57 protein-coding genes and 1 tRNA gene (2 of these 58 only partly in view) are annotated in these 55,428 nt (G+C 72.3%); 28 read left to right on the top strand and 30 right to left on the bottom strand.

All coding sequences use genetic code 11. The annotated features are described in order from the left end of the window. The 5 genes in view from ACLQ21_RS08515 to ACLQ21_RS08495 are tightly spaced (at most 11 nt apart) and all read left to right on the top strand, a layout consistent with a single transcriptional unit that may run on beyond the window. Window positions 1-213, top strand: the 3' end of a protein-coding gene (locus tag ACLQ21_RS08515) for a nuclear transport factor 2 family protein (RefSeq protein ID WP_425662865.1). The gene continues 567 nt to the left of window position 1, outside the view; 213 of the gene's 780 nt are visible here — the last part of the coding sequence; its start codon lies beyond the left edge, outside the window; it ends in the stop codon at window positions 211-213. 11 nt (window positions 214-224) lie between these two features. Further along, the gene (locus ACLQ21_RS08510; protein WP_425662863.1) at window positions 225-641 is read left to right on the top strand and encodes a C-glycoside deglycosidase beta subunit domain-containing protein; all 417 of its coding nucleotides are present in this window, start codon (window positions 225-227) and stop codon (window positions 639-641) included. Continuing rightward, window positions 638-1,819, top strand: a complete 1,182-nt coding sequence (locus tag ACLQ21_RS08505; RefSeq protein WP_425662861.1) for a Gfo/Idh/MocA family protein — start codon at window positions 638-640, stop codon at window positions 1,817-1,819. Before ACLQ21_RS08510 ends, ACLQ21_RS08505 begins: the two co-directional genes overlap by 4 nt. Before the next feature lie 2 nt (window positions 1,820-1,821). Continuing rightward, window positions 1,822-2,829: a sugar phosphate isomerase/epimerase family protein gene (locus tag ACLQ21_RS08500; RefSeq protein WP_425662859.1), complete on the top strand. Its 1,008-nt coding sequence runs from the start codon at window positions 1,822-1,824 to the stop codon at window positions 2,827-2,829. Then, complete coding sequence (locus tag ACLQ21_RS08495; protein ID WP_425662857.1) at window positions 2,826-3,707, top strand: ThuA domain-containing protein; 882 nt, start codon at window positions 2,826-2,828, stop codon at window positions 3,705-3,707. Before ACLQ21_RS08500 ends, ACLQ21_RS08495 begins: the two co-directional genes overlap by 4 nt. 8 nt (window positions 3,708-3,715) lie before the next feature. On the opposite strand, the gene ACLQ21_RS08490 is transcribed toward ACLQ21_RS08495, so the two are convergent. Continuing rightward, window positions 3,716-5,143 (bottom strand): hypothetical protein, encoded by a 1,428-nt coding sequence (locus ACLQ21_RS08490; RefSeq protein ID WP_425662855.1) that lies wholly within the window; start codon window positions 5,141-5,143, stop codon window positions 3,716-3,718. Between the two features lie 96 nt (window positions 5,144-5,239). Further along, entirely contained in the window at window positions 5,240-6,517 is a 1,278-nt protein-coding gene (locus ACLQ21_RS08485; protein WP_425662854.1) for an ROK family protein, read from the bottom strand. A gap of 106 nt (window positions 6,518-6,623) precedes the next feature. On the opposite strand from ACLQ21_RS08485, the gene ACLQ21_RS08480 reads away from it, so the two are divergent. The 14 genes from ACLQ21_RS08480 to ACLQ21_RS08415 all read left to right on the top strand — a co-directional run bounded on the left by ACLQ21_RS08480 (window position 6,624) and on the right by ACLQ21_RS08415 (window position 22,450). Next, window positions 6,624-7,655 carry a Gfo/Idh/MocA family protein gene (locus ACLQ21_RS08480; RefSeq protein WP_425662852.1) on the top strand — a complete coding sequence of 344 codons (1,032 nt, stop codon included), beginning with the start codon at window positions 6,624-6,626 and terminating at the stop codon, window positions 7,653-7,655. Beyond that, window positions 7,652-8,428, top strand: a complete 777-nt coding sequence (locus ACLQ21_RS08475) for a hypothetical protein (protein WP_425662851.1) — start codon at window positions 7,652-7,654, stop codon at window positions 8,426-8,428. Before ACLQ21_RS08480 ends, ACLQ21_RS08475 begins: the two co-directional genes overlap by 4 nt. Before the next feature lie 105 nt (window positions 8,429-8,533). Next, window positions 8,534-9,553: a VOC family protein gene (locus ACLQ21_RS08470; RefSeq protein ID WP_425662849.1), complete on the top strand. Its 1,020-nt coding sequence runs from the start codon at window positions 8,534-8,536 to the stop codon at window positions 9,551-9,553. Between the two features lie 7 nt (window positions 9,554-9,560). Continuing rightward, a complete protein-coding gene (locus ACLQ21_RS08465; RefSeq protein ID WP_425662847.1) occupies window positions 9,561-10,517 on the top strand; it encodes a fumarylacetoacetate hydrolase family protein in 957 nt (318 codons plus the stop codon). Then, window positions 10,514-11,515: a cyclase family protein gene (locus tag ACLQ21_RS08460; RefSeq protein ID WP_425662845.1), complete on the top strand. Its 1,002-nt coding sequence runs from the start codon at window positions 10,514-10,516 to the stop codon at window positions 11,513-11,515. The genes ACLQ21_RS08465 and ACLQ21_RS08460 overlap by 4 nt, the downstream gene beginning before the upstream one ends. A 28-nt stretch (window positions 11,516-11,543) precedes the next feature. Then, window positions 11,544-12,677 (top strand): FAD-dependent oxidoreductase, encoded by a 1,134-nt coding sequence (locus ACLQ21_RS08455; protein ID WP_425662844.1) that lies wholly within the window; start codon window positions 11,544-11,546, stop codon window positions 12,675-12,677. Next, window positions 12,674-13,678, top strand: coding sequence for an amidohydrolase family protein (locus tag ACLQ21_RS08450; protein WP_425662843.1), 1,005 nt, complete (start codon window positions 12,674-12,676; stop codon window positions 13,676-13,678). The genes ACLQ21_RS08455 and ACLQ21_RS08450 overlap by 4 nt, the downstream gene beginning before the upstream one ends. After that, window positions 13,675-14,634 (top strand): fumarylacetoacetate hydrolase family protein, encoded by a 960-nt coding sequence (locus ACLQ21_RS08445; RefSeq protein WP_425662841.1) that lies wholly within the window; start codon window positions 13,675-13,677, stop codon window positions 14,632-14,634. Before ACLQ21_RS08450 ends, ACLQ21_RS08445 begins: the two co-directional genes overlap by 4 nt. A 136-nt stretch (window positions 14,635-14,770) precedes the next feature. Next, the gene (locus ACLQ21_RS08440) at window positions 14,771-16,264 is read left to right on the top strand and encodes an MFS transporter (RefSeq protein WP_425662839.1); all 1,494 of its coding nucleotides are present in this window, start codon (window positions 14,771-14,773) and stop codon (window positions 16,262-16,264) included. 13 nt (window positions 16,265-16,277) lie between these two features. Further along, a complete protein-coding gene (locus ACLQ21_RS08435; RefSeq protein ID WP_425662838.1) occupies window positions 16,278-17,846 on the top strand; it encodes a GMC oxidoreductase in 1,569 nt (522 codons plus the stop codon). Window positions 17,847-17,866: 20 nt separating this feature from the next. After that, the gene (gene xylA / locus ACLQ21_RS08430) at window positions 17,867-19,063 is read left to right on the top strand and encodes a xylose isomerase (RefSeq protein WP_425662837.1); all 1,197 of its coding nucleotides are present in this window, start codon (window positions 17,867-17,869) and stop codon (window positions 19,061-19,063) included. Between the two features lie 3 nt (window positions 19,064-19,066). Then, window positions 19,067-20,479, top strand: a complete 1,413-nt coding sequence (xylB, locus tag ACLQ21_RS08425) for a xylulokinase (protein ID WP_425662836.1) — start codon at window positions 19,067-19,069, stop codon at window positions 20,477-20,479. 129 nt (window positions 20,480-20,608) lie between these two features. Further along, window positions 20,609-22,060, top strand: a complete 1,452-nt coding sequence (locus ACLQ21_RS08420) for an MFS transporter (protein ID WP_425662834.1) — start codon at window positions 20,609-20,611, stop codon at window positions 22,058-22,060. Window positions 22,061-22,087: 27 nt separating this feature from the next. Beyond that, on the top strand, window positions 22,088-22,450 hold the full coding sequence (locus ACLQ21_RS08415; RefSeq protein WP_425662832.1) for a hypothetical protein: 363 nt from the start codon (window positions 22,088-22,090) through the stop codon (window positions 22,448-22,450). Between the two features lie 64 nt (window positions 22,451-22,514). On the opposite strand, the gene ACLQ21_RS08410 is transcribed toward ACLQ21_RS08415, so the two are convergent. Beyond that, window positions 22,515-22,587 (bottom strand) — tRNA-Lys (locus ACLQ21_RS08410). Window positions 22,588-22,670: 83 nt separating this feature from the next. Here ACLQ21_RS08410 and bcp point away from each other — a divergent pair. Further along, a complete protein-coding gene (bcp, locus tag ACLQ21_RS08405; protein WP_425662831.1) occupies window positions 22,671-23,141 on the top strand; it encodes a thioredoxin-dependent thiol peroxidase in 471 nt (156 codons plus the stop codon). Window positions 23,142-23,167: 26 nt separating this feature from the next. Here the strand turns inward: bcp and ACLQ21_RS08400 are convergent, their stop codons facing one another. After that, window positions 23,168-23,563 (bottom strand): hypothetical protein, encoded by a 396-nt coding sequence (locus ACLQ21_RS08400; RefSeq protein ID WP_425662829.1) that lies wholly within the window; start codon window positions 23,561-23,563, stop codon window positions 23,168-23,170. 138 nt (window positions 23,564-23,701) lie between these two features. Here ACLQ21_RS08400 and ACLQ21_RS08395 point away from each other — a divergent pair, with 138 nt between their 5' ends. After that, window positions 23,702-23,950: a WhiB family transcriptional regulator gene (locus ACLQ21_RS08395; RefSeq protein WP_021010012.1), complete on the top strand. Its 249-nt coding sequence runs from the start codon at window positions 23,702-23,704 to the stop codon at window positions 23,948-23,950. 69 nt (window positions 23,951-24,019) lie between these two features. Here ACLQ21_RS08395 and ACLQ21_RS08390 read toward each other — a convergent pair whose 3' ends face one another. From ACLQ21_RS08390 to ACLQ21_RS08380, 3 genes are read right to left on the bottom strand one after another with little or no spacing between them, the layout of a single operon-like run. Next, complete coding sequence (locus ACLQ21_RS08390; protein WP_425662827.1) at window positions 24,020-25,528, bottom strand: sensor histidine kinase; 1,509 nt, start codon at window positions 25,526-25,528, stop codon at window positions 24,020-24,022. Window positions 25,529-25,551: 23 nt separating this feature from the next. Continuing rightward, window positions 25,552-26,802 (bottom strand): AAA family ATPase, encoded by a 1,251-nt coding sequence (locus ACLQ21_RS08385; protein ID WP_425662826.1) that lies wholly within the window; start codon window positions 26,800-26,802, stop codon window positions 25,552-25,554. Then, window positions 26,799-27,410: a hypothetical protein gene (locus tag ACLQ21_RS08380; RefSeq protein ID WP_425662824.1), complete on the bottom strand. Its 612-nt coding sequence runs from the start codon at window positions 27,408-27,410 to the stop codon at window positions 26,799-26,801. Before ACLQ21_RS08380 ends, ACLQ21_RS08385 begins: the two co-directional genes overlap by 4 nt. A 106-nt stretch (window positions 27,411-27,516) precedes the next feature. Here ACLQ21_RS08380 and ACLQ21_RS08375 point away from each other — a divergent pair, with 106 nt between their 5' ends. Next, window positions 27,517-27,765 (top strand): helix-turn-helix domain-containing protein, encoded by a 249-nt coding sequence (locus ACLQ21_RS08375; RefSeq protein ID WP_425662823.1) that lies wholly within the window; start codon window positions 27,517-27,519, stop codon window positions 27,763-27,765. Here ACLQ21_RS08375 and ACLQ21_RS08370 read toward each other — a convergent pair whose 3' ends face one another. Continuing rightward, a complete protein-coding gene (locus ACLQ21_RS08370; RefSeq protein ID WP_425662821.1) occupies window positions 27,766-28,332 on the bottom strand; it encodes a hypothetical protein in 567 nt (188 codons plus the stop codon). Window positions 28,333-28,496: 164 nt separating this feature from the next. Here ACLQ21_RS08370 and ACLQ21_RS08365 point away from each other — a divergent pair, with 164 nt between their 5' ends. Further along, the gene (locus ACLQ21_RS08365) at window positions 28,497-28,904 is read left to right on the top strand and encodes an Rv3235 family protein (RefSeq protein ID WP_425662819.1); all 408 of its coding nucleotides are present in this window, start codon (window positions 28,497-28,499) and stop codon (window positions 28,902-28,904) included. A 6-nt stretch (window positions 28,905-28,910) separates the two neighbouring features. Here ACLQ21_RS08365 and ACLQ21_RS08360 read toward each other — a convergent pair whose 3' ends face one another. After that, window positions 28,911-29,159, bottom strand: coding sequence for a hypothetical protein (locus ACLQ21_RS08360; protein WP_425662818.1), 249 nt, complete (start codon window positions 29,157-29,159; stop codon window positions 28,911-28,913). After that, the gene (gene mca, locus ACLQ21_RS08355; protein ID WP_425662816.1) at window positions 29,159-30,013 is read right to left on the bottom strand and encodes a mycothiol conjugate amidase Mca; all 855 of its coding nucleotides are present in this window, start codon (window positions 30,011-30,013) and stop codon (window positions 29,159-29,161) included. The genes ACLQ21_RS08360 and mca overlap by 1 nt, the downstream gene beginning before the upstream one ends. Before the next feature lie 86 nt (window positions 30,014-30,099). Between mca and ACLQ21_RS08350 the strand changes: the two genes are divergently transcribed. Both ACLQ21_RS08350 and greA read left to right on the top strand, forming a co-directional pair. Beyond that, window positions 30,100-30,492: a DUF4307 domain-containing protein gene (locus ACLQ21_RS08350; protein WP_425662815.1), complete on the top strand. Its 393-nt coding sequence runs from the start codon at window positions 30,100-30,102 to the stop codon at window positions 30,490-30,492. Window positions 30,493-30,547: 55 nt separating this feature from the next. Then, a complete protein-coding gene (gene greA / locus ACLQ21_RS08345; protein ID WP_425662813.1) occupies window positions 30,548-31,036 on the top strand; it encodes a transcription elongation factor GreA in 489 nt (162 codons plus the stop codon). Window positions 31,037-31,089: 53 nt separating this feature from the next. Here the strand turns inward: greA and ilvA are convergent, their stop codons facing one another. Together ilvA and ACLQ21_RS08335 are read right to left on the bottom strand one after the other, a co-directional pair. Further along, window positions 31,090-32,358, bottom strand: coding sequence for a threonine ammonia-lyase (gene ilvA, locus ACLQ21_RS08340; RefSeq protein ID WP_425662811.1), 1,269 nt, complete (start codon window positions 32,356-32,358; stop codon window positions 31,090-31,092). Beyond that, window positions 32,355-33,506, bottom strand: a complete 1,152-nt coding sequence (locus ACLQ21_RS08335) for an AI-2E family transporter (protein WP_425662810.1) — start codon at window positions 33,504-33,506, stop codon at window positions 32,355-32,357. Before ACLQ21_RS08335 ends, ilvA begins: the two co-directional genes overlap by 4 nt. A gap of 70 nt (window positions 33,507-33,576) precedes the next feature. Here ACLQ21_RS08335 and ACLQ21_RS08330 point away from each other — a divergent pair, with 70 nt between their 5' ends. Next, window positions 33,577-34,821, top strand: a complete 1,245-nt coding sequence (locus ACLQ21_RS08330; protein ID WP_425662808.1) for a winged helix-turn-helix domain-containing protein — start codon at window positions 33,577-33,579, stop codon at window positions 34,819-34,821. 280 nt (window positions 34,822-35,101) lie between these two features. Here ACLQ21_RS08330 and ACLQ21_RS08325 read toward each other — a convergent pair whose 3' ends face one another. The 9 genes from ACLQ21_RS08325 to hisS all read right to left on the bottom strand — a co-directional run bounded on the left by ACLQ21_RS08325 (window position 35,102) and on the right by hisS (window position 43,962). Beyond that, window positions 35,102-35,653: a LemA family protein gene (locus ACLQ21_RS08325; RefSeq protein ID WP_425662806.1), complete on the bottom strand. Its 552-nt coding sequence runs from the start codon at window positions 35,651-35,653 to the stop codon at window positions 35,102-35,104. Between the two features lie 51 nt (window positions 35,654-35,704). After that, window positions 35,705-36,997 carry a D-arabinono-1,4-lactone oxidase gene (locus ACLQ21_RS08320; protein WP_425662805.1) on the bottom strand — a complete coding sequence of 431 codons (1,293 nt, stop codon included), beginning with the start codon at window positions 36,995-36,997 and terminating at the stop codon, window positions 35,705-35,707. A gap of 15 nt (window positions 36,998-37,012) precedes the next feature. Continuing rightward, window positions 37,013-38,224: an alanine racemase gene (locus ACLQ21_RS08315; protein ID WP_425662803.1), complete on the bottom strand. Its 1,212-nt coding sequence runs from the start codon at window positions 38,222-38,224 to the stop codon at window positions 37,013-37,015. Beyond that, window positions 38,224-38,814 carry a TetR/AcrR family transcriptional regulator gene (locus tag ACLQ21_RS08310; protein WP_425662911.1) on the bottom strand — a complete coding sequence of 197 codons (591 nt, stop codon included), beginning with the start codon at window positions 38,812-38,814 and terminating at the stop codon, window positions 38,224-38,226. Before ACLQ21_RS08310 ends, ACLQ21_RS08315 begins: the two co-directional genes overlap by 1 nt. 118 nt (window positions 38,815-38,932) lie before the next feature. Then, entirely contained in the window at window positions 38,933-40,270 is a 1,338-nt protein-coding gene (locus ACLQ21_RS08305) for an NAD(P)/FAD-dependent oxidoreductase (protein WP_425662801.1), read from the bottom strand. Window positions 40,271-40,313: 43 nt separating this feature from the next. Then, window positions 40,314-40,871, bottom strand: a complete 558-nt coding sequence (locus tag ACLQ21_RS08300) for a DUF501 domain-containing protein (RefSeq protein ID WP_425662799.1) — start codon at window positions 40,869-40,871, stop codon at window positions 40,314-40,316. A 14-nt stretch (window positions 40,872-40,885) separates the two neighbouring features. Further along, window positions 40,886-41,338 carry an FtsB family cell division protein gene (locus ACLQ21_RS08295; RefSeq protein ID WP_425662798.1) on the bottom strand — a complete coding sequence of 151 codons (453 nt, stop codon included), beginning with the start codon at window positions 41,336-41,338 and terminating at the stop codon, window positions 40,886-40,888. A gap of 47 nt (window positions 41,339-41,385) precedes the next feature. Next, window positions 41,386-42,666 carry a phosphopyruvate hydratase gene (eno, locus tag ACLQ21_RS08290; RefSeq protein WP_425662796.1) on the bottom strand — a complete coding sequence of 427 codons (1,281 nt, stop codon included), beginning with the start codon at window positions 42,664-42,666 and terminating at the stop codon, window positions 41,386-41,388. A 75-nt stretch (window positions 42,667-42,741) separates the two neighbouring features. Next, entirely contained in the window at window positions 42,742-43,962 is a 1,221-nt protein-coding gene (gene hisS / locus ACLQ21_RS08285; protein ID WP_425662794.1) for a histidine--tRNA ligase, read from the bottom strand. Window positions 43,963-44,042: 80 nt separating this feature from the next. On the opposite strand from hisS, the gene ACLQ21_RS08280 reads away from it, so the two are divergent. Beyond that, a complete protein-coding gene (locus ACLQ21_RS08280; protein ID WP_425662792.1) occupies window positions 44,043-44,753 on the top strand; it encodes a Pr6Pr family membrane protein in 711 nt (236 codons plus the stop codon). Here ACLQ21_RS08280 and ACLQ21_RS08275 read toward each other — a convergent pair. Next, complete coding sequence (locus ACLQ21_RS08275) at window positions 44,669-45,322, bottom strand: TetR/AcrR family transcriptional regulator (RefSeq protein WP_425662790.1); 654 nt, start codon at window positions 45,320-45,322, stop codon at window positions 44,669-44,671. The genes ACLQ21_RS08280 and ACLQ21_RS08275 overlap by 85 nt on opposite strands. Before the next feature lie 109 nt (window positions 45,323-45,431). Between ACLQ21_RS08275 and ACLQ21_RS08270 the strand changes: the two genes are divergently transcribed. Further along, window positions 45,432-46,379, top strand: a complete 948-nt coding sequence (locus ACLQ21_RS08270; RefSeq protein ID WP_425662788.1) for an NAD(P)-dependent alcohol dehydrogenase — start codon at window positions 45,432-45,434, stop codon at window positions 46,377-46,379. Here the strand turns inward: ACLQ21_RS08270 and ACLQ21_RS08265 are convergent. From ACLQ21_RS08265 to ACLQ21_RS08230, 8 genes are all read right to left on the bottom strand, one after another. Further along, entirely contained in the window at window positions 46,366-47,022 is a 657-nt protein-coding gene (locus tag ACLQ21_RS08265) for a MazG family protein (RefSeq protein ID WP_425662786.1), read from the bottom strand. The genes ACLQ21_RS08270 and ACLQ21_RS08265 overlap by 14 nt on opposite strands. Continuing rightward, window positions 47,019-50,576 carry a transcription-repair coupling factor gene (gene mfd / locus ACLQ21_RS08260; protein WP_425662785.1) on the bottom strand — a complete coding sequence of 1,186 codons (3,558 nt, stop codon included), beginning with the start codon at window positions 50,574-50,576 and terminating at the stop codon, window positions 47,019-47,021. The genes ACLQ21_RS08265 and mfd overlap by 4 nt, the downstream gene beginning before the upstream one ends. Then, window positions 50,573-51,034: a hypothetical protein gene (locus tag ACLQ21_RS08255; protein WP_425662783.1), complete on the bottom strand. Its 462-nt coding sequence runs from the start codon at window positions 51,032-51,034 to the stop codon at window positions 50,573-50,575. Before ACLQ21_RS08255 ends, mfd begins: the two co-directional genes overlap by 4 nt. 69 nt (window positions 51,035-51,103) lie before the next feature. Next, a complete protein-coding gene (gene pth, locus ACLQ21_RS08250; RefSeq protein WP_425662782.1) occupies window positions 51,104-51,682 on the bottom strand; it encodes an aminoacyl-tRNA hydrolase in 579 nt (192 codons plus the stop codon). Window positions 51,683-51,706: 24 nt separating this feature from the next. Next, the gene (locus ACLQ21_RS08245) at window positions 51,707-52,330 is read right to left on the bottom strand and encodes a 50S ribosomal protein L25/general stress protein Ctc (protein WP_425662780.1); all 624 of its coding nucleotides are present in this window, start codon (window positions 52,328-52,330) and stop codon (window positions 51,707-51,709) included. A gap of 387 nt (window positions 52,331-52,717) precedes the next feature. Next, on the bottom strand, window positions 52,718-54,127 hold the full coding sequence (locus ACLQ21_RS08240; RefSeq protein ID WP_425662778.1) for a GntP family permease: 1,410 nt from the start codon (window positions 54,125-54,127) through the stop codon (window positions 52,718-52,720). Window positions 54,128-54,191: 64 nt separating this feature from the next. After that, the gene (locus ACLQ21_RS08235; protein WP_425662776.1) at window positions 54,192-54,776 is read right to left on the bottom strand and encodes a gluconokinase; all 585 of its coding nucleotides are present in this window, start codon (window positions 54,774-54,776) and stop codon (window positions 54,192-54,194) included. Further along, window positions 54,773-55,428, bottom strand: partial view of a zinc-binding dehydrogenase gene (locus tag ACLQ21_RS08230; RefSeq protein WP_425662774.1) — the 3' portion only. Its footprint extends 406 nt past the window's final position; the window shows 656 of its 1,062 coding nt (coding positions 407-1,062); the start codon falls outside the window, past its right edge — the gene reads right to left on this strand; it ends in the stop codon at window positions 54,773-54,775. The genes ACLQ21_RS08235 and ACLQ21_RS08230 overlap by 4 nt, the downstream gene beginning before the upstream one ends.

The following is a 55,428-nucleotide window of genomic DNA, read 5'->3' as shown; positions in this document are numbered from 1 at the left end:
TTCGAGGAGAACTGGGTCAGCTTCGGCCTGAAGAACCAGGGCGCGTTCGACCTCGACCTCATGTACTTCGGCGACGACGGCAAGCCGGTCTTCATGCCTCCGGCCGACGAGCCGGTGCCGGCGACCAACCACCCCTACAGCCCCGAGACCGTGCAGAGGCTCGAGCCCACGCCGCCCGAGGCGCACGAGCACTTCACCGACACTTTCGCCTAGGAGGCGCAACCATGGCCACGCACAACTCCCTCTTCTCCGAGCAGGACGTCCGCCGCACCGACGACGGGTTGGCCGTCTCAGTGCAGCTGCCCTGGTACCGCAGCCTCTGGCTGTCCGCTGTCGACGGCGTCGCGGCTTCCGTGAACGGCGTCCCGGTCCCGGCCGAGGACCTCCGGTTCGCGCTCGGCGGCCGCGAGTACCGGGTGGAGGAGCTGCCCGAGCAGTCCGACACGCTCTGGTTCGTCGCCGACCGGCCCGACGTGCTCATCCGACTCGACGACGCGCCGAAGGCCGGCGAGCGCGTCACCGTCGAGGTCGTGCTGACCATGCGGCTGCTCTACATGCAGATCATGCCGGGCGCGGACGGCGGCCCGGGCCGCTACGTCACCAACCGCGTGCCGGTCGAGCGGGAGCTGGTGCTGGCATGACGCTGCGGGTGGCCATGATCGGCTACGGCTTCATGGGCGCCGCGCACTCGGTCGGGTGGCGGCAGGCGCCGCACGTGTTCTCGCTGCCCGACGAGGTCGAGATGGCCGTCGTCGTAGGGCGCAACGCCGAGGCGGTCGCGGACGCCGCGTCTCGCTGGGGCTGGCAGGAGTCGGCGACCGATTGGCGCGAGGTCATCGCGCGCGACGACATCGACATCGTCGACATCGTGACGCCCGGCGACTCGCACGCCGAGATCGCGATCGCCGCGCTCGAGGCCGGCAAGCACGTGCTGTGCGAGAAGCCGCTCGCCAACACGGTGGAAGAGGCCGAGGCGATGGCGGATGCAGCGTCCCGCGCGGCTGCCCGCGGTGTGCGGTCGATGGTGGGCTTCACCTATCGCCGGGTCCCAGCGGTCACCTTCCTGCGCGACCTCATCGCGCAGGGCGCGGTCGGCAGGATCGCGCAGGTGCGCGCCGCGTACCGACAGGACTGGCTCGTCGACCCAGAGATGCCGTTGGCATGGCGGCTCCAGAAGGAGCACGCGGGATCGGGCGCGCTCGGAGACATCGGCGCGCACATCATCGACATGACCCAGTTCGTCACGGGCCTGGAGGTGACCGCCGTCTCGGGCGTCATCGACACGATCGTCAAGCAGCGTCCCCTGCAGGGGTCGGGCTCGGGCCTGTCGGGCACGGCCACGGAGGGCCTCGGCGATGTGACCGTCGATGACATCGCGCTGTTCTCGGGGCGGCTGTCGACCGGCGCGCTCGTGTCCTTCGAGGCGTCGCGCTTCGCCACCGGACGCAAGAACGACCTCTCGATCGAGGTCTCCGGCGACAAGGGCGCGCTGCGCTTCGACCTGGAGGACCTCAACACGCTGTGGTTCTACGACCGCACGGCACCGGAGACGACGCAGGGCTTCACGCGGATCCTGGTGACCGAGCCGCAGCATCCGTACGTGTCGGCCTGGTGGCCCGCCGGCCACATGCTGGGCTACGAGCACGGGTTCAGCCACCAGGTCGTCGACCTCGTGACCGCCATCGCCGAGGGCGCCGCCACCCATCCCTCGTTCGCCGAGGGGCTGTCGGTGCAGCGCGTGCTCGCGGCCGTCGAGGAGAGCTCGGCCAACGCTTCCGCGTGGGTCACCGTCAATGCCGACGTCACGGCGAAGGGATAGAGATGCCGCGTCCGACCACCCTGTTCACCGGCCAGTGGGCCGACCTGCCGTTCGAGGACGTCGCTCGCCTTGCCGGCGAGTGGGGCTACGACGGCCTCGAGATCGCGTGCTGGGGAGACCACATCGACGTCTCGCGATGGGACGACGAGGAGTACGTCCGGTCGCGCCGCGAGATCCTCGAGCGCAACGGGCTCGAGGTGTGGACGATCGCGAACCATCTCGCCGGTCAGGCGGTGTGCGACGACCCGATCGACGTGCGCCACCGCGACATCCTGAGCGACCGCGTATGGGGCGACGGAGACGCGGAGGGCGTCCGGCAGCGTGCCGCGGAGGAGATGAAGATGACCGCCCGCTTCGCCGCGAAGCTCGGCGTGCAGACGGTCACCGGCTTCACGGGCTCGTCGATCTGGAAGGCGGTCGCCATGTTCCCGCCGGCCTCGGACGAGTTCATCGCGGCGGGCTACCAGGACTTCGCCGACCGGTGGAACCCGATCCTCGACGTCTTCGAGGAGGTCGGGGTCCGCTTCGCGCTCGAGGTGCATCCGTCCGAGATCGCCTACGACTACTGGACCACCAAGGCGACGCTCGACGCGATCGGCCACCGGAAGAGCTTCGGGATCAACTTCGATCCCTCGCACTTCATGTGGCAGCAGCTCGACCCGGTCGCGTTCGTGCTCGACTTCGCCGATGCCATCTTCCATGTGCACGTGAAGGAGTCGATCACCAACCTCGACGGTCGCAACGGGGTGCTCGGCTCGCACCTGCCGTGGGCGAATCCGCGCCGCGGCTGGACCTTCGTGTCGACCGCCCATGGCGAGGTGCCGTGGGAGCCGCTGTTCCGCGCGCTCAACGCGATCGGCTACGACGGACCGACCTCGGTCGAGTGGGAGGACGCCGGCATGGACCGCCTGCAGGGCGCGCCCGAGGCGCTCGAGTTCGTGCGCAGGCTCAACGCGATCACCCCGCCGGCAGCGGCCTTCGACGCCGCCTTCTCGACGAAGACCGAGTGACAGCGCGCATGGGCAATCCGCTCAACGTGCTCATCCTGTCGGGCCACATGACCCGTGAGCACGACAACGAGTTCCGCAGCTTCCGCCAGCACAACCAGTGGTTGACGACGCTGCTCGAGGACACCGGCCGATTCCGGGTGCGGATCGTGGAAGACCCTCGCGGGCTGGGCGCCGACATCATCGACAGGTACGACGTCGTCATCGTCGTCTTCGAGGGTCGTGACGGCTACCACGAGCGGGCAGTCGGCTTCGGAGCCGAGACGGATGCCGCGCTGCTGAGGTTCGTCCACGATGACGGCAAGGGCATCGTGTGGTTCCACGGATCGGCCGCGCAGGAGGACGACTGGGGCTACCCCGACGAGTACAACATCATGCGTGGGTCACGCCTCACCGTCGCGGGCGGCCTGCGCCCCCGGCCCTGGGGTGAGGCGCAGCTCGACACCGCCGAACCGCGGCATGCGATCACCGACGGCATCAGCGCCCGGTGGACCGTCACCGGCGACGACATCCTCACGGGCGTCGAGATCCTCGACGGCGCGCGCGTGCTGCTCACCACCTTCGACGACCTCGAGTCGTACGAGACGGCGCCCATCTGGCCGATGCACCACTACCCGGTGGCGATCCCGCCGGACGGCGTCGCCGCATTGCCGGGCATGAACACCCACCAGCCGATCGCGTGGATCAACGAGTACGGCGAGGGCCGCTCCTTCACGATCACCATCGGGCACGACATCGACACGTTCCGTCGGGTCGAGTTCATCCGAATGTTCCCGCGGGGCGTCGAGTGGGCGGCGACCGGTGAGGTCACGCTGCAGGGCCCCGACCGCCGGGGCGAGCGTCGGTTCCTCCCCTGGCCGTACTACAACGGCGAAGGCTGAGACCGCGTTCAAGCCAGCGCGGTCCGCGCCAGGGCGAGGTGCGCGCGCGTCGCGTCGGTCGGGTCGGCGTCGAGCCACTCGTGGCCGCCCCACTCGCTCGTCAGCGTGCCCGTGAAGCCGCTGCGCCACAGGGCCGCTCCGATGTGGCTGATCGGGCGCGAGATGCGACCATCGGTGTCGTCGAGGTCCCAGAACTTGAGGTGCACGCCGGCGGTGAGCGGCAGGAGCTGCTCGATGTCCGCGACGTCGGACCGACCGAACCGCACGAGGAGGTTCATGAACAGCGTGCGCACCGCGGGCGGAACACGTCCCTCTCGGAGCGTCGCGATCACCGCTCCATGCGTGGCGGGGGCCCGCCACTCCCCCTCGAGGCGCTGCAGCAGCTCCTCCGCCACGCCACCGCGACGCAGCGCTTCGAGGTAGGAGGGAGGGAGCGAGGGCATCAGCATGCTGATGTCGATGAGGATGCGGATGCGGGGGTCATCGAGGCCCCGCAGCAGGTCGAGATTCTCCGCGTTCGCCGGTACGTCGAGCGTCTGCTGACCTTGGATCTCCTCGAAGAGGACGACGTCGAGGTCCTCGAGGACGGGCTGGACGAGACGCAGCAGCCCTGGTCCCGCCTGTCCGAACGGAACGCGCACGCCGCGCGCGCCGAGGCGCGCGGCCGCGCGGAGCTGCGGCACGAGGAAGGCGAGCCGCTCCTCGTCCATGCGGCGACGCGCGGGCAGCGCCCAGTCGTCGAGGCTCGCGCCGACGATGGTGACGGTGCCCCCGACCGCCGCGAGGCGGTCGCTCAGGCGGTCGACCTCTGCGTCCGAGGGTTCAGGGAACGTGCGCCACACCTGGCCGGCCTCGATCTCGATCGTCCGCGCGACTCCCGCCTCGACGATCCCGACCGCGATCTCGTCGGCCGGCCGCTCGGCGCGGACGACCTCGGGCGTCCAGTTGAACGCGCTCGCGGAGAGCGTCCATGCGTCGCCGACCTCGTGCATCGGGTTGTCGCCCGGACGGGACCGGAGGGCCGTGACGGCGCTCGGGCGCTCTGGAGCCGCGCTGCTTGCGCCGTCACGGACGATCAGCGCCCGCTCGGCGCGGAAGGGCAGCGCCAAGGGCCCCGCTGGTCCGGCTTCCAGATAGGGCACGAGCAGTGTGAAGGACACCGAGACGTCATGGGCGCCGGGACGCAGCACGCGGCTGCCGCGCAGCTCGAGCCGGTCCTGGATGTTCCACCACCCCGTCGAATCCGCGAGCTGGGAGGCCTGCACTGCACGACCCTCGATCACCGGCGACACGCTCGTGGGATCGCCGTCGATGGTGACCGTCAGGTCCGCCACGCTCGCGAGCGGCATCGATCGGATCCACGGCAGGCTGACGAGCAGCGCGAAGCCGTGGCCCGCGGAGACGAGCGCGTCGTCGAGCAGCAGAGGCAGCGTCATTGGGTTCACTCCGTCGTGTCCGAGCTCCTCGTCGAAGCTTCGAACAGAAACCTACACGCTTCTGTCAGTTCTGGTCAGAAGTGACGACGCCCCGCCTTACGCGACAGCGCCGCCCGCACCGTGGATCGCGCCGATCGTGGGGCGGCCGTCACCGAACCAGCGGGGGAACGCGACGTCGAAGAGCTGTTCTCGGACCATCTCGAGGCCGCCGCGCAGCGGCTCCCGCACATCGTCGACGGACTGGGCGATGGTCAGGTCGCGAGTCGCGAGCGGGAGCGACAGCTCGTAGACCCGGTGCCGCACCTCCGCGAGCAGCAGCTCCCCCGCGCCGGCGACCGCGCCGCCGATCACGATCACCGCGGGATTGAACATGTTGACGAGGGCCGCGATCGACTCCCCGACGACACGCGCCGAGCGCTGCACGAGTCGGATGGCGAGCGGATCGCCGTCCTCGGCGGCGACCGAGATGCGCTGGGGCGTCAGCGGCTCCCCGGCGGCGACCGTGCTCGCAAGCGCACCCGCACCGCCGGCGTCGACCTCGGCGAGCGCATCGCGGACGAGCGCCCAGCCACCGGCGACCGCCTCCAGGCAGCCCACCTTGCCGCAGCGGCACAGCGCATCCGAGTCGCGCACCCGCACGTGACCGATGTCCCCCGCGGCGCCGTTCGCGCCGCGATGGATGCGCCCCTGTGAGAGGAGGCCGGCGCCGATGCCGGAGCCGATCTTGCAGTAGATGAGGTCGAGGCGATCGTCATGGCGGCGCGCCCGCTCGCCCAGGGCGAGCAGGTTCACGTCGTTGTCGACCCACACAGGGGCGTCGTATCGCTGCTCGAAGCGGCTTCGCACGTCGAACCCGTTCCAGCCCGGCATGATGGGCGGGGCGACAGGGCGGCCGCTCTCGAAGTCGACCGGGCCGGGGACGCCGACGCCGACGCCCCAGACCGGCGCATCCGGGGTGCGCGCCAGCAGGTCGTCGATCATGCCGAGCGCCGCGTCGAGCGTCTCGGCGGGTCCGCGCGTGATGTCCCACCGGGCATGCACATGGTCGATCAGGTCGCCGTCGAGGAGCGCGACGCCGACGTGGATGTGCAGCGCGCCCAGCGCGCACACGACGATCCGGCCCGCGTCCCCTCGGAAGCGCAGCGTGCGCGGGGCGCGACCACCCGATGACGGCCCGAGATCGGCGTCAGCGAGATATCCCATCTCGATCGCGCGGTCGACTCGCTGCGTCACGACACCGCGTCCGAGCCCCGTCACGCGGCTGATCTCGGGACGCGTCGCCGCTTCGCCGGTGCGCACCATGTTGACGATGCGAAGCATGCTCGTCATCTCGTCGCTCTGCGCGGCGAAGCGCAGCATTGACTGTGTGGCCATGGTCGATTCTCGCATGAACGACGGCCGGATCGGCGCGGATGACGGCTCCTATAGCGCGAGCGCTCCACACTTCGGTACTGTTCCTGCGAAAGTGACGGGAGCGCGCATGACATACGGTGTCGGCATCCTCGGCGCGGGGCCCGGCGTCGCGGCCCTGCATGTGCCCACGCTGGCGCGCCTGGCGGATTCGTTCCGCGTCGTGCACATCGCAGACGCTGGCAGCGGCCGCGCCGGCGCGATCGCGGCACGCATCTCGGCCCGCTCCTCGACGGGCGCGGATGCCCTCCTGGGCGACCCGGAGGTGACCGTCGTCGCGATCTGCAGCCCGCCGAGCGAGCATGCCGCGCAGATCCTCGCGGCGGTCGCGGCCGGGAAGCGCGCGATCTTCTGCGAGAAGCCGCTCGCCACGACGGTCGCCGATGCCGAGGCCGCGGTCGAGGCGTGTCGCCAAGCCGGCGTCCCGCTCGTCGTGGGCACGAACCACTACTTCGATCCGGCTTGGGGAAGGGCCAAGCACCACCTCACCGCCTCCGGCAATCCCGTGCTCTCGATCTCGGTGACGCTGTCGCTGCCGCCCAACACGCGGTACCACGACGTGGTCGCGGAGCTGCCGACGGAGAGCGCGGCGCGCAGGCTCCCCGACCTCGAGCAGCCCGGCGTCGCGGCAGCCGTGGTGCGTCAGCTCCTCACGGGTCTCGCCATCCACGACCTGCCCCTCGTGCGAGACCTCGCGCCCCGACTCGACCGTGTCGTGTTCGTGCGAGCGGTGCCGCCGATCGGCTTCGCGGTGGGCTTCGTCGCGAGCGGCATCCCCGTCCAGCTGACCACCGCGATGCACGCGAGCGGTGCCGACGCGCTGTGGCGCGTGACTATCGCGACGGCTCGAGACCGTCTCGACGTCACCTTCCCGCCCGCCTTCGTGCACGCCGGGAGCGCGCGCGTGCACGTCCGCTCCGCCGATGGACGGGCGATCGACTATGCGCACGACGCCCGGGACGGCTACGTCGCGGAGTGGAGTGCGCTCGCAGAGCTGCTCGACGAAGGACTGCCCGTCGAGTACGACGAGCTGCTCGACGACGCGCGCTACGGTCTTCGGCTCGCCGACGACGCCGCCGCCCTCATCGGAGCGCGAGCATGACGCGCGTCCCCGTCCGCACGCGCCCCGAGGCGTACCGTGTCGCGATCGCCGAGCTCCCGGCGCGAGCGGCGGCCACCGACTCCTCCGCCGCTGTGGCGGCGATCTCGGGTGAGGGAGAGTGGTGGCGCGAGGCCAGTGAGGCCTTGACGAGAGGCGCGTCGGCGGTCGTGGTGGCGCGCCCCGGCCGAGCTCCGACCGAGGCGCTCGCGGCACTCGCCGCGCAGGCGCGCGACACGCCCGTGGTCCTCGAGCGCCCCCTGCTGCGCGCCGACGCGGCGGAGGCCCTGACCCGGGTGCTCGCGGCTGAGCATCCGGCGACCGCCCTGACGATCGAGTGCCACGCGCGCTCCGGCAGCCTCACCGACGCGCTCCGCGACGCGATCGGCTGGGCCCGAGTGCTGGCAGGAGGGCCGCTCGAGCCCGGTCCCCGCGCCACCACGACTGCGGGCGCTCTGGCCCTCCTCGGTTCCGCGAGCGGGACGCCGGTGTCGGTCGTCGCGGCAGCGCAACCGGGAGCGCCAGCGCTCGGACGCATCCGCGTCACCGCCCTGGCAGAGACCCGGATCGCCATCGACCAGGACGGCGGAGAGCTCGTGCTCACGACGACGGATGCCGCGGCACGCCGGGTGCTGCCCGCGCGGTTCGAGCGGCCCGAGCGGCTCGCCCTGCGCCGCGCGATCGACGCGTCGAGCGCGGGTGAGAGCCCCGCCGACCTCGCGGACCTTCGTCACGATGCCGCGCTCGCGGACCTTGTGCTCTCGTCACCCGCATAAACGCGAGTGATCCAGAAGATAGGGAAGATGGCGTTCCCTGATACACGACGTTCCGGCGAGAGTGGTCGAGGGGATCACCCCGAGGCTCACCGAAAGGGATCAACGATGATCAAGCTGCTGTCGCATCTGTCGTATGTGGCCATCACATCACCGGATGTCGAGGCATCCGTCGACTTCTACGTCACGCAGGTCGGCCTCACGGTCGTCGACCGCGTCGATGGCGCCGTCTACCTCCGCTGCTGGGGCGACTACTACGCGTACTCGGTCGTGGTCGTGCCGGGCGATGAGCCGGGCCTCGTCACCGCCGCATGGCGGACTTCGAGCCCGGAGGCGCTCGAGGAGGCGGCAAAGCGCGTCGAGGCGGCGGGCGTCCAGGGCGAATGGATCGACGTCCACAAGATCGGCCGCGCATACCGGTTCACCGGTCCGTGGGGCCACACGCTGACCCTGCACTGGGACGTGACGCGGCACCACGACACCGAGGGCGAGGCAGCGTCGATCTATCCGGACCGCCCGTCGCGCCGCAGCAAGGTCGCCGGCGCCCCCCGTCAGCTCGACCACGTCACCATCGCGACGAGCGACGTCGATGCATTCGTCAAGTGGTACGTCGATGTCCTCGGCTTCCGCTTCATGGCCCGGACGCAGCTCGACGAGGCTCCGATCTCGGTGTTCTCGGTGCTCACCACGAACGAGAAGTCCCACGACCTCGGCGTCGTGCTCGACGGCTCGACTCGCGCTGGCCGCGTGAACCACTACGCCTTCTGGGTCGACACTCGCGAAGAGCTGCTCATCGCAGCCGACATCCTTGGCGAGAACGGCTACCCGATCGAGTACGGCCCGTCGATCCACGGCATCGGCGAGCAGAACTTCCTCTACTACCGCGAGCCGTCGAGCCTGCGCATCGAGCTCAACACGGGCGGCTACCGCAACTACGTGCCCGACTGGGAGGCGAACACCTGGACGCCGTCGCAGGGCTCGAACAACTTCTACCGCAACAGCGTCATGCCGATGTCGATGACGGAGTCGTTCCCGCCCGCCGACGGTCCGAGCGCGACCGAGGAGGGCGTGCCGGACGAGATCAAGGACGCGCTCCTCAACCCCTACCGCGAGCACGGCCGAGGCTGAGCACGGAATGACGATCAGCGACCGCCTCGACGCCCCCTTCGCCCTCGCGCGCATGCGCGAGGGAGAAGGGGTCGTGCTCGCGCTCGTCGCGGGCGACCGGATCCGGTCCCTCGCCGGCGAGGTCGACGAGCTCAACGCCTTCCTCGCCGAGCCGGACTGGCGCCGGCTGGCGGCCCTGGCCGACGCGCCCGGCGACTGGTCCCCGCTGGCCGACGCCGTCCTGACCGCACCGGTCGTCCCCCGACAGGTGCTGCAGACCGGCGCGAACTACCGCGAGCACGTCATCGAGCTCGTGGTGGCGGGGCTGACGCAGGATCCGACGCGGGACCCCGACGAGGCGCGCGCGTTCGCCGCACGCATGATGGACGACCGAGCGGCCAACGGCGAGCCCTACTTCTTCATCGGGCTCCCGGCGTGCGTCGTCGGCGACGACGTGCCGCTCCGCCTGCCGGCGAGCAGCGACGTCCACGACTGGGAGCTCGAGCTCGCCGTCGTGATCGGTCGCGAGGCGTTCCGGGTCGATCGCGAGCACGCGCTCGAGCACGTCGCGGGCTACACGATCGTCAACGACATCACCACGCGCGACCTCGTGTTCCGCAAGGACATGAAGGAGATCGGCACGGACTGGTACCGCGCCAAGAACTCGCCGGGCTTCCTCCCCACCGGGCCGTTCCTCGTGCCCGCCCAGTTCGTCGACCCGGCCGACGCCAGGGTGCGGCTGGAGCTGAACGGCGAGACGATGCAGGACGCGTCCACCAGCGACCTGCTGTTCGACGTGGCGGCGCTCATCTCGGCCGCGTCGCAGACGCATCCGCTGCTCCCCGGTGACCTCCTCCTGACCGGCAGCCCCGCCGGCAACGGCCAGCACTGGGGACGGTTCCTGCAGGACGGCGACGTCATGCACGGCACGATCGAGGGACTCGGCACGCAGGTCGTCCGCTGCATCGGAGAGGACCGGCGATGAACGAGCACCCCTCGGAGCACCCGCAGGACCTCGACCGCAGCGACCCGGAGGCAGAGATCGCCGCCCGGGCTCTCGCGTACCGCAACTGGGGCCGCTGGGGCGACGACGACGTGCTCGGGACGCTCAACCACATCGACCCTGCGGCTCGCGTGCGGGCGGCTGCCCTGGTCAGGGAGGGCAGGGTCGTGTCGCTCGCGCAGTCGTTCGACACGAACGGCCCGCAGCGCGGCTGGCGGCGGCGGACCAACCCCGTCCACACGATGACCGACACGGGCACGGACGCGGAGCGTGGCTCCCAGGGCTTCCCCCACGGGATGGGCGGTGCCGACGACGTGATCGCCATGCCCCTGCAGTGCTCGACGCAGTGGGACGGGCTCGGCCACATCTTCGACCACGGCATGGCCTGGAACGGTCGTCGGGCAGGCGACGTGGTGACGAGCGACGGCGATCTCGTGACCGGCATCGAGCATGCACGCGACGCGATCGTCTCGCGGGGGGTGCTGCTCGACGTGGGCCGCCTCCTCGAGCCGGCCACCGGAGAGCTCCCTGACGGGTTCGCGATCACTGCTGCCCACCTCGACGCGTGCATCGAGGCACAAGGGTCGTCCAGCGCCGTCGGCCGTGGCGACATCGTGCTCGTGCGCACCGGCCAGCTCGCGCGGACGCGTCGCGAGGGCTGGGGCGAGTACGCGGGGGGCGCGGCGCCCGGCCTCTCCCTCACGACGGCCGGCTGGCTGCACCGCACCGAGATCGCAGCGATCGCGACCGACACCTGGGGCTTCGAGGTGCGTCCGAACGAGTTCGACGTCCCGGCCTTCCAGCCGCTGCATCAGGTGGTCATCCCGAACATCGGCCTGACCATCGGTGAGATGTGGGACCTCGACGAGCTCGGCGACGCGTGCGCCGCGTCGGGGCGCTTCGACTTCCTGCTCTCCGCTCCCCCGCTCCCCATCACGAACGCGGTGGGATCGCCCATCAACCCCGTCGCCGTCCTCTGACGGCGACGCAGAACAAGGAGGTTCTGACATGACAGCAGTGCAGCGCGTCGCGATCGCCGGCGCCGGCGTCACCGGCCTCGCCGCCGCCATCCGCCTCGCCCGAGCGGGCGTCCGAGTGGACGTGCTCGAGGCGAAGCCCGAGCTCGGCACCCAGGGCTCCGGCATCTCGCTGCAGGGCAACGCCCTGCGGGTGTTCGGCGACCTGGGCGCGTGGGAGGAGATCCGCGACGCCGGCTACCCGTTCGAGGGCCTGACGATCCGCGCGCCGGGACCCGACGCACCGGTCGTCGCGGCGCTGCCCGACGTGAAGATGGGCGGGCCCGACTACCCGGCGGCGATGGGCATGCCTCGCCCCGCCCTCGCGCGCATCCTGCTCGAGCACGCGCAGCGTGCCGGCGCGACCGTGCGGTTCGGCGTGAAGGTCGTCGGCGTCGAGCAGGACGAGCACGAGGTCCGCGTCCTGCTGGACGACGGGTCGGTCGAGGCCTTCGACCTGCTGATCGGCGCCGACGGGCTGCACTCGAAGGTCCGCGATGCGATCGGCATCGACACCCGCCCTGAGCCGATCGGCATGGGCATCTGGCGGGCGTTCGTGTCGCGCCCGGCCGAGGTCGAGCGCAGCGAGCTCTACTACGGCGGACCCGTCTACATCGCCGGCTACACGCCCACGAGCGAGGACACGATGTACGCGTTCCTCGTCGAGCGCGCGCAGGACCGGTTCGACGTCCCCGAGGACGAGGCCCGCTCGATCATGGTCGAGGAGTCGCGCGCCTACGGCGGGCCGTGGGAGCACATCCGCCGCGACCTGGAGGCTGGCGCCCCCGTCAACTACACGTGGTTCACGCACCACCTGATCCCGGGCTCCTGGAACCGCGGCCGGGCGGTCGTGATCGGCGACGCCGCGCACTCCTGCCCGCCGACGATCGCGCAGGGCGCGGCGCAGGGTCTCGAGGATGCGCTCGTGCTCACCGACCTCCTGCTGACGAGGGATGCCGTGGACGGCGAGCTCTGGGAGGCGTTCCACGCGCGCCGCGTCCCGCGCGCGAAAGCGGTCGTCGACGCGTCCGTGCAGCTGGCGCGCTGGCAGATCGATGGCGTGCGAGACGCCGACGCCGGAGGCCTCATCTTCGGTGTCGCGCAGCAGATGGCGCTCCCGGCATGATCGCCGACGTGCACGCGCACCTGCTGCTGCCGGTGCTGCAGGTCGAGGTCGAGCGCCGCGCGCCGGAGGCCGCCAAGGCGGCCGCCGAGCTCGAGCTGCGGCGCAACGGGCCGGCGAGCATCGCGGCGTCGGGCCGCATGATCGGCGAGCGCATCGTCCGCCTGACCGACGTGCGCGCCCGGCTCGCCGCGATGGACGAGCAGGGGGTCGACATGCAGTGGGTCAGCCCGTCGCCCAATCACTTCGCGCCGTGGGCGCCGGAGGGCCTCGCCGTCTGGCTCGCCTGCGAGGCGAACCGGATGGTCGCGGAGCACGTGGGCCACGCGCCCGACCGGCTCGTCGGGCTGGGCATCGTGCCGCTCCAGCACCCCGAGCGGATCGTCGAGTGCCTCGACGACGCCGTCCTGGGACGGGGGCTGGCCGGTGTGGAGATCTCGTCCTCGGCCGGCGACGTCGAGCTGTCGGATCCGCGGCTCGAACCGTTCTGGGCCCGCGCGGCGGAGCTGCGCGCCGTCGTCCTCCTGCATCCGTTCGGCTGCAGCCTCGACGAGCGGCTCGATCGCTTCTACCTGTCGAACACCGTCGGGCAGCCCGTCGAGAACGCCGTGGCGCTGTCGCACCTCATCTTCGCCGGGGTCCTCGACCGGCACCCCGACCTCCGGATCGTCGCGGTGCACGGCGGCGGCTACCTGCCGACCGCCATCGGCCGCTCGGACCGGGCGTGGTCGGTGCGGCCGGAGGCTCGCGGGTGCGAGCATCCGCCCTCGACCTACCTGCGTCGGCTGTGGTTCGACACCGTCGTCCATGACGCCGCGGCGCTGCGGGCGCTCGTGGCGGTCGCGGGCCCGGACCGCGTCGTCCTGGGCAGCGACTATCCGTTCGACATGGGCGAGGACGACCCGGTGGGCTTCGTCCGCGGCGCAGGCCTCGACGACGACGTCACCGCGGCCGTGCTCGGCGGCAACGCGGCGTCGTTGCTGAGCACGAGGGTGCGCGCGTGAGGATCGCGCGGTGGGAGCGCTCCGGCTCCGTCGAGGAGGGGTTCGTCACGGGCGACGCGGTCGTCGCGTTCCCCGACGCGCTGGGCGTGCGCGATGTGCTCTCCGGCGGCCTCCCGCTCGCTCGATCGCTGCACGACCGCATCGGCGCGCTTCCCTCCACACCCCTCGCAGCGGTCCGCCTGCTCGCGCCCCTGGAGCCCGCATCCATCCGCGACTTCGTCGCCTTCGAGGAGCATGTCGAGGGCGTCAGCGCGAGCGTCGACGGCAAGAGCGAGGTCGTGCCCGAGTGGTACGACGCACCGACCTTCTACTTCACGAACCCCCATACGGTCCTCGGTCCTGGCGCGGTGCTGGCCCCTCCGGTCACCGAGCGTCTCGACTTCGAGCTGGAGATCGCAGCGGTCGTGGGCGGCGAGGGCGGCGCGAACCTCGACGCCGCGGCAGCTCGAGACGTCATCTTCGGCTACACCGTCATGAACGACTGGTCGGCGCGAGACCTCCAGTCCCGGGAGATGCGCGTGCGCCTCGGGCCCGCGAAGGGCAAGGACTTCGGCACCGCGCTCGGACCGTGGATCGTGACCGCGGATGAGCTCGAGCGGCATCTCGACGCGGACGGCTTCCTCGCGGTCCGTGCCGAGGTGCGCGTGAACGGCGAGCTGGTCGGCGAGGACCTCGTGTCGAACATGGGCTGGCCCTTCCCCGAGCTCGTCGCCTACGCCTCGAGCAACTCGCGCGTGGTCGCGGGCGACGTGCTCGGGTCCGGGACCGTCGGCAATGGCGGGTGCCTCGCGGAGCTCTGGGGCCGTCGCGGCCGCCAGGATCCCCGGCCGCTCCGCGAGGGCGATGAGGTGCGCATGCTCGTCGAAGGCATCGGGGAGCTCGTCGGCACCGTCGGCGCAGCGGTCGAGGTGCAGGCGCCGCCCCGCGCGCGACCGCGCCCCCGCAACCGTCGCTGAATCTTCTGTCGGTTTCGAGCAGAAGATGCTACAGTCGGAGCTGACGTCGGGGCTGATCGCAGCCCGTCCCGCAGCGCATGGCCGCGCCTCGGGCACATCCCGTCGCGTCGACGGCCCGATCGATCGGGCACCGCGCATGCACCTCTCCCCCCTCCGGCTCCGCCTCCTCGTCGCGTCCCTGCTCATCGTCTCGGTGCTCGGCGCCCTCGACCACACGATCGTGTCCACCTCCCTCGCGACGATCGCCGGCTCGCTCGGCGCGCTCGAGCACATGAGCTGGATCGTCGTCGCCTACACCCTCGCGAGCACCGTCCTGCAGCCGGTCGTCGGCCGACTGGCGGATCACGTCGGCCCCCGAGCCGTCTTCCTCTCGGCGGTCGCGGCGTTCCTGCTCGCCTCGCTCGTGTGCGGGCTGGCTCCGACGATGCCGGCGCTCATCGCCGCGCGCGTCGTGCAGGGCATCAGCGCCGGCGCCGTCCAGCTGATGTCGCAGACCATCATCGCGCTCGTCACCACCCCGCGAGAGCGCCCCAAGCTCACCGCAATCATCGGAGCGGCCTTCCCGGTCGCGATCCTGGTCGGGCCGGTGCTCGGCGGGCTGATCGTCGACCTGCTCAGCTGGCAGTGGGTCTTCTGGGTGAACCTGCCCTTCGGACTCGTCGCGCTCGGCATCGCGGCGATCGCGATCCCGAAGCTCGAGCGGATGCCCTCCCGAGGATTCGACCCGCTCGGCTCCCTGACGCTCACCGCGGGGCTCGTCGCGCTCGTGCTCGGCGTCACCTGGATCGGCGAGCAGGCGCTCCTGGCGCAGGCCGTCGCGGCGCTCATCCTCGGCGCGGTCGGCCTCGTCGCGTTCGGACTCATCGAGCTGCGCGTCCCGTCGCCCATCGTCCCGCTGCGGCTCCTCGCCGACCGCACCATCGCCGCGGGACTGGCGCTCACCGCCATCATCGGCATCGGCCTCTTCTCCGTCACCGCGTACCTCCCCACCTACTTCCAGATGGCCTACCGCGTGAGCGCCACCGCGTCCGGGCTCGTCCCCATCGCGACGGTGTTCGGCATGCTCGCGAGCAACCTCGTCACCGGCTGGCTCGTCAGCAGGAGCGGCCACTACCGCGCCTACTGCATCGTCGGCACCGCGCTCGGCGCGCTCGGGCTCGGGGTCATGGCCGCGCTCCCCCACGACCTGCCGCTGTGGGCTCCCATGGTCGTCATGGCGGTCGTCGGGATCGGCACCGGCGCCTTCATGAACCTCATCATCGCGGTCGTGCAGTCCGCCGTCCCGCGCGCCGAGACGAGCGGCATCACCGCGACGATCAACCTCGTGCGGCAGATCGGCGCGACCGTCGCGACCGCCGTGATCGGCGGCGCACTGGCGAGCGGCGTCGCGGCGCGGCTGCCATCGACCATCGACTCCTCCGCGCTGACGCCGCAGCATGTGCAGGGCGCCGGCGAGGCGACGCAAGCGCTGGTCGCGGCGTCGTACAGCGGCGCCATGGTGCCGATCTTCACCGCGCTCGCCATCGTGTACGGCGTCGGCATCGTCGCCGCCCTCCTGCTGCCGGCGCGCCGGCTGCGCGACGACACCGGCCCGCTCACCGTCGCGACCCCGTCCCCGAGCAACGCCTGATCGAAGGAGATCCATGCGCACGCACACCATCGCCATCGTCGGCAGCGGCCCCATCGGCGCCGCCTACGCGCGCACCCTCGTCGAGGGCTCGCCCGACGTCCGCATCGTGATGCTCGAGGCAGGGCCGCAGCTCACCGACGTGCCGGGCGCGAGCGTTCGGAACATCGAGGATCCTGAGCAGAAGGCGGAGGCGCGCCTTCGATCGCAGGGCCCCCAGGCCGGTGCCCTGCGATCGTCGCTCGGCATCCCCGAGGGCGCGGTCGTGGAGGGCATGTTCACCGCCCGCCAGGGGACGCACCTGCTCGACTTCGGCGGTCAGGGCTCGGCCCACGCGCCGACCTTCCCCGCGGCCGCCGCCGCCACGAACGTCGGAGGGCAGGGAGCGCACTGGACGTGCGCCATCCCCCGCCCGCACGGGAGCGAGCGGCTCTCGTTCGTCGAGGACGCGGAGTGGGAGGACCTGGTCGGCAGCGCCGAAGGGCTCCTGCACGCGCAGAGCGCAGCCTTCGCGGACTCCGCGGTCGGCGACGCGATCCGCTCGCTGCTGGCCGAGGAGTTCGAGAGCGAGCTGCCCGCCGGTCGGGGTCCCGGCACGCTGCCGGTCGCAGGAGATCCGCAACCGGACGGCTCCATGCGGTGGGCGGGCGCGGATGTCGTGCTCGGCCCGCTCATCGAGGCCGGCTCGCCCGCGTCGCAGCGCTTCGAGCTGCGCGACCTCACCCTCGTGCGCGGCCTCCGCCACGATGCGGGGGTCGTCACCGGCGTGGAGATCGAGGACCTGCGCACGCGCGAACGCCACGTGCTCGACGCCGACGCCGTGATCGTGGCAGCCGACGCCTTCCGCACGCCGCAGCTGCTGTGGGCGTCCGGCATCCGTCCTGCCGCCCTCGGGCGCTACCTCACGGAGCATCCCGTCGTCATCTCGACCGTCGCGCTCGACGGCGAGCGGATGTCCCGCCACGCCACCGAGTCCGATCTCGATGCGGAGCTCTCGCGCCGGGCGGCACATGCGGCCGACCCTGTGGCCGCCGTGCACCGCATCCCGTTCTCGGAGCCGGAGCACCCCTTCTCGCTGCAGGTGATGTACGCGGAGTCGACGCCGTTCCCGATGCCGGCGGGCGCCCCGCACGCGGACAACCGCTGGGGTTACGTCAACATGGGCTACGGGATGCGCAAGCACCCCCGCGTCGAGGACGGCGTCACGTTCGACGACGAGGAGCTCGACTACCGCGGGCTGCCGAACTTCACGATCGAGTACGCCCTCACGGACATCGAGGAGGCGGAGATCGCGGCGGGCACCGAGCACCTGCGCCGCGCGGCAGGAGCGCTGGGGTGGTTCGTCGCCGAGCCGCGACTGCTGCCGCCGGGATCGAGCCTGCACTACCAGGGCACCACGCGCATCGGCGATACCGACGACGGCACCTGCGTCGCCGATCCGTGGTCGCGCGTCTGGGGCTTCGAGAACCTGCTCGTCGGCGGCAACGGCACCATCCCGACCGCCACCACCATGAACCCGACGCTCATGAGCGTCGCGATCGCCGTCCGCGGCGCTCGCGCGCTGCTCGAGCGACTGAGCCGCTGAACCAGCACGAGGAGACACCCATGACCGATGCACTGCGACCGAGCCCCGAGGACCGCTTCTCCTTCGGCTTGTGGACGATGGGCTATGACGGCACCGATCCGTTCGGAGGTCCTACCCGCTCGAAGCTGGACGTCGTCGAGGTCGTCGAGCAGCTCGCCGCGCGAGGCGCGTACGGCCTGACGTTCCACGACGACGACCTGTTCGCGTTCGGCAGCTCGGACGGTGAGCGACAGGGCCAGATCGACCGGCTCCGCGGAGCGCTGGCGAGCACCGGGGTGGTGGTGCCGATGGTGACGACCAACCTGTTCTCGGCACCGGTCTTCAAGGACGGCGGCTTCACCTCGAACGACCGCGCCGTGCGGCGCTTCGCGCTCCGCAAGGTGCTGCGCAACATCGACCTCGCGGCGGAGCTCGGCGCCGAGACGTTCGTCATGTGGGGCGGCAGGGAGGGCGCGGAGTACGACAGCGCCAAGGATGTGCGGGTCGCGATCGCGCGCTACCGGGAAGCGGTCGACCTCCTCACCGAGCACGTGCGGGCGCAGGGCTACGGGCTCCGGTTCGCCCTCGAGCCCAAGCCGAACGAGCCGCGCGGCGACATCCTCCTGCCCACGGTCGGCCACGCGCTGGCGTTCATCGAGACGCTCGCGCATCCCGAGCTCGTGGGCGTGAACCCGGAGGTCGGGCACGAGCAGATGGCCGGGCTCAACTTCACCGCCGGCGTCGCGCAGGCGCTGGAGGCCGGCAAGCTGTTCCACATCGACCTCAACGGTCAGCGAGGCATCAAGTACGACCAGGACCTCGTCTTCGGTCATGGCGATCTGCACTCGGCGTTCGCGCTCGTCGACCTCCTCGAGTTCGGCGGCGCCGACGGGGGCGCGGCGTACACCGGCCCCCGGCACTTCGACTACAAGCCCAGCCGCACGGAGGACAGCGAGGGCGTCTGGGCCTCGGTGGACGCGAACATGCGGATGTACCTGCTGCTCAAGGAGCGCGCCGCTGCCTTCAGGGCCGACCCGGAGGTGCAGGAGGCGATGGCGGCAGCGCGCCAGCCAGAGCTCGCTCAGCCGACGGTCGGCGCGGACGAGTCGATCGACGATCTGCTCGCGGATCGCAGCGCCTTCGAGGACTTCGACGCCGCCGCCTACTTCGACGGCCGCGGCTTCGGCTTCGTACGGCTCCAGCAGCTGGCGGCGGAGCACCTCCTCGGCGCTCGCTGACCGATGACGCTGGTCGCCGGCGTCGACTCGTCGACGCAGAGCTGCAAGGTCGTCGTGCGCGACCTCGAGACCGGGCGCGTCGTGCGATCGGGCCGAGCGCCCCATCCCCCCGACACCGAGGTGGATCCGGAGCGGTGGTGGGAGGCGCTCTGCCTCGCGCTGGCGGACGCCGGCGGCCTCGCCGACGTCGCCGCGATCTCCGTCGCGGCACAGCAGCACGGCATGGTGGCGCTCGACGCCGATGGCCGGGTGGTGCGGCCCGCGCTGCTCTGGAACGACACGCGCTCGGCGCAGTCGGCCCAGTCGCTGATCGCGGAGCTCGGTGCGGAAGAGCTCGCCGCCCGCACCGGCAGCGTGCCGGTCGCCTCGTTCACCTCGACGAAGCTGCGCTGGTTGCGCGACGCGGAGCCGCACAGCGCCGCTCGCGTCGCCGCGGTCGCGCTGCCGCACGACTGGCTGACCTGGCGGCTCCTCGGCCACGGCCCCCGCGGCGAGAGCCCGCTGGGTCCCGACCTGCATGCGCTCACCACCGATCGCTCCGACGCCAGCGGCACGGGCTACTGGTCACCGGGAGCCGAGGACTGGGACCGTGAGCTGCTCGGCATCGCACTCGGCCACGGTGCCGCGCTCCCACGCGTCGTGGCGCCATCCGGTTCACCGGGCCGAGTCGTGACGCAGCCGTCGGTCGCCGGGGGTGCGCTGCTCGGCGCCGGAGCGGGCGACAACGCCGGTGCCGCGCTGGGGCTCGCGACGCAGCCAGGAGACATCGTCATGTCACTCGGCACGAGCGGCACGGCGTTCGCCGTCGCGGAGGCGCTCGAGCCCGACCCCAACGGCACCGTCGCCGGCTTCGCGGACGCGACCGGCCGGTTCCTCCCGCTCGTCGCCACCCTGAACGCCGCACGCGTCCTCGATGCGGTGGCTGCCCTGCTCGGCGTCGACCACGCGCAGCTCGGCGTGCTCGCGATGACGGCCGCACCCGGTGCCGGTGGGCTCGTGCTGCAGCCGTACTTCGAGGGTGAGCGGACGCCGAACCTGCCGGACGCGACGGCAACCCTGTTCGGCATGACGCTGGCGTCGACGACCCGGGCGAACGTCGCTCGCGCGGCCGTCGAGGGGATGCTCTGCGGCCTCGCCGAAGGCGTCGACGCGATCGTGGCGCGCGGATCCGGGCGCGACCGCCTGCTGCTGATCGGCGGCGCCGCGCAGGGCTCGCCCGTGGCGCGGATCGCCAGTCAGGTGCTGGGCCTGCCGGTCGACGTGCCTGCGACGGCCGAGTACGTCGCGCTCGGCGCAGCCGTGCAGGCCGCCTGGGCGCTCACCGGGGAGCGGCCCGCCTGGCCGGTCGCGCTGAGCACGCAGGTCGACGAGGTCCCTCAGCCCTCGATCCGAGCGCAGTACCGCGCGCGGCGCTGAACGCCGCGTCTCGCGGTTGCGAGATATACCCCTGGGGGGTATGTTCTTCACGCGCGCTCCGCAGTCTGCCGCAGGGCTCGGCGCGTAGACCCCGGACCCGCGCAGCGCGCCGCGCTGAGGAGGAGACCCATGACCTCGACGAGGCAGACCGCACGCCCCCTGGTGCCGCTGCTCGTGATCGCGACAGCGCAGCTGATGCTCGTGCTCGACGACTCGATCGTGAACATCGCGCTGCCGACCATCCAGGAGGAGCTCGCGGTCCGACCGGTGCACCTCCCCTGGATCGTCAACGCCTACATCCTGTCGTTCGGGGCGCTCCTGCTCCTCGGCGGAAGGATCGGCGACCTCTGGGGCCGCAAGCGCACGCTGCAGCTCGGCGTCCTGGTCTTCATCGCCGCGTCGTTCGCGGGCGGCCTCGGGCAGAGCACGGAGATGCTCATCGGCGCGCGTGCCGTCCAAGGCATCGGCGCGGCGATGGCCGCGCCGAACGCGCTCGCGCTCATCGCGACCACCTTCGACGAGCGGCAGCTGCGGGACCGAGCGCTCTCGCTCTACGGCGCGATGTCCGGGCTCGGGATCGTCGTGGGCCTCCTGCTCGGCGGAGTGCTCACGGACACCCTCGGCTGGAGGTGGGTGTTCTTCATCAACATCCCGATCGGGCTGCTCGTGCTGCTCGGCAGCCGCACGCTCGTGGCCGGCGACCGCCACACCGGCCGGCTGGGAGCGCTCGGCGCAACGCTCGGCACGGCCGGCATGGTGTCGCTCGTCTACGCCGTCACCCGCTTCGGCGAGCAGGGGTTCGCCGACCCCGCGGCCTACGCACTCGCCGCAGCGGCCGTCGCGCTGCTCTTCGTGTTCGTGCTCACACAGCGGGGCAGCCGCGACCCGCTCGTGCCCCTGAGCCTCTTCCGTGACCGAAGTCGTTCGGGCGCGTACGTCACCATGCTGGGGCTCGCGATCGGCCCCATGGGCTCGTTCTACGTCATCACGCTCTACATGCAGCAGGTACGCGGGTACAGCCCGCTGCTGACCGGCTTGTCGTGGCTGCCCTTCGCGGTCGGCATCGTCATCGGCGCCGCGATCGCCCCGCAGCTGCTGCTGAAGGTCGCACCCCGGCTTGTCGCCGCGCTCGGTGCGCTGCTCAGTGCCGCGGGCGCGTTCTGGTTCTCCTTCATCACCGCCGACACCGGCTACTGGCTGCACCTCGCGCCCGCGATGCTCATCGTCGCGCTCGGCTTCGGTCTGGGAGTCATCGCCCTGACGCAAGCCGCGGTCTACCGCGTCGATCCCGACAAGGCGGGCATCGCCTCGGCGCTGCTGAACTCCGCCCAGCAGATCGGCGTCGCCCTGGGGCTCGCGATCCTCGCCGGCGTCGCCGCAGCCGTCACGGCTGGCCCCGCGACAACTGACCTGCCGGCGCCCGAGGCGCTCACCGCCGGGTACAGCAGCGCATTGCTGGTCGGAGCGGGCATCCTGCTCGCCACCGCGCTGCTGGCCTCCCTGACGCTTGCGGAGCGGTCATCCGCGAGCCGGGACGGATCGTCGACGACGACCACGTCGGCCGTGTCACCGAGCAACTAGGCGAGCCGAGGCAAGAGGCGGCACCTGGTGCTTCATTCGAGCAGCGGGGCCGCCGGCTCGGACGCCGCGGCATGCGAAGGCTACGGGGACGTCCTGACGATCACCGCGAACGCCGACATCGCGCTCCGCGAGGGCCGCATCGCGCAGCAGGAGCACGACGGCTGGTACCGGCTCGCGACGAGAGTGCTCTACCGAGTGCCGCACGGCGAGAGCGATGCCGTGCGGGACGCCATCGCGGCACTGCGGGACTCCGCACGGCCGGTCGCGTCCGGCGCCGGCTACTCCACCGGCATCGGCTCCGACGCCTGGAACGAAGCAGACAGCCTGCTCGGGGCGGCTTGCGAGGATTCGGGCACCGGGCTCGCGATCGAGGCATTCACGGGCGGTTGAGACCACGTCGGTCCGCCGCACGACGAAGGCCCGGTCGGGATCGCTCCTGACCGGGCCTTGCTCGTACACCCCCCGGGACTCGAACCCGGAACCAATTGATTAAGAGTCAACTGCTCTGCCAATTGAGCTAGAGGTGCGCGGTGTCTCCACCGAGGATCAAGCGTAGCACGACCACCGGGCCGGTGCCCACCCCGCCCTCGGCGCTGGTTGGATGGAGGGGATGACGCACCTCGAACCCGGCATGCCCGCCCCCGACTTCACCCTGCACGACCAGCACGGCGACCGCGTGTCCCTCGCGTCGCTGCGTGGACAGCGGGTGATCGTCTACTTCTACCCCGAGGCGCTCACCTCCGCCTGCAAGCAGCAGGCATGCGACTTCCGCGACGCCCTCCCCGATCTCGGCCGCCACGGCTACGCGGTGCTCGGGATCTCTCGCGACAGCGTCGAGAAGCTCGCCCGCGCGAGCGAGCTCGACGCGCTCCCCTTCCCGCTGCTGAGCGACGCCGACCTGAGCGTGCACCGCGCATGGGGCACCTTCGGCGAGAAGAACAGCTACGGCCGCATCGTCGAGGGCGTGCGTCGCTCGACGTTCGTGCTCGACGAGGACGGCGTGATCACGCACGCGTTCTACAACACGCGGGCGAAGGGCCACCTCGAGATGCTCGACAAGCGGCTCGCCTTCAGCGCCTGACGGGGCTCGCGAGGCAGCTCAGCAGCTCAGTCGCGGCGCAGCCACTCGGTGACGCTGCGGCGCAGCACCAGGACGAACCCCGTGATCGACAGCGCTGCGAGCAGGAGCGCGAGCGGCACCGGTCCCTCGCCGCCGTCGAACGTGCCGAAGGCCACGCCGAGCTGCAGCACCTGCCAGACGACCGCGGCGCTTCGCGACCAGGCTCGCCCATCGAGCATGGCCCGTCCGGCGGCGAGCAGGAAGGCGGCAGCGCCCGCCGTGAGCACCGCGAGGAACAGGCCGCCGCCGATGTGCTCGACCGGATCGCCGAGGGCTGCGACGGCCAGCCAGATGGCGAGCGCGAGCATGCCGAGCGCCTCCAGGAGCAGGATCGCAGCCGCCCACGTCGCCGTCCTCGGACGCCCCTTCGAGACTTCGCTCACGGAATCAACCCTTGCCTCTCTGGGGGCGCTGTGAAACCATAGGACGTCGGGCGGCGATGCTGCAGCGCCCGAAGACTTCCGCGCCGCGACTGCTTCGCGATGCGCGACCTCCCCCTCCAATGTACAAGGAGCACATGTATGGATTGGCGTGATGACGCTGCCTGCCTCACGGTGGACCCCGAGCTGTTCTTCCCGGTGGGCAACACCGGGCCGGCGCTCGAGCAGATCGAGAAGGCGAAGGCTGTCTGTGCGACGTGCCCGGTGACCGAGATGTGCCTGCAGTACGCACTCGAGACCAGCCAGGACTCGGGCGTGTGGGGCGGCCTCTCCGAGGACGAGCGCCGCGCGCTCAAGCGTCGGGCCGCTCGCGCTCGCCGCGCGGGCTGACACAGCACGAACAACAGCAGCGGGGTCGCCGGAAGGCGGCCCCGCTGCTTTGTGCGTGGCGCGAAGCGCTCAGACCTCGTCGTCCTCGCGGATGTACGAGATCGGCACCTTCACGGTGACCTCGGTGCCCTCGACCGCGCGAGCGCCCCAGTCGATCGAGCCCGAGAGCTCGCCGGTGACGAGCGTCTTCACGATCTGCGTGCCGAGGCCCGAGCCGACCCTCCCGGGCGGCAGTCCCGCGCCGTTGTCGCACACCTGCACCGTGAGCCATCCGTCGTCGCGGTTGGCGGTGATCCGCACGAGGCCGTCCTGCCGGCCGACGAGACCGTGCTCGACCGCGTTCGTGACGAGCTCCGTGAGCGCGAGCGCGAGCGGCGTCGCGTAGCCGCTCGGCAGCACGCCGAACGAGCCGACCCGCTCCGTGCGCACCTTCGCACCGTGGATCGACGCGAGCTCGCTCGTGAGCTTCATCGAGCGGTCGAACACCGCGTCGAAGTCGACCGACTGGCTGAGGCCCTCGGAGAGGGTGTCGTGGACGACCGCGATCGACGACACTCGGCGCTCCGCATCCTGCAGCGCCGTGCGCGCCTCGACGCTCTTCGTGCGGCGCGACTGGATGCGCAGCAGCGCCGCCACGGTCTGCAGGTTGTTCTTGACGCGATGGTGGATCTCGCGGATCGTCGCGTCCTTCGTGATGAGCGTCTGCTCCTGCATGCGCATGTCGGTGACGTCGCGTACGAGCACGATGGCGCCGAGCCGCGTCGCTCCCCTGCGCAGCGGCACGGCCCGCAGCGAGAGCGTGACCAGCCGCGTCTCGATGTCGGTGCGCCATGGCGCGCGGCCCGTGACCACGAGCGGCAGCGCCTCGTCGACCTCGTGCGAGTCATCGATGAGCTCGGTGGTGATCTCGGCGAGCGACTCGCCCTCGAGCTCGCCGCGGAAGCCCAGCCGGGTGAAGGCAGACAGCGCGTTGGGGCTCGCGAACGTGACGGTGCCCGCCTGGTCGAGCCGGATCAGTCCGTCGGATGCGCGGGCGGCGCCGCGACGCGGACCGCTCGGGGCTGCCTGGTCCGGGAAGTCGCCGTCGGCGATCATGCGGAAGAGCTCGGACGCGCACTCGCGGAAGGTGCGCTCCTGACGGCCCGCGCTGCGGGTGTCGGCGTGGTTCGCGTGGCGGGTGATGACGGCGACGGGGCGCTGCACGAGCGCCGTCGACGGCTCCGCCTCGCGACGGCGCACCGGGAACGCCTTCACCTTCGCATCGGTCTCGACGCCCCACTCGGGCGAGTCGGCATCGAGCGAGACGCCCTCCTCGTAGGCCCGGCCCACCTGCTCGCGCCACGAGTTGCGCACCGGCTGTCCGACGATGTCGCGGTAGAACAGCGTCGCAGCTCCGGCGGGACGGGCGTGCTGGACCGCGATGTAGCCGTCATCGTCGCCGGTCGGCAGCCACAGCACGATGTCGCCGATCGCGAGGTCGGCGAGCAGCTGGAAGTCGGCTACGAGGCGATGCAGCCATTGGACGTCGTACTCGCTCACTTGACCGTAGCGCTCGGCGATCGACGTCAGGCTCGTCACCCGGTCAGCCTAGCGCGGCGCGATCAGCGCAGCGCCGCGCGCCAGGACCGGCGCGGACGCTCCGCCGCTCGCAGCGCGGCCCGGCTGAGGGGTGCCTGCTGCGGGACGAGCGCAAGGGCCAGCTCCTGCACGCGGCGCCGCAGCCGCGACCTCCCTGCCACGTCGACGAGCGGCCTGCCCTCGAGCAGCGCCGCGTCGGCCGCCCGGCCGTCGAAGGGCCAGCACGCCTCGGGCGTCACCTGCGCCAGCCGGCGCAGCGTCTCGAGCACCGCCCGCTCGGGTGCGACTCCGGTCGCGCCGGGCCGCACCTTGTTGACGACCACCCGGAGCCGCGCCTGCGGCGCGACCTCGCTCAGCTCGGGCAGTGCGCGCACGAGGCGTGCGACCCCGACGGGGTCGCCGCCCGCCACGACCACGACCTCGTCGGCGGCCTCGAGCGAGGCGATCGTCGCCGCGTGACGACGCGGCGCGAAGAGGTCGCTCGAGATCTCCTCGTCGCGCTCGAGGCTCGACGCCACGTCGACGACCGTCGCATCGGCCCAGTCCCGGCAGCGCGCCAGCACCTCGGTCACGCGATCGGCGCCGAGCTCCGGCCAGCGGCTCGCTCGCCCGATCCCCGTGAGCACGCGCACGACGCCGCCCATCGTCGGCAGCGTCTGCGCGATCCGGTCGAGCTCGTCGACGGTGAGGCTGCCGGCGCGTGCGAGTCGAGCAGCCGCCGCGAAGCCGGGCGACTCGTCGAGCAGGCCGAGCGCGGGAGCGATCGCCGCGCTCGTCGTGTCGGCGTCGACGAGCGCGACCCGCTGGTCGAGCAGCGCGAGCTCCGCGGCGAGCGCGATCGCCGCGGTCGTGCGCCCGGGCGCCCCCGCCGGTCCCCAGACGACGACGATCCTCCCGCGTGGACGCTCTGGCGGCGCCTCCCCGGCGGCGGGTGTGACGGCGGCCTCGACGGCGCCGAACCCATCCGACCACGAGACCGCCTCGAGCCCGAGGGTCCGCGCCCGCGCGCGCTCGGCGTCGTCGTCGGCGAGCGCGACGAGCCTGAGGCCCCGCTCGTCGCACGTGTCGACGAGCTGCCGGCTCGCGTGCCTCGCGTCGGCGACGACGAGCACGAGGTCGATGCGCGGCTCCGCATCGGCGCCGCGAGCGGTGAGCCGCTCGACGAGATCGGCCGCGGTCGCGGCGCGCACGGCGACGCGATGGCCGTGGCGCGCCGCCTCCCGCACGATCGCGTCCTCGCGCTCGAGCGGGGCGGAGACGGCGATGCCGATCACGGCGCCGCCCCGACCGGCAGCGCGAGCGGCACGACGCTCAGCGCGTGCTCGTTCGACACGGCCTCGAGCAGCAGCGGCACCTGGTCGCGGGGCACCAGCAGCTCGAGCTGCACGGCGGCGGTCGCCAGGATGCCCTCGTCCTCGACCACGCCGGCCACGATCGCGTCGGCGACGAGCACCGCGGGCACGCCGAAGCCGTCGTCGGTCGGCGGCGCGGTCCAGACGTCGACGGATGCGCCCCGCTCGACGGACCGCGGCAGGCCGCCGTCGACGCCGATCACCATCGCGGCGCGCTCCGCGCTCGCCGCGTCGCCGACAGCGCGGAGCGGCAGCACCTCGCCCTCCCCCACCGTCGCTGCGACGACGAGCCCGAGCGGCTCTGCCGCGCCGGCGAGATAGCGGTCGCCGCTCTGCGGCAGCCGCAGGTCGATCTGCTCGACGTCGCCGGCGGCGATCGTCTCGCCCGGCAGCAGCGTGCGCGTCGCTGCCCACGCGACCTCGGTGCGCGCGGAATGCTGGACGACGAGCCACACTCCTGCGAGGGACGCGAGCACGAGCACGACCCCGATCGCGAGCCTCGGGTCCATCCAGGTGCGGCGCGCTGCCATGGGGCCTCCCTCGTCGGAGGACCACGGTGGCAGGTCGCAGCGGCCGGTCGCTGCAGTTCTCCACAGGCTCGGCTCGCGTTCCGCGCGACTGGCTCACAATGGGCGCATGGAGCCCGAAGCGCGTCGATTCCTCGCGGTCGCGGATGTCGCCGACCTGCTCGGCACCACGCCGGCCGCGGTCGCCGAGCTGCTCGAGGCCGGGGAGCTGCGCGGGCTGCGGGTGCGCGGCGCATGGCGCGTCGCCGACGAGGAGGTGCAGGCGTGGATCGATCGCCAGCTCGAGCTCGAGCGCCGACGTGGCCTGTGGCGCCAGGCGCAGGACCCGAGCATCGCCGACCTGTTCGGCGAGCGCTGATCAGGGCACGCGCACCCAGTCGAACGACGAGAACGGCATGATGCGCCACGCGCGCACCGTGCCGAGCCGCGGCGGCTGCCCCGGCTCGTGCTCGGCGAGGTCGAGATGGTCGCGGCCGACGCGGTCGATCGTGCCGGCGGCAGGCAAGGCGCCCTCGAGGATCACCGAGACCCGTCGACGCGCGAGGTCCCGCAGCGCGTACGCGAAGCTGAGCCGCGCCTGCAGGTCTCCCACCGCGGCCGCGCGGAGCGAGGCCGCGGCGCCATCGCCGTCGAGTTCGATGCTCGCGATCGCGTGCAGGGGCACGAGGGCACCCGTCCCGGCAGGCGCGCCCTCGAGCACGATGCCGTTCAGCCAGTCCCTGCCGAGCGCCATCCGCCGGATCCGCAGCCGGCCCCCGGACCGCAGCGTGACATCGAGCTGGCGCGGTGCGGCCGCGATGCGGTCGCGCAGCTCGAGCCTGCCGATGCGGAAGCGCTCCTCCTCCGCATCGAGGTCGCGGCGCTCGGCTCCCTGCTCGGCCTCGAGCTGGCTCTCGAGGTCGTCGAACAGGTCGTCGAAGCGCACAATCGCGAATCTATTCGTGCGGCAGCGGCGCGCGTCCCGGGTTGTCCACAGCTCGCAAGTGCCCCATCCCCTCACCTTCGCGGATGGGTCTATGTTCTCCCGCACACGGCGGAGCCGACCCGGGGCCGCCGTCCGGTGGGGACCGGATGCGAGGGGGCCGCGCGGTGACCAGACGACGGATGACGACGGTCGACGCGGAGGAGTTCTTCGACTTCCAGCCGTGCTCCTCGGCGGGGCTGCCCGACCCCGTCTCGCTGCTCGAGAACCTTGCCACGAGCGTGATCGAGATCCTGCTCGGGGTGCGCGATGTGCAGCAGATCGCGCGCTGGGTCACCGAGCCCATCTACGACATGCTCGCGCGGCACGCGCTCTCGGCCCGGCGGACCCGATCGGGGCTGCGCGACCGCTCCGTCCCGAACTTCGCGATCAGCAGCGTGCGTGCGTGTCACACCGCCGACGGCGTCGTGGAGGGCGCGGTGGTGGTGCGGGCGGCCGGCCGCTCGCGGGCCGTCGCGATCCGGCTCGAGGGCCTCGACGACCACTGGCGCGCGACCGCGATCGCCGTGCTGTGACGGCCGCTACGGCGTGCCGTCTCCCGGCGAGCCCGGCTCAGCGCGCTGGGTCTGCTGCGCCTCCCGCGCGGCGAGCTCTGCCTCGATGCGCTCCTTCACCTCGGCGCGGTCGTTGATGCGCCGCACGCGCCGGTTGAAGTCCCACAGCAGCAGGATGACCGCGATGGCGATGAGCGCGGTCACGGCGAAGCCGATCACGCCGGGCGTGACCTGGTTGGGGTCGAACGGCAGCGGCTGCGCGGTCAGGATGTGCATCAGTCCTCCTCCACGCCTGCGAACAGGTCGTCCTCTGGCACCTCGTGCGTCGCTCGCGAGCGCACGAGCTCGTAGTCGTCGGTCGCCCAGGTGCCGAGCAGCAGCTCGTGCGGCCAGAAGAAGAAGCGTGAGTCGGGTTCGACCTGGCTCGCGTGCGCACGCAGCGCGGCATCGCGGGCCTCCAGGTGGGCGCCGATGTCGACGCGCGTCGTCATGGTCTCGCCGCGCTCACCCAAGCGCTCGGCCCACTCGCGCATGAACGGCAGCCGATCGTCGTCGGGCGTCTGCGCCTCGACGGCCGCGAGCAGCGCGCGCAGCCTCGCGCCGCTCATGCTCCGGTCGAAGTACACCTTCTCGACGTCCCACGGCTCGCCGAGCTCCGGCAGCCCGGCCGCCGCGTGCTCGACCGCCCACATCGTCACCTCGTGGCAGCGGATGTGGTCGGGATGCGGGTAGCCGCCGGTCTCGTCGTACGTCACGACGACCTGCGGGCGCAGTCGCCGGATGAGCCGCACGAGCGGACGACCGGAGACCTCGATCGGGATGGTCGCGAAGGAGAGCTCCCGCAGCGGCTCGCCCTCGTCGGGCAGCCCCGAGTCGACATAGCCGAGCCAGACGTGGTCGATGCCGAGCGCGGCCCGCGCCTGCTCCATCTCGACGCGGCGGAGCGCCGTCATGTCGCGCGCCGCGCGGTGCTTGGGCTCGAAGCCCTGGTTGAGCACACTGCCGCTCTCACCGCCGGTGCAGGAGACGACGGTCACCTGCGCGCCCTCGGCCGCGTAGCGGGCGAGCGTTCCAGCGCCCTTGCTCGACTCGTCGTCAGGATGCGCATGCACCGCGAGCAGGCGTCGCACGGCCTCTCCTCCCCTGCCAGCGAGGCCGCGCCGGGCGGCGCGACGAGTAGACTTGGCAGGTCTCCATCCTCCCACGACAGGCCCTGATGACCGACCTCGATGCGCGCTACGGTCGCTCGCGCGTCCGCACGCGGCGCGAGCGGGCGCTCGGCTGGAGCGTCGGCCTCGGCATCCTGCTGTTCGTGGTCGCGTGGGTGTGGTGGGTCGGCACCGATCCGGCGTCGACGCAGCTGCAGTCGCGCACCATCGCCTTCCAGATCGAGGACGAGTCGACCGCGGTCGTCGCCTTCGACGTCTCCGTCGACGCCAACACTCCCGTGCGCTGCGCCGTCGAGGCGCTCAACGGTGCGCACGGGATCGTCGGGTGGGTCGAGGTCGACCTGCCGCCCGCCGATGCGCACACCACCGCCCACCGCGTGGAGCTGCGCACGAGCGAGGCAGCCGTGAACGGATTGGTCTCGGAGTGCTGGGTGCCATAAGATGCCATGTGAACCGGCCCACACGGGGCCGGTTCTCTGCATATCAGGAGACCAGATGAACGGCACCACGGAGACCTGGCTGTCGCAGGAGGCGTACGACCGCCTGCAGGGCGAGCTCGAGCACCTCCAGGGCCCTGTGCGGGCCGAGATCGCGAAGCGCATCGAAGAGGCTCGCGACGAGGGCGACCTCAAGGAGAACGGCGGCTACCACGCGGCCAAGGACGACCAGGCCCAGATCGAGGCCCGGATCTCGCAGATCACGCAGCTGCTGCGCACCGCCAAGGTGGGCGACGCCCCGCAGGCGACCGGCATCGTCGAGCCCGGCACCGTCGTCACGGCGACGATCGCGGGCGACGAGACGACGTTCCTCGTCGGCAACCGCGAGATCGCCGAGGCCGGCGACGACCTCGACGTCTACAGCGAGGCCAGCCCGCTCGGCTCGGCCATCATGGGCCTGAAGATCGGCGAGCAGACGTCGTACCAGACCCCCACCGGCGTCACGATCGAGGTCGAGATCAAGGACGTCCAGACGTACCGCGGATAGCCGCGCGCGAACGGAGGGCCCCGCGTCGATCGCGGGGCCCTTCCTCGTTCCGGCTACCGCACCTGCGGCTCGTAGCCCGCGCGCCGCAGCGCTGCGAGCACGCGCTGCGCGTGCTCCGGTCCCCTGGTGGTGACCGAGATGTCGAGCGAGACGTCGGTGATCGAGGTCCACGCGTCGTGCTGCGTGTGCAGCACCTCCACCACGTTCGCCTGCTCGTCGGAGACGATCTGCGCGATGATGGCGAGCTGTCCCGGCCGGTCGGGCAGCGCGAGCCGCACCTTGAGGTAGCGCTCCGAGGCCGCGAGGCCGCGCGCGATGACGCGCTCCATGAACAGGGGGTCGATGTTGCCGCCCGACAGCACGGCGACGGTCGGTCCGTCGGATGCGACGAGGCCGGTCATGATCGCGGCCGTCGTGACGGCGCCGGACGGTTCGACGACGAGCTTCGCCCGCTCGAGCAGCACGATCATCGCCCGGGCGATGTCGTCGTCCGAGACGGTGACGATCTCGTCCACGGCGTCGCGGACGATCGCGAACGGCAGCGTGCCAGGCCGCGCGACGGCGATGCCGTCGGCGATCGTCGGGCGGGTGATGATCGTGGTCGGCTCCCCTGCCGCGAGCGAGTCGACGAACGACGCTGCGCGCTCCGCCTGCACGCCGATGATCCGCACCCGCCGGCCGTCGCGCGCCGCGCGCTGCCGCACCGCCGATGCGACGCCGGCCGCGAGCCCACCGCCGCCCAGGGGCACGACGATGGTGGCGACATCCGGCACCTGGTCGAGGATCTCGAGCCCGACCGTGCCCTGGCCGGCGATGATGTCGGGGTGATCGTAGGGCGGCACGAACGTCGCCCCCGTGCGCTCGACGTGCTCGACCGCAGCGGCGAGCGCCGACTGGAAGTCCATGCCGCGCAGCTCGACGGCGGCGCCGTAGTCGCGGGTCGCCTGCAGCTTCGGGAGCGCGACGCCGAGCGGCATGAAGATGGTCGAGCGGATGCCGAGCTCGGTCGCCGAGAACGCGACGCCCTGCGCGTGGTTGCCGGCCGAGGCCGCGACGACGCCGCGCGCCCGTTGCGCGTCGTCGAGCCGCGACAGCATGTTGTAGGCGCCGCGGATCTTGTAGGCGCCGGTGCGCTGCAGGTTCTCGCACTTGAGCAGCACCTCGGCGCCCAGCATGCCGCTGAGGTAGCGCGAGCGCTCCATCGGCGTCTCCTGCACGATCCCGCGGAGCCGCTCGCGCGCATCCTCGAACTCGGCGAGCGTCGGGCCGGGGATCGCGTCGGCCGCCGCGACGGCGGGCTCGGGCAGCGTTCGGTCGTTCATCGGTCGACATCCTCGATGGTCGGGCGCGGGTTCGTGCGCCACGAGCCCGACGACACGGTCTTGATGAAGCTGTTGAGGAACGCGACGACCGGCACGGCGAAGAAGGCGCCCGCGATGCCAGCGATCGTCGAGCCGGCACCCACGGCGAGCACGACGGCGAGGGGGTGCACCTTGACCGCGGTGCCCATGATGAGCGGCTGCAGCACGTGGCCCTCGATCTGCTGCACGAGCAGCACGATGCCGAGCATGATGACCGCCGGCCAGAAGCCGAACGACACCATGACGACGAGCACGGCGATCGAGCCCGTCACGACCGCGCCGATGATGGGGATGAAGGAGCCGAGGAAGACGAGGATCGCGATCGGCACGACGAGCGGCATGCCGCCCTCGAAGAACAGCCCGAGGATGAAGGCGCCGAGCCCGATGCCGACGGCGTCGATGAAGGCCACCAGCACCTGCACGCGGACGAAGCTGCCGAGGGTCACCCAGCCGGTGCGGCCGGCGCCGTCGGTCGCCGCGCGCGCCCGCGCCGGCAGCACGCCGACGATCCAGCGCCAGATGCCGCGGCCGTCGGCGAGCGTGAAGATGAGCGCGAAGAGGGTGAGCAGCGCGCCCGCGAGGAAGTGGCCGACCGAGGAGCCGAGCGACAGCGCGCTCGACAGCACCGACGACAGGTCCTCACGGAGGTTGGCGACGAGGTCCTGCACCGTGTCCTGCAGGTCGGCCTGGTCGATGCCGAACGGCAGCGAGACGATCCACTCCTGCGTATCGCCCCAGAACTCGACCGCGCGCTGCTGCAGGGCCGGGTACTCCTCCCGGATCTGCGAGATCGCGAGCCAGCCGAGGCCCGAGACGATCACGAGGAGCCCGATGATCGCGACCGCGACGGCGATCCCGCGCGGCCACCGGGCGCGCACCAGCGCGTCGACGACCGGCAGCAGCAGCGCCGTGAGCAGGGCAGCGACGAGCACGGGGATGACCACGATGCGGAACTGCACGACGAGCCAGACCACGATCGCGGCCGCCGCGGCGAGGGCGACGAAGCGCCATGCCCAAGCACCGGCGATCTGCATGCCCCGCGGCACCGCCGTGTCGTCGACGACCGCGGGTGGGCGGGGCGCCGCGCTGGCGGGCCGTCGGAGCATCATTGTGCGATCCTACGGCGCACGGCTGTGTCGGCCGCGGCATGCGTCTGCGGTGGTTGCTAGCCTCCGACGCGTGACCGCGACCACCAGGATCTCCGCCGCGCAGGCTCGCCGCATCGCGATCGCCGCCGGCGGCCTCGACGGGGCCGTGCCGGGCAAGCGCGGCCGCACCGGCATCCGCACGCTCGAGCGGTCGATCGAGCGGCTCCGCCTGCTGCAGCTCGACTCGGTCAACGTGTTCGAGCGCAGCCACTACCTGCCGCTGCTGTCGCGCATCGGCGCGTACGACCGCGCCGCGCTCGACCGGCTGCTGCACCACGACCATCCGCGGCGTCCGCGCATGGGTGGCTACACCGAGTACGTCGCGCACGAGGCGGCGGTGATCCCGGTCGCCGACTGGCCCCTCTGGGCTTGGAAGCGCCGCGAGCCGCTGCGCGGGGGCGGCGATCGCTGGGCGGCGGAGCACGCGTCGATCGTCGACGGCGTGCTCGCGGAGTTCGCCGAGCGCGGCCCGATGCGCCCGAGCGACATGGAGCATCCCGCGCACGAGCGGCTGCCGGGCGGCTGGTGGAACAAGTCGGATGCCTACTGGGCGACGGCGGTGCTGTTCCAGCGCGGCGAGCTCGTGACCGTCGGGCGCACGAGGTTCGAGCGGCAGTATGCGGTCGCCGAGCAGGCGCTGCCGGAGGCCGCGCTGGCGCCGCTGGAGCGGGCGGAGGCGCAGCGCACGCTGGTCGCGCGCGCGGCGCAGGCACACGGCATCGCGACGCTCGACGACCTCGCCGACTACCACCGGCTCTCGATCAAGGATGCGCGGGCCGCGGTCGACGAGCTCGTCGCCGACGGCTCCCTCGAGCGCGTCGACGTCGAGGGCTGGGGTCGCCCCGCCTGGCTGTGGGCCGACGCTCGGCGCCCGCGGCGCGTGCGCGCGACGGCGCTGCTGTCGCCCTTCGACCCGCTCGTGTGGCACCGACCGCGCGCGGAGCGGCTGTTCGGCTTCGCGTACCGCATCAGCATCTACACGCCCGCGGCGCAGCGCACCCACGGCTACTACGTGCTGCCCGTGCTCGTCGACGACGAGCTCGTCGGCCGCGTCGACCTGAAGAGCGATCGGCGAGCCGGCATCCTGCGCGTGCAGCACGCGACGATCGAGCCGGGGCGGGAGCAGCGAGCCGGTGAGCTCGCGGCACGGTTGGTGCCGGCGCTCGAGGAGGCGGCAGTGTGGCAGGGGCTCGACCGGGTGGAGGTGGCGGGGCCGGGGACGTGGGCGGCGGCAGTGGAGGGGGCGCTGCGCTCGGCAGCACGACCGGCTGGTTGAGCCGCGCCGCTGCCGCCCCGCCCGCTGGTTGAGCCGCGCCGCCGCCGCCGCTCCCGCTGGTTGAGCCGCGCCGCCGCCGCAGGCGGCATGCGCGTGTCGAAACCGGACCGCCCGGGTCGACAGGTTTCGACACGCTCAGCGCGCTGCGCGCGCGGAGCGGCTCAACCAACGGAAGGGGCGGAGCGGGTGGCCGCACCAGCCGCTGGAGCGGCTCGCCACCGACGGAGGAGGGGATCCGTCGCGCGGAGCGGCTCAACCGACGGAAGGAGTCCTCCGAGGCTCAGAACTGGATGCGGGGCGGCTCGGCGACCGCTCCCGTCTGATCCACCTCGAAGAACTGGCGCGGGACTGCGGCGGAGCCCTTCCACAGCGACGTCGGGAAGCGGCGGCCCTTCGCGTTGAGCTCGCGGGCGCCGGTGTTGTAATCGCGACGGCGGGCCTGGGCCTCGTCGTCGAGCGCGGCGAGCGCGGTGCGCGCCTCTGCTGCCTCGGAGCCGAGCGGATGCGTCGCTGCGGCCTGGACGAGCGGGCGCAGGATCCGCTGCAGCTCCGCCTCCGCCTCCGCCTTCGAGCCCGGCAGCGCCGCGGCCTCGAGCGCCGCGAACGACCGCTCGGCCTGCTGCCGCTGCGCCTCGGGTGCGGCCGCGAGCAGCGGGGCGGCGACCGAGCGGCGCCGCTCGAGCGTCGCCGCGAGCGCCTCCCAGCGCTCGTCGACGCTCGCGCTGAGGCGACGCATCGACACGAGCGCGGTGACCGTCCAGATCGCACCGATCAGCGCGAGGACGACCAGTGCACCGACCACGATCCAGATGACGAGCTGCGGCGAATCCATGCCTTCCACTGTAGGCGGCTCCGTCGCTGGCCTGCTCCGTCGCTGGCCTGCTCAGTGCCCCAGGACCCTCCTGGTCCAGCTGCTCGCGAAGGTGCGATCGGGGTCGAGCTCGTCGCGCGCGGCGAGGAAGGCGGCGAAGCCTGGGAAGCGCTCGGCGAGCTCTGGGGCGCGGAGCGAATGCAGCTTGCCCCAGTGCGGCCGGCCGTCGTGCGCGAGCAGGATCGGCTCGACGATGTCGAACAGCGGCCGCGGATCCTCGCGCCACCATCGGTGCGCGGCGATGTAGCCGGTCGCGCGCCCGTGCGCGGTGGACAGGTGCGCGTCATCCGCAGCGCTCGCGCGGGCCTCGAACGGGAACGTGAGCACGAGGTCCGCTCTCCGCAGCGCCCGATCGATCTCGCGCAGCGCCTCGGGGACCGCGGCGACTGGCATCCCGTACTCCAGCTCGCGGAACCGCACGGCGCGAGGCGACGCGAACACCCGGTGGCTGGGCTCCGTGAAGCTGCCCCTGGGCATCAAGCGCGCCGAGAGCTCGTTGACGGCCGGCGCGAGCGCGGGCGCGAGCGCGGCGGCGGTCAGCACCGCCCGGTGCCCGGAGTCGGTGAGCACGCGCTCGTCGACGAAGCGCCCGATCGTCGAGCGCGGGCGCAGCGGCCCCGCGACCCGGGTGTTCGACTTCGTCGCCGCCAGCCGCGTGGCCGCGAACCAGTGCAGCTCGAAGTGGTCGGTGCGCTCGTTGAGGCCCATCCAGTCGTCGAGCACGGCGTCGAGGCGCATCGTCGCCTCGACCGCCTCGAGCGCGAAGGCGGGCACGCACTGCAGCGTCACGTCGACGAGCACGCCGAGCGCGCCGAGCCCGAGCCGCACCGCCGGGAGCAGCTCCGGCCGCTCCGTCTCGCTCACGCGCAGCAGCTCGCCCCGCCCGGTCACGAGCGTCGCGGCCACCACGGTCGCGCCGATCGAGGGGAAGCGCAGGCCGGTGCCGTGGGTGCCGGTCGAGATGGCGCCCGCGAGCGTCTGCCGATCGATGTCGCCGAGGCACTCCATCGCGAGCCCGCTCGGCGCGAGCAGCGCCGGCACCTCGTGCAGCTTCGTGCCGGCGAGCAGCGTCGCGCGGCCTCGCGCCTGGTCGACGTGCAGCAGCCCGGCGAGGCCATCGAGGGTGAGCTGCGCGTCGTCCGGCCTCGCGGCGCCCGAGAAGGAGTGGCCGCTGCCGACCGGCCGAACGGAGCCGCCCCGCTCCCGCACGCGCTCCACGACGCGGCGCACGTCCTCGACCGTGACGGGAGCGTGCACCTCGCGGGGGTCGGCCGACTGCGACCTCGCCCAGTTCCTCCACGTCACGCGTCGCTCCTCAGCTCACAGCAGCTTCCTGCCCTCGCCACGATACGTGGGGATGATGTCGACGACCTGGTCGCCCGAGACGACGTGCAGCGCCTCGGTGCGCTCGCACGGCTCGCCGGCCTTCGCGTGCCGCAGCCACACGCGGTCGCCGAGCGCGAGCCGGTCGGCCGCGGCCCCGAGCACGGGCGTCTGCACCTCGCCGGCCCCCTCCTGCGGATCGATCCTCAGCCCCTCCGGCCAGGCCACGACCGGCTGGCGATCCGGTCCGTGCGGACCGGACGCGATCCATCCGCCGCCGAGCAGGGTCACGCAGCCGCGGCCGGGTCGGCGGACGACCGGCAGCGCGAACGCGAGCGCGGGCGCGGGCGAGAAGCGGCGGTAGCCGTCGAACAGGTGCGGACCGAAGAGGCCGCTGCCGGCGCCGATCTCGGTGACCGCGGGATCGGCGGCGGTGAGCTCGATGGAGCCAGTGCCGCCGCCGTTCACGAACTCGAGCGGCACGACGCGACGCACCGCCTCGACCGCGCTCGCGCGCCGTTCGCGCAGCTCCGCCACGGACATCCGCTGCATGACCCGCAGCATCATCGGCGGCGCGAGCCCGCGGCGCCGCGCGTCCTGCACGCCCGCGACCTGCGCCTCGTAGGCCATGAGCCCCACGAGGGTGAAGCCGCGCCGCGCGACGACCGCCTCCGCGAGCGCTCCGATGCTCGCGGGGTCGCGCACAGGCGAGCGGCGGACGCCGGCGCGGACGGGACCGAGCGCGAACGAGGCGTCGAGCTCGAGCGCGATCCGCATAGGCGGATGCCCCGGCGCGGCCGCGTCGATCACGTCGAGGTGCTCGAGGCTGTCCACCATGAACGTCACGCGCTCGAGCGCGCGCTCGTCGGCCGCGAGCGCACGCAGCGCGGCGCGATCGACCGTCGGGTAGCCGACGAGCACGTCGTCGACGGTCGCCGACAGCCAGAGCCCCTCCGGCAGCGTCGCCGCGAGCACGCCGCGGAAGCCCGGCTGCCGCAGCACCGCCTCGAGCACCCCGCGGCTGCGGACCGACTTCGTGGCGATGCGCAGCGGCGTGCCGGCGGCGCGCGCCACCATGGAGCGCGCGTTGTGCGCGAGCGCCTCGAGCGACAGCGCCGCGAACGGGGCGTCGAGCCCCGCGGTGGCGGCGTCCATGCGCTGCCAGTGCCCGTCCGGCCGCCACGGCGCCGCGCCGTCGAGCCGGAGCATCAGGCTGCCGCGACCGTGGCTGCGGCGAGCACGGGCACAGCGGCATCGATCGCGCGGTAGGACGCGGCGGTGTCGCGCGTGCGCAGCCAGCAGTACGTGATGCCGTCGGTCGCGTGCAGGAAGAGCGTGGCCACGTCGCGGGCGGCCGAGCCGCCCGTCGTGCCGAAGCGCTCTCGCAGCAGCTCCACGCCGCCGACGACGACCTCGAGGTAGCGCTCCTGCACCTGGGCGGGCAACTGCGCGAGCGCCGGCGTGCGGCTGCAGTAGGCCATGATCTCCATGACCGCGAGCTCGTACTCCGGGTGCTCCAGGAACCGTTCGAACCAGAGCAGCAGCAGGGCGCGCACCGCTTCCTCGGGGCTCACATCGTCGGGCAGCACCTCCGCGAGGTCGTCCTCAGGCAGCACCGCGATGTAGGCGTACGCCTCCCCGATCATCTCGTCGCGGGAGTCGAAGACGTAGTGGAAGGTCGCGAGCGGCACTCCCGCCTCGGCGACGATCGCACGCACGGTGGCGCCGTGGATGCCTTCCCGTGCGATGACCCGCAGGCCAGCCTCGATGAGCTGCCCGCGACGCTCGAGTGCCGACATCCGTGCCACGTGGTCTCCCCGTCTCGATCGATCTTGGACGATCGTCCACGTGCACCATACGACAGCGCCGCGCCCTCGAGCAGAGGGCGCGGCACTGTGGTGCTGCAGCGAAGGAGGACTACGCCTCGACCTTGGGCTTCGGGCGCGACGCGAACGTCTCGAACGCGAGTCGCGGGTCCTCGCGCTGCGACAGCTCGACGATGTCGCGGCCGAGCCAGAAGTTGTTCCACCAGTCGCCGAAGACGCGCAGCTTGCGCTCCCACATCGGCATCGCCATGCCGTGGTAGCCGCGGTGCGCGAGCCAGGCGAGCGGGCCCTTGATCGCGATCTTGCCGCTCTGGAAGACGCCGTTGCCGATGCCGAGGCCGGCTACCGCGCCGAGGTTGTCGTGGATGTACTCGCGCGGCGCCTCGCCGCGGAGCACCGCGACGATGTTCTTCGCGAGCAGCTTGGCCTGACGCACGGCGTGCTGCGCGTTCGGCACGCAGAAGCCGCCGGGGCCGGGGGTCTTCGACTTGTCGGGCACGGCCGAGACGTCGCCCGCGGTCCACGCATCCGGCACCACGACACCGTCGGGGCCGGCGACCTGCAGGGTCGCGAGCGCGGTGATGCGGCCGCGCTCGTCGAGCGGCAGGTCGGTCTGGCGCACGACGGGGTTCGCCATCACGCCGGCCGTCCAGATGATGAGGTCGGACGCGAAGCGCTCGCCCGTCGAGAGCTCGCAGACGCCGTCGAGGGCGCTCTGCAGCTGCGTCTCGAGGTGCACGTCGACGCCGCGCTTGCGCATGTCGTCGACCACCCAGTCGGCGGTCTTCGCGCTGACCTCGGGCATGATGCGGCCCATCGCCTCGACCAGGTGGAACCGCACCTCGTCGAAGCTGATCTCGGGGAACCGCGAGAGCAGGTGGGTCGCGAAGTCGCGGAGCTCGGCGATCGTCTCGATGCCGGCGAAGCCGCCGCCCACGACGACGACCGTCAGCAGGCGGTCGCGCTCGGGGCCGACGGGCAGGGCAGCGGCACGGGCGAAGTTGCCGATCAGGCGGTCGCGCACGGCGGCGGCCTCCTCGATCGTCTTCATGCCGATGGCCTCGTCGGCGACGCCCGCGATCGGGAACGTGCGCGAGACGGAGCCGGCGGTCATGACGAGCACGTCGTACTCGAGCGTCGACGGCTCGCCGAGCTCGGGCTGGATGGTGGCGACCTTGCTGGCGTGGTCCACGTAGGTGACCTTGGCCTGCACGACGCGGGTGCGCGCCAGGTGGCGGCGCAGCGAGACGACCGCGTGGCGGGGCTCGATCGAGCCGGCGGCCACCTCCGGCAGGAAGGGCAGGTAGGTCATGTAGGGCAGCGGGTCGACGATGGTGATCTCGGCCTCCGCTGCACCGAGCTGACGCTCGAGGCCGCGGGCGGTGTAGAGGCCGGCATAGCCGCCGCCGACGATGAGGATCTTGGTCAAAGCACGCTTCTTCCCCGTTATCAGATGTGGATGTGCGTCAAGTCTATCGCGGCCCCGAGTCGGCCTTGGGATCGGCGGCGCCGCGGGCCTCCGCAGGGCACACGCACGTCTCGGGCGACCAGTCCGCGAGCGCGAGCGCTGCGTCGCCGATCGGGTTGACGCCCGGGCCGGCGGCGAGCGAGTGCGCGATGACGGCATGCAGGCACTTCACGCGGGTCGGCATACCGCCTGCGCTGATGCCGGCGATCTCCTCGACGTGACCGTGCTGCTCGCGGTCGGCGAGGTACGCCGCGTGCGCCGCAGCATACGCCTCGGCCGTCGCGGGGTCGTCGAGCCGCTCCTGCAGCGCCGCCATCGTGCCGTCGGCCTCGAGCCGCGACGCCGCTGCCGTGGCTGCCGGATGCGTGAGGTAGTAGAAGGTGGGGAACGGCGTGCCGTCCGGCAGCCTCGGGCTCGTGACGACGACGGTCGGCGCGCCGCACGCGCACCGCGCGCCGACGCCGAGCACGCCGCGCATGGTGCGGCCGAGCTGCAGCGCCATGATCTCCAGGTCGCGGTCGGTGGCGGGGTCGATCATGGGTCGCATCGCTGAGTCATCCATCACCGCGTCATCCGTCACTGCGGCTCCGGCGGGACGCCCATGAACGAGGAAGGGCTCTCGTCGGTGAGTCCCGCGATGAGGAACGAGGTGGCGGCGGCGGAGGCCCAGTCGCGCGAGGGCTCCTCGAGCGTCGCGGAGGGCACGTCGGCGGCCGCGGTCTCGAGCGCGGAGCGGTCGTCGAGCACGACGAAGCTCGTCTCGCCCGGGTAGACGAAGAACAGCCGGTCGCGCGCCTGCGCCTCGATGTAGGCGGGGTCGTCCCAGCGCGCCTGATCCGTCTGCAGCGCCTCGACGTTCGCCTGCTGCGCGGCGACCTGCGCCTCCATCGCCGCGATGTCGCGGCGCTGCTCGAGCAGCAGCCCGATCGTGGGCGCGAGCACCACGAATCCGGCCAGCACGAGGCCGACGACCACGAGCAGCAGCCACGACACGCGCAGCTGACCGGTGGCGGAACGGGAGGAGGGCACCGACCGAGGATATCGGCGGGTGCCCTCCTGCATCGTCAGAACCGCGGTCAGCCCTCGAAGCGCGGGAACGCGGCGGCGCCGGCGTACTCGGCGGCCTCGCCCAGGTCCTCCTCGATGCGCAGCAGCTGGTTGTACTTCGCGACGCGCTCGCTGCGGGCGGGCGCGCCGGTCTTGATCTGGCCGGCGTTCACGGCGACCGCGATGTCGGCGATCGTGGTGTCCTCGGTCTCGCCGGAGCGGTGCGATAGCACCGACGAGTAGCCGGCCTGCGTCGCGATGCGGATCGCGTCGAAGGTCTCGGAGAGCGTGCCGATCTGGTTCACCTTCACGAGCAGCGCGTTCGCGGCGCCGCGCTCGATGCCCTCGATGAGGCGCTCGGGGTTGGTGACGAACAGGTCGTCGCCGACGATCTGCACGCGGTCGTCGAGGCGCTCGGTGAGCGCGGCCCAGCCCTCCCAGTCCTCCTCGTTCATCGGGTCCTCGATCGAGACGAGCGGGTAGCTGTCGACGAGCTCGGTGAAGTAGTCGGTCATGTCGGCGCTCGAGCGCTCCTGGCCCTCGAAGCGGTACACGCCGTTCTCGAAGAACTCGGAGGCGGCGACGTCGAGGCCGAGCGCGATGTCGCTGCCGGGCGTGAAGCCGGCCTTCTCGATCGCCTGCACGAGCAGGTCGAGCGCGAGGCGGTTGCTCGCGAGGTCGGGGGCGAACCCACCCTCGTCGCCGAGCCCGGTCGAGAGGCCCTGCTCCTTGAGGATGCTCTTCAGCGCGTGGTACGTCTCCGCACCCCAGCGCAGGCCCTCTCGGAAGGTCTCGGCGCCGATCGGCAGCACCATGAACTCCTGGATGTCGACGCCCGTGTCGGCGTGCGCGCCGCCGTTGATGACGTTCATCATCGGCACCGGCAGCAGGAAGGCGTTCGGGCCGCCCAGGTAGCGGAACAGCGGCAGCTTCGCCGAGTCCGCGGCCGCCTTGGCGACGGCGAGCGAGACGCCCAGGATCGCGTTCGCGCCCAGGTTCTTCTTGTTGTCGCTGCCGTCGAGCTCGACGAGCGTGGAGTCGACGATGCGCTGGTCGTCGGCGGAGAGGCCCTCGATGGCCTCCGCGATCTCCTCGTTCACGGCGTCGACGGCCTGCTCGACGCCCTTGCCGAGGTAGCGGGCGCTGTCGCCGTCGCGCAGCTCGAAGGCCTCGAAGGCGCCGGTCGATGCGCCGCTCGGCACGGCGGCACGGCCCACGGAGCCGTCGGAGAGCAGCACCTCGACCTCGACGGTCGGGTTGCCGCGGGAGTCGAGGATCTCGCGTGCCTGCAGGGTGTCGATGAGTGCCACGGGTGCTCCTTGTTTCGCAGTGGACGGCGGTCGCAGTGGATGGCCGTGTCGAGCCTAGCCCGCCTCGCCAGCGCGTCAGGAGATGGGCTTCACGTCCAGCGTCGCGGCCGCGTCGCCGGGGCGCACGAAGGCGAAGTGGGTGGCCCCGTTTGCGGCCAGCTGCTCGAGCAGGCCGGTCACGTTCTTCGTGCGGCGCTGCATGCGCACGGTCTGGCCGGCCGCGACGAGGTCGCGCTTGATCGCCAGCGCGGCGGCGGGCTCGACCGCCTTGTCGACCAGCAGCGCGATCGCCTCGCGCGCGCCGTCCTCCGGCAGCACGACGAGGTCGACGAGCCGCTCGAAGCCGAGCGAGATGCCCACGGCGGGCAGCTCCTGGCCCAGGAAGCGACCGATCATGCCGTCGTAGCGGCCGCCGCCGCCGATCGAGTAGGGCAGCTCGGGGTGCGCGATCTCGAAGATCGGGCCCGTGTAGTAGCCCATGCCGCGCACGAGGGTGGGGTCGAAGTCGAGGCGGATGCCGACGCTCGCGCCGAGCAGCTCGCGCACCCCGTCGAGCACGGTGGCGTCGAACCCCTCGAGCTCCTCCCCCGACTGGATCGCGTCGAGCGTCGCGAGCAGCCGCTCGCCGTCCACGCCGCGCGCGCCCAGCTCCTCGGCGACGCCCTCCCTGCCGATCTTGTCGAGCTTGTCGACCGTGACGAGCGCGCCCTCGCGCAGCTCCTCCGCGACGCCGGCGTGCTCGAGCGCCGCCGCGAGGATGCGCCGGTCGTTGATGCGGATGAACGCGTCGGGGATGCCGAGCCGCGTCAGCGCATCCGCCGTCGCGGCGAGCAGCTCGAGCTCCGCGGCGATGCCCGCCTCGCCGGCGATATCGATGTCGCACTGCATGAACTGGCGGTAGCGGCCGCGCTGGGGGCGCTCGGCGCGCCACACCGGCGCGATCTGGATGGCGCGGAACACGGGCGGGAGCGCCGCGCGGTTCGAGGCGATGAAGCGCGCGAGCGGCACGGTGAGGTCGAAGCGCAGGCCGAGGTCGGCGAGGGCGAGCGGCGCCTCGGCGGCGCGCAGGTCATCGACGGTGAGCCCGCGCCGCATGACCGCGAATGCGAGCTTCTCGTTGTCGCCGCCCAGGCCCGCGTGCAGGCGATCGGCGTCCTCGACGACGGGGGTCTCGATCTCCTCGAAGCCATGGTCCTCGTAGGCGTCCCTGATGACGCGGAGCACGCGCTCGCGGCGCCGCTTCTCGACGGGCAGGAAGTCGCGCATGCCGCGCGCCGGGTGCACCTGGGTTGCCATGGCGACCATTCTCCCGCACGCGCTGCACCCGGCCCGCCGCAGGGCATCCGTGGCCGCTCTCCGCGTGCCATCATGGCGCCATGCGCCGGCGCTGGCCCTTCCACGACCGCGCGATCCCGGTGGTCGCGTGGCGGGTCGTCATCGTCCTCACGGCGGTGTTCGCCGAGGCGTGGAACATCGTGAACATGGTGCGCTCGGGTGAGCCGCCGACCGAGCACTTCGCCTACTTCACGATCCAGGCGAACATCATGGTGATCGTCCTCTACCTCTGGATGCTGGGCACGCGCGAGGAGCATCGGCCGCTCTGGTTCGACCACCTGCGCGGCGCCATCACCGCATACGCCGTGCTCGCCGGCCTCGTCTACGCGATCCTGCTCGCGAAGCCCGACGAGGTGTGGTCGTGGACGATCGAGTACACGAACGCGGCGCAGCACCGCTTCATCCCGTGGATGGTCGGGCTCGACTGGCTGCTCGTGCCGACGTTCCGGCGCATCCGCCTCCGCCGGGCCGCCTGGTGGATGGCGTACCCGGTCGCCTTCCTGATCGCCGCGTGGCTGCGGGGCGGACTCATCGACGGGTGGTTCCCGTACCCGTTCCTCGACCCCGGCGTGCACGGCGGATGGACGGGCCTCATCGTGCCGACGGGGCAAGTGCTGCTCGCCTTCATGATCGGCATCTTCATCGTCGCCGGTGTCGGGCGGCTGCGCTACCGCGAATCGGCCGCCTCGGCGAGCCTCGCGTCGAGGCCGTCGAGCACGAGCTCGAGGCCGTACGCGAACTCGTCGCCGTAGTCGTACGAGCGCCCGACGATGACCTGCTCGATGAAGGCCGCCATGCGCGGGAAGGCGTCGGCCGGTACCGCCATCTCCTCGGCGAGGTCGTCGACGCCGCCGCCCGGCTCGAACGGCAGGCTCTGCTCGGTGAGCACGAAGCCGTAGACGTACGCATCGAGCACCGAGAACGCGTGCGCAGCCAGCTGCACGGGGAAGCCGCCGCGGTGGAGGCAGTCGAGGACTGCCTCGAGATGGCCCAGCAGCACGAGCCCCGGCGTGCGGCGCGACTCGACGATCGCCGGTCCCCACGGGTGCTCGCGCATGACGTCGCGCAGCGAGTGGCACCGGATGCGGATGCCGTCGCGCCATGCCGCGTCGACCGGCGGGCGCGCGACCTGCGCCATGAGCCAGTCGCCCAGCGCGTCGAGCAGCGCGTCCTTGCTCGCCACGTGGTGGTAGAGCGACATCGCCTCGACGCCGAGCTCGCGCCCGACGCGCCGCATGCTCACGCCGTGGAGCCCCTCACGGTCGGCGACCGCCGCGGCCGCCTCCACCACGCGCTCTGCCGTCAGGCCGGGGCGAGCCACGGGTCTCGTCCTCGTCGACTCCGCCATCCGCGCCTCCCGATCCCTTGTGCACTTACGAGTGTAAGGGTACGCTCGCGGCAACACAGGCTTACGGATGTAAGGAGCAGGGATGCGCGCAGTCGTCGTCGAGCGGTACGGACCGCCGAGCGTGGCACGGGTCACGGAGGTCGCCGATCCGGTGGCCCGCAAGGGCGAGGTGGTGGTGCGCGTCGCCGCGGCCGCCGTCAACTCCGGCGATGCACGCATGCGCGCGGCGCGGTTCCCCCGCGGCTTCGGGCTGCCCGGCCGCCTCGGCATCGGCCTCCGGGGACCGCGCCGGCGCGTGCTGGGCGTCGCCCTGTCGGGCACGGTGGAGTCGCTCGGCGACGGCGTCACGTCGCTCGCCGTGGGCGACGAGGTCGCGGGCACGACCGGCGCGCGGCTCGGCGCGCACGCCGAGCTCGTCGCCGTGCGCGCCGACCGGCTCGTGCCGAAGCCGGGCGGCATCTCGTTCGATGCCGCGGCCGCCGTGCTGTTCGGCGGCTGCACCGCGATGCACTTCCTCGAGGACGTCGCGCACGTGCGCGAGGGCCAGTCGGTGCTGGTCGTCGGCGCCTCGGGCGCGGTGGGCTCGAGCCTCGTGCAGGTGGCGAAGCTCGCCGGCGCTCGCGTGACGGCGGTCACGAGCGGCCGCAACGCCGAGCTCGCGCGTCGGCTGGGAGCCGACGCGGTCATCGACTACACCGAGACGCCCGTCGAGCGCATCCCCGAGCGCTTCGACATCGTGCTCGACACCGTCGGCGCGCTCTCGACGCGCGCCGGCCGGGCGCTGCTGGCCGACGGCGGCATGCTCGTGCTCGTGCTCGCGACGCTCGGGCAGACCCTCGCGGCTCGAGGGCAAGTGAGGGCGGGCGTCTCCGGCTCGCGCCCCGAGCACATGACGCGGCTCCTCGAGCTCGTCGCGAGCGGCGAGCTCGACCCGGTCATCCAGGAGTCGATGCCGATGGACGAGATCCAGCGGGCCTACGAGATCGCCGACTCGGGCAGGAAGGTCGGCAGCGTCGTCATCCGGCCGTAGCCTCCTGCTCGCGCAGCTGCAGCTCGAGCGCGCGCGTCGCTGCCCGGAGGGCGCGCTCGGCGTCGAGCCCGCGGTCGCTCGCGGTGCGCACCATGCCGAGCAGGGCGGCGCCGAGCGCCTGCTCGTCGGCAGGATCCGCTGCGTCGACGGCCGCGGCCGGCAGCTCGAGCCCTGCCCGTCGGGCGCGGCTCATCGTCTTCTCGGCGCGCGCGAGGGCGGGCAGGCCGGCCGGGATGCCGTCGAGCGCGCTCGACCGCTCCGGCTTCTCGGCGCGCTTGATGGCATCCCAGTTCGCCACGACGTCCGCGACGCCGTCGACGGCGACGTCATCGAAGACGTGCGGGTGGCGGCGGCGCAGCTTCGCGATCAGCGTGCGAGCGACGTCGTCGACGTCGAAGCGGCCCTCGGCGCGCGCGATGTCGGCGTGGAAGACGACCTGCAGCAGCACGTCGCCGAGCTCCTCCCGCAGGTGGGCGTCGTCGCCGCGCCCATCCTCCCTGACCTCGACGGCCTCCGCGAGCTCGTGCGCCTCCTCGATGACGTACGGCACGAGCGAGGCGTGCGTCTGCTCGGCGTCCCAGGGACAGCCGCCCGGGCCGCGCAGCCGCGCCATCACGGCGACGAGCTCGTCGAGGGCGCTCACCGCGACGACCTGGCCTCGGCATCCTCGGCCGCCGGCTCCTTCGGCGGCGGGAAGATGGCGTCGAGCAGCGCATCGACCCACGCGATCAGCTCGGCGTCCGGCAGCGGCTCGGCTTGCGTGCCTGCCAGGCGACCGCCGCCGGCGGTGGGGATGGGCACGACGACGGTCTTGGCCTGCGCGTTGAGCTTCGACTCCGGATACATGCGCCGGAGCCGCAGCTGCACCGACTCGGCGAGGTCGGCGGGGCCGACGCGCAGGTTCGGGCCGACGGTGATGACCTCGGAGAGCTGCGCGCGCTGCGCCTTCCGCCGCAGGCGCGCCATGGCGACGAGCGCCGTCACCTGCGCCGGCGGCTCGCCGTAGCGGTCGCGCAGCTCCTCCACGACGTGGTCGATGGCCTCATCGTCGCGCGACGACGCGGCCGCCGAGAGCTTCTGGTACGCCTCGAGGCGCAGCCGCTCGGCGTCGACGTACTCCTCGGGGATCACCGCGTCGACCGGCAGCTCGAGCCGCAGCTCGCGCGGCCCCTCGTCCTCCTCGCCGCGGAAGACCGCGACGGCCTCCCCCACCATCCGCAGGTACAGGTCGAAGCCGACGCCGGCGATGTGACCGGACTGCTCGCCGCCCAGCAGGTTGCCGGCGCCGCGGATCTCGAGGTCCTTGAGCGCGACCTGCATGCCGGCGCCGAGCTCGTTGTGCACGGCGATCGTCTCGAGCCGGTCGTGGGCGGTCTCCGAGAGCGGCTTGTCGGCGTCGTAGAGGAAGTACGCGTAGGCGCGCTCACGCCCGCGACCGACGCGCCCGCGCAGCTGGTGCAGCTGGCTGAGGCCGTAGCGCTCGGCGTGGTCGACGATGAGCGTGTTGGCGTTCGGGATGTCGAGGCCGGTCTCGACGATCGTCGTGGAGACGAGCACGTCGTACTGCTTCTCCCAGAAGTCGACGATGACGCGCTCGAGCGCGGTCTCGGGCATCTTGCCGTGGGCGACGCCGATGCGGGCCTCCGGCACGAGCTCGCGCAGCTGCGCCGCGACCCGGTTGATCGACGAGACGCGGTTGTGCACGAAGAACACCTGGCCCTCGCGCAGCAGCTCGCGGCGGATCGCGGCCGCGACCTGCTGCTCGTTGTAGGCGCCGACGAACGTGAGCACGGGGTGGCGGGCCTCGGGCGGCGTCGCGAGCGTCGACATCTCGCGGATGCCCGTGACCGCCATCTCGAGCGTGCGAGGGATCGGCGTCGCCGACATCGAGAGCACGTCGACGTTGGCCTTCATGGCCTTGAGCCGCTCCTTGTGCTCGACGCCGAAGCGCTGCTCCTCGTCGATGACGACGAGGCCGAGCTCCTTGAACTGCACGCCCTCCGAGAGGATGCGGTGGGTGCCGATCACGACGTCGACGGTGCCGTCGGCGATGCCGGCGATCGTCTCCCGCACCTCCTTGTCGCTCTGGAACCGGCTGAGCGCACGCACCTGCACCGGGAAGCCCGCGAAGCGTGCGGCGAACGTCTCGAAGTGCTGCCGCACGAGCAGGGTCGTCGGCACGAGCACCGCCACCTGCGTGCCGTCCTGCACGGCCTTGAACGCGGCGCGCACGGCGACCTCGGTCTTGCCGTAGCCCACGTCGCCCGAGAGCAGCCGGTCCATCGGCACCGAGCGCTCCATGTCGCGCTTGACCTCTTCGATCGTGGTCAGCTGGTCGGGCGTCTCCGCGTACGGGAACGCATCCTCGAGCTCGCGCTGCCACGGCGAATCGGGGCCGAACGCGCGTCCCTTCGACGCCATCCGCTTCGAGTAGAGCTGCACGAGCTCGACCGCGATGTCGCGCACGGCCCTGCGCGCCTTCGCCTTCGACTGCTGCCAGTCGCTGCCGCCCATCTTCGACAGCTGCGGCGCCTCGCCGCCGACGTAGCGGTTGAGCTGGTCGAGCTGGTCGGTGGGCACCGAGAGCCGATCGCCAGGATGGCCGCGCTTCGACGGCGCGTACTCGATCACGAGGTATTCGCGGGTCGTCTTCACCGGGTTGCGGCCACCGGTCGAGACGGTGCGCTGCGTGAGCTCGACGAAGCGGCCGACGCCGTGCGTCTCGTGCACGACGTAGTCGCCGGCCTTGAGCTGCAGCGGGTCGACGACGGATCGGCGCCGACCGGCCAGCTTGTGCGGCTGCCGCGCGTCGACGCCAACGGCGCGGCCGAAGAACTCGGCCTCGCTCAGCAGCTCGATGCGGTCGTCGGGCAGCGAGAAGCCGTGCTCGATCGAGGCCTGCGTGACGTGCACGACGCCCGGCTCGAGCTGGGCGGGCAGCGACTCGACGACGCGCGCGGCGACCTCGTGCTCGCCGAGCACCTGCGCCGCGCGCTCGACGAGCCCGTGGCCCGCCGCGGTGACGACGACGCGCCACCCGTCGCGAGCACGCTCGCGCAAGTGGTCGACCGCGCCGTCGGCGCGACCCGTGAAGCTCGGCACCGGCAGCGCGTCGATGCCCGTGACGGAGTCGTCGGCCTGCAGCGTCGAGTACGTCCACCACGGCGCGCGCACCTGGTCGCGCAGCTCGTCGAGGCTCAGGAAGCCGCTGCTGAGGTCGACGGGCGCGTCGCCGCCGGCGGTCGCGGCGCTCCATGCCGCCTGCAGGAACTCCTGGTTCGTCTCGTTCAGGCTCGCGACGCGGTCGCGGATGCGCTCGGGCCCGAGCACGATGACGCCCGCGTCGGGCAGGTAGTGGGTGATGGGCACGAGACGCGGCAGCAGCGCTGGGGCGAGCGACTCCATCCCCTCGACCGGGATGCCCTGGGCGATCTTCTCGAGCATCTGCTGGATGCCGGGGAACTCGGGGGCGAGCTGGCGTGCCCGCGCGCGCACCGCATCCGTGAGCAGCATCTCGCGGCTCGGCGGCAGCACGACGCGCTCGATGGGCTCGGCGTCGGAGCGCTGGTCGGCGACGTGGAAGCGCCGCATCTGCTCGACCTCGTCGCCGAACAGCTCGATGCGCACCGGGTAGTCGTCGGCGGGCGCGAAGACGTCGACGATGCCGCCGCGCACGGCGAACTCGCCGCGCCGGGTGACCATGTCGACGCGCGTGTACGCGAGGTCGACGAGCTGCCGCGAGAGGGCGGCGAGGTCGACGCCGCGGGCGCCCGCGACGAGCTCGACGGGCGCGATGGAGAGCAGGTTGTCGGCGACGGGCTGCAGGGCGGCGCGCACCGAGGCGATGACGATCGTGGGCGTACCCGGTCGGCGCTCGGCGAGCGCCCGCAGCGTGGCGCCGCGGCGACCCACGGTCTCGGCGGAGGGGCTCAGCCGCTCGTGCGGCAGCGTCTCCCAGGCGGGGAGCTCGAGCACCTGGGCCTCGGGCAGCCAGGCGCCGATGTCGTCGCGCACCGCCTCCGCCTCGCGGCGGGTGGCCGTGATCACGAGCAGCGGGCGATCGTGGCCGCTTGCGATCGACGCGACGACCGGCGCGCGCATCGCCTCGATGCCGGAGAGCGCGCCACCGCGGCTCGCCTCGGCGACGGCGCCGAGGGCGCCGCGCTCCAGCAGCTCGAGCAGGGGCTGCAGGCTCACTGCGCCATGACGACGGCGCCGGCGCCGTCGAACACCTCGAGGCTGTAGGCGCCGTCGGGGACGACAGGGGGCATGACGCCGGCGAAGACGGGCGGGGCCTCCGCTGGCGTGTTCTCCCCGCGCACGAGCTCGACATCCTGGCCGTACCAGTGCATGACCGCCCGCTCGGCGCCGGCGGGCGCGATCACGAGCGCTCCGCGCGAGGCCTCGGGACCGCCGAGGCACAGCAGCGGGCCCGTGCCGAGGCAGGAGGCGAACATGCGGCCGTCGGGATCCTCGAGGATGAGGTCGGTGAGGCCCGACTCGTCGCCGCCGTCCCACCAGAGGATGGAGCCGTCGTCGAGGCTCGCCGAGAGCGTGTAGCCGTTCGGGCCGTCGGGCGCGGCGGACTGCTCGGGCTCGGCGCCGGCGCAGCCTGCGAGCGCGAGGCTCACCGTGACGACGGCTGCGACACGCATGGCGGTTCGACGCACGAGACGCACTTCCCTTCCGATCGGCACTCCATGCTAGCGGCGGGTCCTGAGGGGTCAGGACGGCGCGTGGATGCGCTGCTGCGCCTCCGCGAACCCCTCCGCGATGATGCGCTCGACCGCATCGGCGCCCAGCTGCACGAGCAGCTCGGCCTCCTCCTGCTCGGCCTTCGCGAAGGGCTTCAGGACGAACTCGGCCGCGTCCTGGCGGCCGGGCGGGCGGCCGATGCCGAGCCGGACGCGCAGCACGTCGCCGCCGCGGGCCGCGATGATGTCGCGCATCCCGTTGTGGCCGCCGTGTCCGCCGCCCTGCTTGAGGCGCACGGTCCCGAGCGGCAGGTCGAGCTCGTCATGCAGCACGATGACGTGCTCCGGGTCGATCCCGTAGAAGTCCATGAGCTGCGCGACCGGGCCGCCGGAGCGATTCATCCAGCTGGTCGGGAACGCCGTGACCACCTTCGGTCCGCCGACCACGCGCGACTCGGCCACGAGCGCCTGCGCGCGACCGTGCCGCTTGGGCGTCGCGCCGGCGCGGCGCTCCACCTCGGCGAGCGCGCGGCGGCCGATGTTGTGACGCGTGCGCTCGTAGTCGGGCCCGGGATTCCCGAGCCCGACCACGAGCCACGTCTCAGCCATGCCGGCGAGGCTGCCGGAGACCCGCTACGCCGAAGCCGAGTCGTCCGAGGCCTCGCCGCTCGCGCCGGTGCCGGTCGCGCCCTCGTCCTCGTCCTGCGGAGCGGCCGGCACCATGATGCCGATGATGAGCGCCTCGGGGTCGGTGAGCAGCGTCGCGCCCGCGGGCAGGTCGATGCCGCCGGCGAGGATGTGCGAGCCCTCCTCGAGGCCCTCGATCGAGACGACGAGGTTGTTCGGGATCTGCATCGCGTCGACCTCGATCGAGATGCTCGTGAGCTCGAGGTTCGTGATGGTGCCGGGTGCGGACTCGCCCTCGACGTGGATCGGCACGTCGACGACGACCTTCTCGCCACGCGTGACGATGACGAGGTCGAGGTGCTCGATGGCCTGCGCGCCCTGCAGGACGGGGTTGCGCTGGATGTCCTTCACGAGCGCGAGCTGCGACTTGCCCTCGATCTCGAGGTCGAAGATCGCGTTCGAGCGGCGGACGGTCATGAAGACGTCGTGCGCGTTGAGCGTGAGGTGCTGGGGCTCGGTGCCGTGGCCGTACAGGACCGCGGGGATCTTGCCGACGGCGCGCAGCTTGCGGGCCGCGCCCTTGCCGAAGGCCGTGCGGATCTCGGTGACCAGCTTGCTGGCGTCAGTCATGGAAGTGCTCCTAGTGGGCCGCAGCCCGTCGATGGTCGACTCGAACGCGCGAAGCGTGAGGACTGGGTCCGCTGCTGCCACTGCGTCGATCACGGATGCGTCCGCACCCCTCGCCGAAGTTCAGCCTCAGACTCTATCAGTTGCCGTCGACCCGCAGTTCGGACCCGGTCCTCGCGGCGGCCCCGGGCTCCGGTACCGAGTTGCGGATGCACGCGGCACCGACTCGCAGATCGGTACCGGTCGCTCGCGGCCGCCGCGGACTCCCGTACCGACGTGCGGATGCACGGGGCACCGACCCGCAGATCGGTACCGGTCCCCCGGCGGCGTGCCCGGAACGACGGAAGCGGAGGCCCCGCCGGAGCCTCCGCTTCTGCCGTCCGCCTCAGGTCAGCCGAACATGCCGCCGACGAGGTAGATGGCGAAGGAGATCGCGAAGCCGATGATCGCCATCAGGCCCTGCGCGACCGTCCACGTCTTGAGGGTCGTCTTGACGTCGAGCCCGAAGAACTTGCTGACGAGCCAGAAGCCGGAGTCGTTCACGTGGCTGAAGCCGACCGAGCCGGCTGCGGTCGCGAGCACGATCGCGGCGGTCTCGACGGGGTTGAAGCCGCCGTCGATCACGACGCCCGCCATGAGCGACGCCGCGGTCGTCAGCGCGACGGTCGCGGAGCCCTGCGCGATGCGCACGATGAGCGAGATGAGGAAGGCCGCGACGATCACCGGCATGCCGACCGAGTTGAGCGACTCGGCGATCGCGTCGCCGATGCCGGTGACGCGCAGCACGCCGCCGAACATGCCGCCGGCGCCCGTGACGAGCACGACGGATGCGATCGGGCCGAGTGCGCTGTCGGCGATCTTGTCGAGCAGCGAGCCCTTCTTGCCCATGCCCCATCCGAGCAGCCAGAACGACACCAGCACGGTGATGAGCAGCGCGATGGGGGTCTCGCCGAGGGTGCGCAGCAGCGCGATGACCGGCTCGGCCTTGAACGCATCCGGGTCCGCGGTCGTGGCCGCGTACATGTTGAGGCCCGTGTTGAGCAGGATCAGGACGAGGGGCAGCACGAGCAGGACGATGATCTTGCCGAACGACGGGTTCGACTCCATCTCGTCGTGGTCCTCGCGCGAGCCGTCGAGGATCGAGGGCACGTCGACGTGGTACTTGCGGCCCACCCAGCCGCCGAAGAGCACGCCCACGAGGTACCAGACGGGCAGCGCGACGACGAGGCCGAGGATCAGCACGAGGCCCACGTCGGCGCCGAGGATGGCGGATGCGCTCACGGGTCCCGGGTGCGGCGGCACGAAGATGTGCATCGCGCTGAACGCGAGGGCGGCCGGGAACGCGACCGAGAGCAGCGAGCCGCCGAGCCTGCGGGAGACGGCGTAGATGATCGGCAGCATGACGACGAGGCCGGCGTCGAAGAAGATCGGGAAGCCCATCAGCAGGCTCGCGACGCCGACGGCCATGCCGGCGCGCTGCTCGCCGAAGCGCGCGATGAGCCGGTCGGTGAGCACGCGAGCTCCGCCGGACGTCTCGATCATGCGCCCGAGCATCGCGCCGAGCGCGACGAGCAGCATCACGCTGCCGAGCGTCGGGTTGAAGCCGAACTGGATGGCCGCGATCAGGCGGTCGAACGGGATGCCGGCGGCGACGGCCGTCAGCAGGCTCGTGATCATCAGCGCCAGGAAGGCGTGGATCTTGAAGGTCATGATGAGCACCAGCAGCAGCGCGATGGACGCCGCTGCCAGCAGCAGGAGCCCTCCGGTGCCGAGGTCCCAGTTGAGGACGAGGTCTTCCATCGGTCTGACTCCTAGCGTGCTGGTGTGGTGCGGGAGGGTGCCGCCGCCCTGGGGCGGCGCGGGATCAGGAGGACGGGACCTGGATCGCGCCGGTGATGGTCGTGCCGGCGTCGTGCTGCACGACCCGGCCGGCGGCGCGAGCGGTCAGGATGCGGGTGACCTCGTCGACGATGGCGGCGGGCGTCTGCTCGACCGAGATGGCGATGCCGTGCTCCCACTCGGCGAGCGGCTCGAGGGTCTCCATCTGGCTATCGAGGAGCGTGCTCGGCATGTACTCGTGGTCGCGGTGCGCCAGGCGGTCCGCCAGCAGCCCCTTGCCGCCAACGAGGTGCACGAAGACGAGCGATGGGTCGCTCGAGCGCAGCAGCTCGCGGTACCAGCGCTTGAGCGCGGAGCACGCGACGATGGTCACGCGCCCGTTCGCCGTGCCCTGCGCGATCGTGTCGCCGATCGTCTTGAGCCACGGCACGCGGTCCTCGTCGGTGAGGGGCGTGCCGCTGCGCATCTTCTCCTTGTTCGCCGGCGGATGCAGGTCGTCGCCGTCGATGAAGTCGATGTTGAGCCGCTGCGCGAGCGCAGCGCCGATCGTGGACTTCCCTGAGCCCTGCACCCCCATGATGATCATCGACGGGTACCGCGTCTCGCTCATGGCCTCACTCCTTCGTCGCCCTCGGCCGCGTCGAACGTCAGCAGCACCTTCGAGGATACGGATGCGTCGCGCGCGACCTCGAGGGCGCGCAGGCCTTCGGCGATCGGCAGCTCGTCGCTGATGACCGCGCCGGCGTCGAGCGAGCCGTCCGCGAGCGCGTCGAGCACGTCGTCGAGCTCGTCATTGAAGCGGAAGGAGCCGACCAGGGTGAGCTCGCGCGTGATGGCGCTCGCCATCGGCACGGCGATGTCGCCGGCCCGCTGCAGGCCGAGCATGACGACCGTGCCGCCGCGGCGGGCGCCGCTGATCGCGGCGCCGAGCCCAGGCACGGTGCCCGACGACTCGATGACCACGTCGGCGTGCACGGCCGCGATGGCATCGGCATCCATCGCGTCGAGCGCGCGGGCGCCCAGCCGCTCCGCGAGCGCGCGCGGGTGCTCGTGCAGGTCGGTCGCGACGATCTCAGCGGCGCCGTGGTGCCGCGCGACGGCGATCGCGAGCGCGCCGATCGGGCCCGCGCCGATCACGAGCACGCGCGCGCCCGCGATGTCGCCCGCTTGACCGACGCCGTGCCACGCCACCGCGGCCGGCTCGGCGAGCGCGGCGAGGCGGAGGTCGAGGCCCTCCGGCAGGGCGCGCAGCATCCGGGCGG

This window comes from Agrococcus sp. DT81.2 (assembly GCF_049844935.1).
Lineage (GTDB): Bacteria > Actinomycetota > Actinomycetes > Actinomycetales > Microbacteriaceae > Agrococcus.
This window is presented reverse-complemented; position numbering and strand designations above follow the sequence as displayed.

Coding starts and splice junctions, on each gene's coding strand:
- ACLQ21_RS08510 (WP_425662863.1), top strand. CDS start 225: ATGGCCACGCACAACTCCCTCTTCTCCGAGCAGGACGTCCGCCGCACC.
- ACLQ21_RS08505 (WP_425662861.1), top strand. CDS start 638: ATGACGCTGCGGGTGGCCATGATCGGCTACGGCTTCATGGGCGCCGCG.
- ACLQ21_RS08500 (WP_425662859.1), top strand. CDS start 1,822: ATGCCGCGTCCGACCACCCTGTTCACCGGCCAGTGGGCCGACCTGCCG.
- ACLQ21_RS08490 (WP_425662855.1), bottom strand. CDS start 5,143: ATGACGCTGCCTCTGCTGCTCGACGACGCGCTCGTCTCCGCGGGCCAC.
- ACLQ21_RS08485 (WP_425662854.1), bottom strand. CDS start 6,517: ATGGCCACACAGTCAATGCTGCGCTTCGCCGCGCAGAGCGACGAGATG.
- ACLQ21_RS08480 (WP_425662852.1), top strand. CDS start 6,624: ATGACATACGGTGTCGGCATCCTCGGCGCGGGGCCCGGCGTCGCGGCC.
- ACLQ21_RS08475 (WP_425662851.1), top strand. CDS start 7,652: ATGACGCGCGTCCCCGTCCGCACGCGCCCCGAGGCGTACCGTGTCGCG.
- ACLQ21_RS08470 (WP_425662849.1), top strand. CDS start 8,534: ATGATCAAGCTGCTGTCGCATCTGTCGTATGTGGCCATCACATCACCG.
- ACLQ21_RS08465 (WP_425662847.1), top strand. CDS start 9,561: ATGACGATCAGCGACCGCCTCGACGCCCCCTTCGCCCTCGCGCGCATG.
- ACLQ21_RS08460 (WP_425662845.1), top strand. CDS start 10,514: ATGAACGAGCACCCCTCGGAGCACCCGCAGGACCTCGACCGCAGCGAC.
- ACLQ21_RS08455 (WP_425662844.1), top strand. CDS start 11,544: ATGACAGCAGTGCAGCGCGTCGCGATCGCCGGCGCCGGCGTCACCGGC.
- ACLQ21_RS08450 (WP_425662843.1), top strand. CDS start 12,674: ATGATCGCCGACGTGCACGCGCACCTGCTGCTGCCGGTGCTGCAGGTC.
- ACLQ21_RS08440 (WP_425662839.1), top strand. CDS start 14,771: ATGCACCTCTCCCCCCTCCGGCTCCGCCTCCTCGTCGCGTCCCTGCTC.
- ACLQ21_RS08435 (WP_425662838.1), top strand. CDS start 16,278: ATGCGCACGCACACCATCGCCATCGTCGGCAGCGGCCCCATCGGCGCC.
- xylA (WP_425662837.1), top strand. CDS start 17,867: ATGACCGATGCACTGCGACCGAGCCCCGAGGACCGCTTCTCCTTCGGC.
- xylB (WP_425662836.1), top strand. CDS start 19,067: ATGACGCTGGTCGCCGGCGTCGACTCGTCGACGCAGAGCTGCAAGGTC.
- ACLQ21_RS08420 (WP_425662834.1), top strand. CDS start 20,609: ATGACCTCGACGAGGCAGACCGCACGCCCCCTGGTGCCGCTGCTCGTG.
- bcp (WP_425662831.1), top strand. CDS start 22,671: ATGACGCACCTCGAACCCGGCATGCCCGCCCCCGACTTCACCCTGCAC.
- ACLQ21_RS08395 (WP_021010012.1), top strand. CDS start 23,702: ATGGATTGGCGTGATGACGCTGCCTGCCTCACGGTGGACCCCGAGCTG.
- ACLQ21_RS08380 (WP_425662824.1), bottom strand. CDS start 27,410: ATGGCAGCGCGCCGCACCTGGATGGACCCGAGGCTCGCGATCGGGGTC.
- ACLQ21_RS08375 (WP_425662823.1), top strand. CDS start 27,517: ATGGAGCCCGAAGCGCGTCGATTCCTCGCGGTCGCGGATGTCGCCGAC.
- ACLQ21_RS08360 (WP_425662818.1), bottom strand. CDS start 29,159: ATGCACATCCTGACCGCGCAGCCGCTGCCGTTCGACCCCAACCAGGTC.
- ACLQ21_RS08350 (WP_425662815.1), top strand. CDS start 30,100: ATGACCGACCTCGATGCGCGCTACGGTCGCTCGCGCGTCCGCACGCGG.
- greA (WP_425662813.1), top strand. CDS start 30,548: ATGAACGGCACCACGGAGACCTGGCTGTCGCAGGAGGCGTACGACCGC.
- ilvA (WP_425662811.1), bottom strand. CDS start 32,358: ATGAACGACCGAACGCTGCCCGAGCCCGCCGTCGCGGCGGCCGACGCG.
- ACLQ21_RS08335 (WP_425662810.1), bottom strand. CDS start 33,506: ATGATGCTCCGACGGCCCGCCAGCGCGGCGCCCCGCCCACCCGCGGTC.
- ACLQ21_RS08325 (WP_425662806.1), bottom strand. CDS start 35,653: ATGGATTCGCCGCAGCTCGTCATCTGGATCGTGGTCGGTGCACTGGTC.
- ACLQ21_RS08315 (WP_425662803.1), bottom strand. CDS start 38,224: ATGCTCCGGCTCGACGGCGCGGCGCCGTGGCGGCCGGACGGGCACTGG.
- ACLQ21_RS08310 (WP_425662911.1), bottom strand. CDS start 38,814: ATGTCGGCACTCGAGCGTCGCGGGCAGCTCATCGAGGCTGGCCTGCGG.
- ACLQ21_RS08300 (WP_425662799.1), bottom strand. CDS start 40,871: ATGGATGACTCAGCGATGCGACCCATGATCGACCCCGCCACCGACCGC.
- hisS (WP_425662794.1), bottom strand. CDS start 43,962: ATGGCAACCCAGGTGCACCCGGCGCGCGGCATGCGCGACTTCCTGCCC.
- ACLQ21_RS08280 (WP_425662792.1), top strand. CDS start 44,043: ATGCGCCGGCGCTGGCCCTTCCACGACCGCGCGATCCCGGTGGTCGCG.
- ACLQ21_RS08270 (WP_425662788.1), top strand. CDS start 45,432: ATGCGCGCAGTCGTCGTCGAGCGGTACGGACCGCCGAGCGTGGCACGG.
- ACLQ21_RS08255 (WP_425662783.1), bottom strand. CDS start 51,034: ATGCGTGTCGCAGCCGTCGTCACGGTGAGCCTCGCGCTCGCAGGCTGC.
- pth (WP_425662782.1), bottom strand. CDS start 51,682: ATGGCTGAGACGTGGCTCGTGGTCGGGCTCGGGAATCCCGGGCCCGAC.
- ACLQ21_RS08245 (WP_425662780.1), bottom strand. CDS start 52,330: ATGACTGACGCCAGCAAGCTGGTCACCGAGATCCGCACGGCCTTCGGC.
- ACLQ21_RS08240 (WP_425662778.1), bottom strand. CDS start 54,127: ATGGAAGACCTCGTCCTCAACTGGGACCTCGGCACCGGAGGGCTCCTG.
- ACLQ21_RS08235 (WP_425662776.1), bottom strand. CDS start 54,776: ATGAGCGAGACGCGGTACCCGTCGATGATCATCATGGGGGTGCAGGGC.